This is a genomic window from Alteromonas sp. KUL150 (assembly GCF_009811475.1).
GTDB classification, from domain to species: Bacteria; Pseudomonadota; Gammaproteobacteria; order Enterobacterales; family Alteromonadaceae; genus Alteromonas; species Alteromonas gracilis.
Genome location: NZ_BLIJ01000072.1, coordinates 1 through 57,671, shown reverse-complemented (window position 1 = coordinate 57,671; position 57,671 = coordinate 1). Strand labels below are relative to the sequence as shown.

The 57,671-nt window shown below is 43.8% G+C and carries 41 protein-coding genes and 1 pseudogene (1 of these 42 running past the window's edge); 36 read left to right on the top strand and 6 right to left on the bottom strand.

Features of this window, described 5'->3' with window-relative positions; genetic code table 11:
- From smc to ligA, 3 genes are all read left to right on the top strand, one after another.
- Nucleotides 1–329: the 3' end of a chromosome segregation protein SMC gene (gene smc, locus GVO62_RS17500; RefSeq protein WP_159120345.1), read on the top strand. 3,223 nt of this gene lie to the left of the window's left edge; the window shows 329 of its 3,552 coding nt (coding positions 3,224–3,552); the start codon falls outside the window, past its left edge; the stop codon is at nt 327–329.
- Between the two features lie 20 nt (nt 330–349).
- On the top strand, nt 350–1,909 hold the full coding sequence (gene zipA / locus GVO62_RS17495) for a cell division protein ZipA (RefSeq protein WP_159120344.1): 1,560 nt from the start codon (nt 350–352) through the stop codon (nt 1,907–1,909).
- A 230-nt stretch (nt 1,910–2,139) separates the two neighbouring features.
- Nucleotides 2,140–4,173 (top strand): NAD-dependent DNA ligase LigA, encoded by a 2,034-nt coding sequence (gene ligA / locus GVO62_RS17490; protein ID WP_159120343.1) that lies wholly within the window; start codon nt 2,140–2,142, stop codon nt 4,171–4,173.
- A gap of 225 nt (nt 4,174–4,398) precedes the next feature.
- On the opposite strand, the gene GVO62_RS17485 is transcribed toward ligA, so the two are convergent.
- Nucleotides 4,399–4,926: a DUF2062 domain-containing protein gene (locus tag GVO62_RS17485; RefSeq protein ID WP_159120342.1), complete on the bottom strand. Its 528-nt coding sequence runs from the start codon at nt 4,924–4,926 to the stop codon at nt 4,399–4,401.
- Between the two features lie 107 nt (nt 4,927–5,033).
- On the opposite strand from GVO62_RS17485, the gene GVO62_RS17480 reads away from it, so the two are divergent.
- From GVO62_RS17480 to GVO62_RS17455, 6 genes are all read left to right on the top strand, one after another.
- Complete coding sequence (locus GVO62_RS17480; protein ID WP_236547222.1) at nt 5,034–7,622, top strand: DNA internalization-related competence protein ComEC/Rec2; 2,589 nt, start codon at nt 5,034–5,036, stop codon at nt 7,620–7,622.
- A 196-nt stretch (nt 7,623–7,818) separates the two neighbouring features.
- Nucleotides 7,819–9,567: a lipid A export permease/ATP-binding protein MsbA gene (msbA, locus tag GVO62_RS17475; protein ID WP_159120341.1), complete on the top strand. Its 1,749-nt coding sequence runs from the start codon at nt 7,819–7,821 to the stop codon at nt 9,565–9,567.
- Complete coding sequence (gene lpxK, locus GVO62_RS17470) at nt 9,564–10,595, top strand: tetraacyldisaccharide 4'-kinase (RefSeq protein ID WP_159120340.1); 1,032 nt, start codon at nt 9,564–9,566, stop codon at nt 10,593–10,595. The genes msbA and lpxK overlap by 4 nt, the downstream gene beginning before the upstream one ends.
- Nucleotides 10,596–10,600: 5 nt before the next feature.
- Entirely contained in the window at nt 10,601–10,795 is a 195-nt protein-coding gene (locus tag GVO62_RS17465) for a Trm112 family protein (protein WP_159120339.1), read from the top strand.
- 41 nt (nt 10,796–10,836) lie between these two features.
- On the top strand, nt 10,837–11,586 hold the full coding sequence (kdsB, locus tag GVO62_RS17460) for a 3-deoxy-manno-octulosonate cytidylyltransferase (RefSeq protein ID WP_120959361.1): 750 nt from the start codon (nt 10,837–10,839) through the stop codon (nt 11,584–11,586).
- Nucleotides 11,587–11,711: 125 nt separating this feature from the next.
- Nucleotides 11,712–12,371, top strand: coding sequence for an SDR family oxidoreductase (locus GVO62_RS17455; RefSeq protein ID WP_159120338.1), 660 nt, complete (start codon nt 11,712–11,714; stop codon nt 12,369–12,371).
- A gap of 157 nt (nt 12,372–12,528) precedes the next feature.
- Here GVO62_RS17455 and rimO read toward each other — a convergent pair whose 3' ends face one another.
- The gene (rimO, locus tag GVO62_RS17450) at nt 12,529–13,974 is read right to left on the bottom strand and encodes a 30S ribosomal protein S12 methylthiotransferase RimO (protein WP_159120337.1); all 1,446 of its coding nucleotides are present in this window, start codon (nt 13,972–13,974) and stop codon (nt 12,529–12,531) included.
- A gap of 367 nt (nt 13,975–14,341) precedes the next feature.
- Here rimO and GVO62_RS17445 point away from each other — a divergent pair, with 367 nt between their 5' ends.
- Nucleotides 14,342–14,812 (top strand): DUF2919 family protein, encoded by a 471-nt coding sequence (locus GVO62_RS17445; RefSeq protein WP_159120336.1) that lies wholly within the window; start codon nt 14,342–14,344, stop codon nt 14,810–14,812.
- 31 nt (nt 14,813–14,843) lie between these two features.
- On the opposite strand, the gene GVO62_RS17440 is transcribed toward GVO62_RS17445, so the two are convergent.
- A complete protein-coding gene (locus GVO62_RS17440) occupies nt 14,844–15,257 on the bottom strand; it encodes a hypothetical protein (RefSeq protein ID WP_105931474.1) in 414 nt (137 codons plus the stop codon).
- A 226-nt stretch (nt 15,258–15,483) separates the two neighbouring features.
- Nucleotides 15,484–16,260: a tRNA cyclic N6-threonylcarbamoyladenosine(37) synthase TcdA gene (gene tcdA / locus GVO62_RS17435; protein WP_159120335.1), complete on the bottom strand. Its 777-nt coding sequence runs from the start codon at nt 16,258–16,260 to the stop codon at nt 15,484–15,486.
- 215 nt (nt 16,261–16,475) lie between these two features.
- Between tcdA and GVO62_RS17430 the strand changes: the two genes are divergently transcribed.
- The 4 genes from GVO62_RS17430 to GVO62_RS17420 all read left to right on the top strand — a co-directional run bounded on the left by GVO62_RS17430 (nt 16,476) and on the right by GVO62_RS17420 (nt 20,388).
- Nucleotides 16,476–17,441, top strand: a complete 966-nt coding sequence (locus GVO62_RS17430) for a glutathione S-transferase family protein (protein WP_159120334.1) — start codon at nt 16,476–16,478, stop codon at nt 17,439–17,441.
- Between the two features lie 83 nt (nt 17,442–17,524).
- Nucleotides 17,525–18,388 (top strand): pirin family protein, encoded by an 864-nt coding sequence (locus GVO62_RS17425; RefSeq protein ID WP_159120333.1) that lies wholly within the window; start codon nt 17,525–17,527, stop codon nt 18,386–18,388.
- A gap of 54 nt (nt 18,389–18,442) precedes the next feature.
- On the top strand, nt 18,443–18,733 hold the full coding sequence (locus GVO62_RS19690) for a GNAT family N-acetyltransferase (protein WP_373996029.1): 291 nt from the start codon (nt 18,443–18,445) through the stop codon (nt 18,731–18,733).
- A gap of 194 nt (nt 18,734–18,927) precedes the next feature.
- Nucleotides 18,928–20,388 (top strand): phosphomannomutase CpsG, encoded by a 1,461-nt coding sequence (locus tag GVO62_RS17420; protein WP_159120332.1) that lies wholly within the window; start codon nt 18,928–18,930, stop codon nt 20,386–20,388.
- Nucleotides 20,389–20,660: 272 nt separating this feature from the next.
- On the opposite strand, the gene GVO62_RS17415 is transcribed toward GVO62_RS17420, so the two are convergent.
- Nucleotides 20,661–21,083 (bottom strand): DUF3429 domain-containing protein, encoded by a 423-nt coding sequence (locus GVO62_RS17415; RefSeq protein ID WP_159120331.1) that lies wholly within the window; start codon nt 21,081–21,083, stop codon nt 20,661–20,663.
- Nucleotides 21,084–21,183: 100 nt separating this feature from the next.
- The gene (locus tag GVO62_RS17410) at nt 21,184–22,461 is read right to left on the bottom strand and encodes a citrate synthase (protein ID WP_159120330.1); all 1,278 of its coding nucleotides are present in this window, start codon (nt 22,459–22,461) and stop codon (nt 21,184–21,186) included.
- A 703-nt stretch (nt 22,462–23,164) separates the two neighbouring features.
- On the opposite strand from GVO62_RS17410, the gene sdhC reads away from it, so the two are divergent.
- The 22 genes and pseudogenes from sdhC to GVO62_RS17300 form a co-directional block, all read left to right on the top strand.
- Complete coding sequence (gene sdhC, locus GVO62_RS17405) at nt 23,165–23,539, top strand: succinate dehydrogenase, cytochrome b556 subunit (RefSeq protein WP_105931244.1); 375 nt, start codon at nt 23,165–23,167, stop codon at nt 23,537–23,539.
- Nucleotides 23,533–23,880: a succinate dehydrogenase, hydrophobic membrane anchor protein gene (gene sdhD / locus GVO62_RS17400; protein WP_105931245.1), complete on the top strand. Its 348-nt coding sequence runs from the start codon at nt 23,533–23,535 to the stop codon at nt 23,878–23,880. Before sdhC ends, sdhD begins: the two co-directional genes overlap by 7 nt.
- 1 nt (nt 23,881) lies before the next feature.
- Nucleotides 23,882–25,654: a succinate dehydrogenase flavoprotein subunit gene (sdhA, locus tag GVO62_RS17395; RefSeq protein ID WP_159120329.1), complete on the top strand. Its 1,773-nt coding sequence runs from the start codon at nt 23,882–23,884 to the stop codon at nt 25,652–25,654.
- Nucleotides 25,655–25,668: 14 nt separating this feature from the next.
- A complete protein-coding gene (locus GVO62_RS17390) occupies nt 25,669–26,379 on the top strand; it encodes a succinate dehydrogenase iron-sulfur subunit (protein ID WP_012518362.1) in 711 nt (236 codons plus the stop codon).
- A gap of 174 nt (nt 26,380–26,553) precedes the next feature.
- Nucleotides 26,554–29,373, top strand: coding sequence for a 2-oxoglutarate dehydrogenase E1 component (locus GVO62_RS17385; RefSeq protein WP_159120328.1), 2,820 nt, complete (start codon nt 26,554–26,556; stop codon nt 29,371–29,373).
- Between the two features lie 9 nt (nt 29,374–29,382).
- Complete coding sequence (gene odhB / locus GVO62_RS17380) at nt 29,383–30,885, top strand: 2-oxoglutarate dehydrogenase complex dihydrolipoyllysine-residue succinyltransferase (RefSeq protein ID WP_159120327.1); 1,503 nt, start codon at nt 29,383–29,385, stop codon at nt 30,883–30,885.
- Nucleotides 30,886–31,037: 152 nt separating this feature from the next.
- Entirely contained in the window at nt 31,038–32,204 is a 1,167-nt protein-coding gene (gene sucC / locus GVO62_RS17375; protein ID WP_012518365.1) for an ADP-forming succinate--CoA ligase subunit beta, read from the top strand.
- Entirely contained in the window at nt 32,204–33,076 is an 873-nt protein-coding gene (sucD, locus tag GVO62_RS17370) for a succinate--CoA ligase subunit alpha (protein ID WP_105931248.1), read from the top strand. Before sucC ends, sucD begins: the two co-directional genes overlap by 1 nt.
- Nucleotides 33,077–33,238: 162 nt before the next feature.
- Nucleotides 33,239–33,844 (top strand): sialate O-acetylesterase, encoded by a 606-nt coding sequence (locus GVO62_RS19630; protein ID WP_159120326.1) that lies wholly within the window; start codon nt 33,239–33,241, stop codon nt 33,842–33,844.
- Nucleotides 33,845–33,849: 5 nt separating this feature from the next.
- Complete coding sequence (locus tag GVO62_RS19625; protein WP_173358600.1) at nt 33,850–34,146, top strand: sialate O-acetylesterase; 297 nt, start codon at nt 33,850–33,852, stop codon at nt 34,144–34,146.
- 511 nt (nt 34,147–34,657) lie between these two features.
- Nucleotides 34,658–37,525 (top strand): TonB-dependent receptor, encoded by a 2,868-nt coding sequence (locus tag GVO62_RS17355; RefSeq protein ID WP_159120324.1) that lies wholly within the window; start codon nt 34,658–34,660, stop codon nt 37,523–37,525.
- A 174-nt stretch (nt 37,526–37,699) separates the two neighbouring features.
- Nucleotides 37,700–39,202 (top strand): tryptophan halogenase family protein, encoded by a 1,503-nt coding sequence (locus GVO62_RS17350; protein WP_236547221.1) that lies wholly within the window; start codon nt 37,700–37,702, stop codon nt 39,200–39,202.
- A gap of 9 nt (nt 39,203–39,211) precedes the next feature.
- Nucleotides 39,212–40,708 (top strand): tryptophan halogenase family protein, encoded by a 1,497-nt coding sequence (locus GVO62_RS17345; protein ID WP_159120323.1) that lies wholly within the window; start codon nt 39,212–39,214, stop codon nt 40,706–40,708.
- A gap of 272 nt (nt 40,709–40,980) precedes the next feature.
- Complete coding sequence (locus tag GVO62_RS17340; RefSeq protein ID WP_159120322.1) at nt 40,981–44,031, top strand: TonB-dependent receptor; 3,051 nt, start codon at nt 40,981–40,983, stop codon at nt 44,029–44,031.
- Nucleotides 44,032–44,114: 83 nt separating this feature from the next.
- Entirely contained in the window at nt 44,115–48,446 is a 4,332-nt protein-coding gene (locus GVO62_RS17335) for an alpha-1,6-glucosidase domain-containing protein (RefSeq protein WP_159120321.1), read from the top strand.
- A 178-nt stretch (nt 48,447–48,624) separates the two neighbouring features.
- Nucleotides 48,625–49,485 (top strand): patatin-like phospholipase family protein, encoded by an 861-nt coding sequence (locus tag GVO62_RS17330; protein WP_159120320.1) that lies wholly within the window; start codon nt 48,625–48,627, stop codon nt 49,483–49,485.
- A gap of 681 nt (nt 49,486–50,166) precedes the next feature.
- Complete coding sequence (locus GVO62_RS17325) at nt 50,167–50,676, top strand: RNA methyltransferase (RefSeq protein ID WP_105931255.1); 510 nt, start codon at nt 50,167–50,169, stop codon at nt 50,674–50,676.
- Between the two features lie 78 nt (nt 50,677–50,754).
- Entirely contained in the window at nt 50,755–51,678 is a 924-nt protein-coding gene (locus tag GVO62_RS17320) for a PEP-CTERM/exosortase system-associated acyltransferase (protein WP_236547220.1), read from the top strand.
- Nucleotides 51,679–51,810: 132 nt separating this feature from the next.
- A complete protein-coding gene (locus tag GVO62_RS17315; protein WP_159120319.1) occupies nt 51,811–53,754 on the top strand; it encodes an alpha-amylase family protein in 1,944 nt (647 codons plus the stop codon).
- A gap of 181 nt (nt 53,755–53,935) precedes the next feature.
- Nucleotides 53,936–55,870: a glycoside hydrolase family 13 protein gene (locus GVO62_RS17310; RefSeq protein WP_159120318.1), complete on the top strand. Its 1,935-nt coding sequence runs from the start codon at nt 53,936–53,938 to the stop codon at nt 55,868–55,870.
- Nucleotides 55,871–55,907: 37 nt separating this feature from the next.
- Nucleotides 55,908–57,389 carry an MFS transporter gene (locus GVO62_RS17305; RefSeq protein WP_159120317.1) on the top strand — a complete coding sequence of 494 codons (1,482 nt, stop codon included), beginning with the start codon at nt 55,908–55,910 and terminating at the stop codon, nt 57,387–57,389.
- Between the two features lie 2 nt (nt 57,390–57,391).
- Nucleotides 57,392–57,671, top strand: a pseudogene (locus tag GVO62_RS17300) (alpha-amylase family glycosyl hydrolase); the annotation flags it as partial.

The following is a 57,671-nucleotide window of genomic DNA, read 5'->3' as shown; positions in this document are numbered from 1 at the left end:
CCGGTAAGAAAAATAGTACGATTCACCTTTTAAGCGGTGGAGAAAAAGCGTTAACCGCTTTATCATTGGTGTTTGCTATTTTTAGATTAAATCCAGCACCATTTTGTTTGTTGGATGAAGTAGATGCACCATTGGATGATGCAAATGTAGGGCGCTTTTGTAACCTAGTGTCAGAGATGTCACAAACAGTGCAGTTTATTTATATCACCCATAATAAAATAGCGATGGAAATGGCAAGCCACCTTACCGGTGTAACCATGGCGGAACCTGGTGTTTCTCGCATGGTAGCGGTAGATGTTGACGAAGCTGTCGCCTTCGCAGAAGCATAACAAAGGGCGAAAGAAATTAAATGGAAGATCAATTACGTCTATTTTTACTCCTAGGGGGCACGGTATTCATTATTGCAGTGCTAGCCCACGGTATTTGGAAAATTCGTAAAAACAGTAAGCCAGCTGCAAAAGAGCGGTTAGAGCCAAGACAATGGCAGGATGCTGATGATAACGATGTCGATTCAGAATCACAGGAAGGATTTGACGAGCTAGGAATTGGTGCAGTAAGAGTTGTTGGACAACCAGAAGATGCGAAAAGCGCGTCGTCAAATACTTATAACGACGATGAACGTTTAGTTGAGCATGACGTGGCTGATGCAGACCTTCATACAAAAGCGCCGCAATCTGAATCATCTAGCGCTTATAAAGAGACAATTGCCGGCGAAAGCCGAGAAGACGCTGTAGGCGATGGGGACAAAAACAAGCCCTCAAATCAACCTCACAAAGCGCCGCAACCTGATGAGCCAAAACTTTATGGGTCTGTGGTCACCAATCCAAAGCCACATATGAAGGGGGTGTCCCGTCCTGCAGATACTTTATCGAGTGACGGTAACGGTGGTGGAACTGCATTTCCAGAACCTCCAGGTTTTTTACTTCGCGAAGGTGCGGATGAAGAGGTTTCGACATCGTCTCAAGGTATAACATCAGCTGAACAAAGTTACCGTAACGCAGAATCAAACAATGTATCTGATAATGCAGACAGCGAATTCCATCATTTACAAGGCAATACTGCTTCGACAGGCGAATACGCTGATACTCAAAGTGAAAAGCCCCGTGAAGAGCAACGCAGAGCGGCGCAAAAGTTTTATATTGATCCTACGGTTGAAGAAGAATCGGTAGACACTGCTCCACCTGCAAGAAATGAGAGGGAAGCGGCTGACTTCAGTTTAGATGCGCCTGAAGAGCCTCATAAACTGAGTGATGCGCAACAAGAAAATGAACAACCAAGGCGTTTTGCGCGTAGCAAGCGCAGTAAATCGCCAATAAGAAGACGGGAAGAGCCAAACTTTGGCGACGATCAGATGCGCATAGACTTCGACACCAGCGAAGAAAATATCTCTGAATATGAACAAGATAGCTTCAATGCAAATGGCACTGAAAATACAGCGAATGAAAGTTCAGCGTCTCAGAGCAAGTCGTCTAGTATTGACCCTGAAGTTTTGGTGTTAAACGTTAGAACCCCAGAAGGTGAACCAATTTCTGGCGCTGCACTGTTACCCATGTTGCTTACGCTTGGATTTAAATTTGGCGACCAAGATATATTCCATCGTCACGTTAACTCCAATGGTAAGGGGCCTGTATTATTTAGCTTAGCCAATATGTTTAAACCTGGGGTATTTGATATCGACAACCTTGAAACGTTTGAAACCCAAGGTGTTTCCTTGTTCATGATTCTACCTATCGAAGGCGATCCGCATCAGGTGTTTAATATGATGCATAATGCGGCACGTAAACTAGCCGATGAATTTGGCGCTCAGGTTTTAGATGGAAGACGTAGCGTTTTAACTAAACAGGGTTTGCAGCAATATGTTGAGAAAATTCGTGAGTTTGAACGCAAACGAATGATCTCCCGTAATTAGCTTACCTAAACGCTATTTTTTGCGCTTTCACTACGCTCAAGGACTTGGCTTATACCCAAGTCCTTTTCAATTAGATTGGGCGAAAGAGTGGCCGATTCATTCTCACTTTTAGTGGAATGACGCTAGCGCGTTGTTATTGGTGCCTGAAAAAAATAAATCGTTGTCTCAAGTGATTTTAAAAGACAACACCCTGTAAAACTCTCAATGATTAATACGTGACAACAAATTCCATGTCTGACACTTTAGAACAAGCACAACAAAAAGTTGCCGAGCTTCGCAACACCTTAAATGAATACAACTATCAGTATTATGTACTTGATGAACCGTCTGTTCCTGATGCGGTTTACGACCGAGACATGCAGGCGCTAATTGCGCTAGAAAAGCAATATCCAACACTTTTAAGTCCAAATTCACCGAGTCAAAAAGTGGGGGGAGCGGCTCTCTCATCTTTTGAACAGGTTACGCACGATGTGCCAATGTTGTCGCTAGACAATGCCTTTGATGAAGAATCGTTGCTTGCTTTTGAAAAGCGGCTGAAAGATCGATTGAAAGACTCTGCAACTATGGACTTCAGCTGTGAGCCTAAGTTAGACGGTCTTGCAGTGAGCATCTTGTATGAAAATGGCGAGTTGGTTCGTGCAGCAACGCGCGGTGATGGTCAGGTAGGGGAAAACATTACCGCAAATGTTCGCACTATTTCTAACGTGCCTTTAACGCTTCGCGGCGATCATTATCCCGTTCGTGTTGAAGTGCGCGGTGAAGTATTTATGCCAAGAGAAGGTTTTGCAAAACTAAATGAGCAACAGAAAGAAACCGGAGGAAAGGTTTTTGCTAACCCTCGTAACGCAGCAGCAGGAAGCCTGCGCCAGCTAGATTCAAAAATAACGGCTAAACGCCCGCTGATGTTCTACGCCTATTCATTAGGTGTAGTACAGCCTGAGAGTTTCACTTTACCCTCTACACACAGTGCGCGATTAGCGCAACTTGGTCAATGGGGTTTACCTCTGTGCCCTGATATCGATACTGCAGAAGGCGGTAGGGGTTGCCTCGACTACTACAACCGTATTTTAGAAAAGCGTGACAACCTGCCGTACGATATAGATGGCGTGGTTTTTAAAGTTGACCGCATCGATCTTCAAGCTGCGCTTGGATTTGTGGCTAGGGCGCCACGCTGGGCGATAGCACAAAAATTCCCGGCGCAGGAAGAAGTGACTACCTTACTTGATGTTGAATTCCAAGTTGGACGTACGGGTGCTATAACCCCAGTTGCGCGACTAGAGCCGGTATTTGTTGGTGGCGTAACGGTATCGAATGCAACGCTTCACAATCAAGATGAAATTACGCGCTTGGGCGTTAAGATTGGTGATACGGTTGTTATTCGTCGCGCCGGTGACGTTATTCCTCAAGTGGTATCAGTAGTAGAGGCTAATCGTACAGGTGATGAAACCGACATCACTTTTCCAAGCCAGTGCCCAGTGTGTGACTCTCAGGTTGAAAAGCTTGAAGACGAGGCCGTTGCACGCTGCACAGGTGGTTTAATATGTGCAGCGCAGCGTAAACAAGCACTTAAGCACTTCGCCTCGCGTAAAGCATTTGATATCGACGGTCTGGGTGACAAATTAGTTGACCAGCTTGTAGATGCTGACCTGGTTCATAGCCCCGCAGACTTTTTTACGCTTTCACTGGGTGACGTAGTCGGCCTTGAAAGAATGGCGGAAAAGTCAGCAAGCAAGTTGTTATCTTCGTTGGAAGCATCGAAGAAGACTACCCTTGCGAAGTTTCTTTATGCATTAGGTATACGGGAAGTTGGGGAAGCGACCGCTGCTAATTTAGCCGCGCACTTCGAAACCCTTGAAGCTATTCGAGACGCATCGCTTGAAGCGCTAGTTGAAGTGCAAGATGTGGGTGGTGTGGTAGCTACGCATATTTTCAATTTCTTTAATGAGTCTCATAACACAGATGTTATTGATGCACTTTTAAAAGAAGGCGTGCATTGGCCAGCCATCGAAAAACCTGATGCGGAAAACCTGCCGTTGGAAGGTAAAACTTGTGTAATTACAGGTACACTTAGCGAAATGGGACGCTCAGATGCAAAAGCACGGTTACAGTTATTAGGTGCTAAAGTTGCCGGTTCGGTAAGTAAAAATACTGACTTTTTGGTTGCTGGAGAAAAAGCGGGCTCAAAGCTTACAAAAGCGCAGGAACTTGATGTCGAAGTATGGGACGAAGCTGCCCTGCTAACGTTTTTGTCTGAGCACGAATAATCTAACGTGCCCTTTATAATTTTTTTGTAAAGGGCATGGAGAGTAATTCGAAGGTATCAATTTCGAAAGTGCCCATTTCGAAAGTGCCCATATCGAAAGTGCTTATCAGTGAATCTGATTTCATCATAAAAACCGCCACTTCAATGAAGTGGCGTTCTTATTTATCCAGTGGTGAAAAACACCTTAAAACTTAAGGATCAACAATATTTCAGTAAGGTATTGGTTTTAATTAGCTTGCTGACTGCGCAATTGACGACGTCTTTCCCATGCCTTTTTAACTTGAAAACGCCAAACCCAATTTAACGAAAAATACCCCGCCAAGCCAAACACCACCGAGCAAATACCACAACCCACTAAAAACGCAGGCCCTATGGTATTAATACTTTCCACTACCCAATGCCAGCTGAACTGGAATTCAAAGTGTTCAGGTTTGGTCCCGAGTACAGTAGTTCCAACTTTGTAAGCGCCGTAAAATATAGGAGGAATAGTGAAGGGATTAGTTACCCATACGGTTGCGACTGAAAGCGGTAAATTCACTCGAAAAGGAATGGCTAAACCAGCAGAAAGCCACATCTGAAAAGGCACTGGCCAGAACGCGAAGAATAGGCCGATTCCAAAAGCGCCAGCCGCTGAACGGCGATTTAGGTGCCATAAATTAGGCTCGTGTAGGACGCTTCCGAATATTTTTAAAGCTTTGTTTTGCTTGATGCTTTGATGGCTTGGCAAAAAACGTCGAATAAATTTCTTAGGCATAAATATCAATGCATCTCGAAAAAAAATCAAAAAAGACAGAACATGGACCAATACTGCGTGTTTTTACTTAAACCATATCCGATAACTAGAAATTCCTACGTAAAAACATGGTCAATAGTATCACAATTTGGCTAAGCTGTTTTTGCGCTGGCGCAATAAGTGCAGTTTTCTGGCGAGAACTTCCCTCTACACAAAGCATGGCGGTAATGCTTGCCTTACTCGTAGTAACCAGCTCAATTATACTGTTCTATCAAAACCACGGTAGCATTACTGGGCAAGCAGTGATGGAAGTCCTGCTGTGCTTGGCGATTAATGGTTTGTTTGTAGGTGTTCTATGGGTGGCGAGTTTAGGGCATTTTTACTATGCTTGGCAACTGCCTCAGCACAAAATTCAACAAGATGTCACAATAGTAGGGCACGTTATCTCTGGCGGATGTTTATCAGATGATTTGCTTAACGCGCAAGATTACCATCAATATATTGTAGCTATTCAGTCTGTAGACGGACAAAGCACACGAGAATTTTTTAATCCTCCATTCTTTAAAGCATTGTTGTTCGCCGGCCTTAAATTTAAGGTTAGGCTCAGCCATTCCCAGTATCGCGCTGAAAATCATGGCGTTACCAGCCATTTATTTACTTTTAAGCGTAGCGACGATGAATCTCTACCCAAAAAAGCAAAGGCATCCTGCCTGCACGATGGAGACGTTTTTACTGCTGTAGCTAAACTAAAGCCCGCTTATGGCGTTGCGAACCCCGTTGGTTTTAGTCGACAGCAATATTTAGTGAGTCAGTTTATCTATGCAACTGGTTACATTAAGGCATTACATACAGAAAGGACTCACCACGAGCACAGCCATCGTAACGAGTTAGCCGATTGGTTGTCGAGTTTGAATCTTACACATCACTCATGGTGGAGTGCATTATTACTTGGTAATAAAACGCACTTTACCCAAGACGACTGGATCCTATTGCAGCGCACAGGAACGGGGCATTTGTTTAGTATCTCAGGTATGCATTTGTCGATAGTAGCTGGAGTGTGCTTCTTTGTATTCATTCCCTTTATTTTTATCCTAGTTCAAGTATTTGAGTTATTACGCAGGCTAAGGCGCCTTGCTTTCTTACAGCTAGTGGGGTTTTACGCATATAAAGTACAGCATAAAGGTTGCTTGTTTAGTTTAAAAAATACTGGCCTTAGAGTATGGATTTTAGTTTGTGTAATTGCCGTGTGTTACTTATATGCGTTACTCAGTGGTATGGCTCTGCCAGTAGTACGCGCTTTACTTCTACTTACACTTGGTTGCCTACTCACGATATTCAAAGTGGCGTGGCGGTCGGTTAATATTGGCCTGGCCATGCTAGCCCTATGCTTACTGCTATTTCCTTTTTCTGTACTAAACGCGAGCTTTTACTTGAGTATTGGTGCAGTTATTTGCATCTGGTTTTTTATAAATACGCTTAGCATACAGCGAGAACTCTGGTATTTCGCAATAATAAAACTTCAAATAGCGTTGACGGTTATCATGATGCCGCTGACGACTATTTGGTTTGGCAATGTGAGCGTTGTATCGCTTGTCGCTAATCTATTAGCGCTGCCCGTTATAACGCTTTTATTACCGATTTGCCTGATTTCGCTACTCATTAGTTATTATTTTAGTACATTTTTTGTTGGTAATTTTGCTGTAGAAGTACTGAAATGGAGTGACTACCTATTCGGCTATTTGCTTTCACTCTTGGCTTTTTTGAGTGATCTAGATTTGAGTGCCTTTACGCTATTCATAGACACATCAAGTGCACTTTGTTTTTTAGGCGCTATCATTCTTTTCTGTTTACCCTACTGGCGATTTAAGCGCCTTTGCATAGTGTTACTCTCGCTACCGTTGGGTACCTCCTTAATCCAATGGTTACCACCTAATGATGAGATTTGGGCGCTGCATGTGCTTGATGCAGGGCAGGCCAGTGCCATCACTGTTACCAAAGGTGATAGAGCCATTATCATCGACTCTGGCGCGCAATTTCGTGGTAATGCTATGACAGCTACGCAATATCTTTTTCCACTACTTAAAAATCTTAAAGTGAAGCATGTGGACCATGTTATTCATACCCATAGTGACAATGATCATGCCGGCGGTCTAAGTACAGTGATGGCACACCCCATTGCAGATAATGCCACGTTTTACTCTCCAACCTTTGGCTGCGAGAGAGATACAATGTTTGATTGGCAGGGGCTAACCATCAGTTTTTTGTGGCCACTAAAAGGCAATGATCAAGATAATAACGCGATGTCGTGTGTAGTTAGAATTGCAGCTCAATCTGGCAGTGTGCTTATTCCAGGCGATATCGAAAAAGAAAGTGAGTATGCTCTAATTACCAAGGAGTTAGCGAGAGGAACGTCAGCGCTTAATGCGGATATATTGATTGCACCACACCACGGTAGCAAGACCTCCTCAACGGATATTTTCATTAAGCATGTGGCACCGAAAGCGGTAATTTATACCCAAGGGTACGAAAATCGATGGAGGTTCCCTGCGTTAAATGTTGTAGAGCGCTACAGGCAGCACAACGTACAGCAATATTTTACAAGCTCAGAAGGCTATACCCTCGTAACCTTTAGGAAAGGAAGTTTTGAAGTTAACACGCTACGTAGTGATTTGAAAAAACGATGGTATTTAAAGGGCAAGCCTCCGCGACACCTTTAAGCTGATTTCTATGGAATCCACTGACTGCTGAGCGTAGTTTTCGCAGAACCTTTAAATGAGCAGCAACTGACCACACATTACTCAAGTCGTCGACAGACTAATCAATTTTATCGCTATATTAGTGAATTAAAGCGAGAACGAGTACAATAGAAAAAACGCGTTTTTGCCAACGTTTTAGACAGGTTAAAATAACTACATGCAGAAAGCCGACAACTCGGATTATCAAATTAAACGTTTTTTACAGTATTTAAAGGCGTACAAAGTTCCATTCGTTTTTGCCATTATCGGTATGATTGGCTATTCCGCGGTAGATACGTTTGTATTCTCTCAGCTTCAGCCGATGATTGACGAATCTCTTGGGAAAAACGACCACGACTATCTTCGTTTAGCAGCCTTCGCAATTGTACCGTTGTTTTTATTGCGTGGTGTGTTCAATTTTCTAGGCAGCTATACGCTGAGTTGGATTGGTGCACAAGTTGTGATGCGCATGCGCCAGCAGTTGTTTGAAAAATATATTCATTTACCAGTGTCTTTTCACGATCATCACGCGGTGGGTGGCTTAATAAGCAAGGTTACGTACGATACTGAGCAAGTGGCTAACGCTTCTGGTAAAGCGCTGCTTACTTTAGTGAGAGAGGGAGCGTTAGTAATAGGACTTCTTTGCGTCATGTTTTATTACTCGTGGCAACTATCGCTAATTTTTCTTCTCATTGGCCCGGTGGTTGCGATTATCGTGTCTATTGTTAGTAAACGGTTCCGCGTTGTTAGCAAAAATATTCAGCAATCTATGGGAAACCTTACCTCTTCGGTAGAGCAGGCAGTAAAAGGTCATAAAGTTGTGATCATGTTTGGCGGTCAGGACATAGAGCAAGAGCGCTTTAAACAGAAAAACAACCATAATCGCCAGCAGTCAATGAAGCTCAACGTCACGTCTATTTTAAGTGTGTCATCTATTCAAGTTATCGCATCCATAGCGCTTGCCGTTGTTTTATTCATTGCCAGTACACCTGGCATGCTAGAAAAGCTTACCGCTGGTGTTTTTATTAATGTCGTGTTCTGTATGGTTATGCTGCTTAAGCCTCTTAAACAATTGACCACTATTAATAATCAATTTCAAAAGGGAATGGCTGCGTGCGCAAGTATTTTCGAAATCCTGGATGAAGCGGATGAAGAAGACAAAGGTGAAACCAAAATAAAGCGAGCTACAGGCAAAATAGAGTTTGATGACGTTACCTTTTACTACCCAGGAAAGCAGACGCCAGCATTAACCAATGTAAGCTTTACCGCCAACCCTGGGCAGTCCATTGCACTAGTAGGGCGTTCAGGAAGCGGGAAATCTACCATATCTTCTTTGCTTACTCGTTTTTATGTTCCGCAAAAAGGGCAAATTCGGCTAGATGATGTTGGGCTTAACGACATCGATTTGAAAGATCTGCGCGCTCAGTTTGCAGTGGTATCTCAAAACGTCACGCTGTTTAATGACTCTATCGCCAACAATATAGCTTATGGCGCTCGACAGAATGTTTCGCGGAAAGAGATAGAAAATGCAGCTAAAATTGCGCATGTTGAGGAATTCCTGGCAAACCTTCCTGATGGTTTAGATACTGTTATTGGGGAGAATGGCCTTATGCTCTCTGGTGGTCAACGCCAGCGCATAGCGATTGCTCGCGCCATACTTGCAGACGCACCTATACTTATCTTAGATGAAGCCACATCAGCCCTTGATACAGAGTCGGAACGTTTAATCCAAGACGCATTAGAAACATTGCAAAAACGATGCACCAGCATCGTAGTAGCACACCGTTTGTCTACAATTGAAAATGCAGATTGCATTATGGTGGTGGAACAAGGTGAGATTATTGAAAAGGGTAAACACGACGCGCTGCTTGAAAAAGGGGGCCATTACGCACAACTTCATGCACTGCAGTTTGGTGAGACAAAGTGAGCCAAAGGCAAAACGCGACTCTTCACGATAAGTGGTACTTTGGTCACGGGGTTGTTTGGCTTCTTGCGCCACTCGCTTTGCTTTTTTACTTCGTATCCGCTATTCGACGACTGTTATTTAAAATAGGGATTAAAAAAGCATTTAAAGCTAAGGTACCCGTCATCGTAGTGGGCAATATATCTGTTGGCGGCAATGGCAAAACCCCCGTAGTTTTAGCATTGGCGACTTACTATCAAGCGAGAGGCCTAAAGGTAGGTATTTTAAGTCGCGGCTACGGCGCTAATTCACCCGTATACCCAAGGTTAGTGAAAGGTGACGACGACGCGTCTGAAGTAGGCGATGAACCCAGATTACTGGCAATTCGCAGCCAGAGTGATGTAGTTATTGATCCCGTGCGGGCGAGGGGAGCTGCCTACTTAACGGATGAATTAGAGTGTGAACTGATAATTTGCGATGATGGATTGCAGCATTATGCGCTCCATCGAGATGTTGAAATTGTAGTCATGGATGATAGAAAGGTAGGTAGCGGATATTTGCTCCCAATGGGACCACTTCGAGAAGGCCAATGGAGACTGGGTACCGTAGATGCTCTTGTTCATAACAGCCGTTCTATGCCAACGTTTGACAGTGCAGTATCGCCACAATTTCTTATGACATTGGTTCCTGGAGACTTCACATCAGTTTCTAATAGGATGAAAACCACAACGGTAGAAGAAATTAGAAAGATTCCCTGTAGTGCCATCGCAGGTATCGGTTCTCCTCAGCGCTTTTTCAGTCAGCTTAGGGAAATGGGAATTGACTTATCGGTTACCCATCCCTTAGCCGATCATCACGCTATCTCGTCGTCTGATATTCCAGATGGAAGGGTGCTAATGACAGAAAAGGATGCAGTAAAAGCCGCACCATTTGCACATAATGACTGTTGGTTTTTGCCTGTTAGTGCGCATTTAGCCCCAGATTTTTTTAACTTAATAAACGTGAAACTTGCAAACGCAGGTTTAAATATTCACCAGAACGGACAGGAATAACAACAATGGCGTTCGATAAAAAGCTTTTAGAAGTTTTGGCTTGCCCAGTATGTAAGGGAAAACTCGTATTAAACGAAGATAACACCCAGCTAGTGTGTCGGTTTGATAGGTTAGCCTATGAAATCAAAGACGGTATCCCAGTGTTAATAGAAAGCAAGGCAATATCACTGTCGCTAGACGAAGTAGACGCGACGCGCTGATAACCCGTTTAACTAGTAGACAGTAAGGGCGAAAGAAATATATGTCATTTACAGTTGTGATCCCCGCTCGATACGGTTCAAGTCGTTTTCCTGGCAAGCCATTAGCACTTATCGACGGAAAACCCATGATACAACATGTGGTTGAACGTGCCACAGAAGCGGGTGCTGATAACATCATTGTAGCTACAGATGATGAACGGATTAAAAATGTAGTTCTTGGCTTTGCTCATGTATGCATGACTTCAGTAAACCATCAGTCTGGGACTGAGCGTATCGCAGAGGTCGTAGAAAAAGAGGGAATTTCTTCCGACACAATAGTGGTGAACGTTCAAGGAGATGAACCTTTTATTCCTGCCGAAAATATTAATCAGGTTGCTACTAACTTAGCGAATGCGCCGCAATGTCAAATGGCGACATTGTCGACGCCTATCGCGAGTGTTGAAGATGTATTTAATCCCAATATTGTAAAGGTAGTGGTTAATCAAAAAGGAGAGTCGATTTATTTTTCACGCTCGCCAATACCGTTTGAGCGGGATTATATGATGGCTAACCCTACGTCTGCTAATACCGCACTTTATAATCGTCATATCGGTATTTACGCCTATCGTGCCAATTACATTAAACAGTACGTTTCATATGCGCCAAGCGCTCTTGAACAAATTGAGTCACTAGAGCAGCTTCGCGCAATATGGTACGGCGATAAAATCCACTGTGAAGTAGCGTCGGCGCCACCGCCTGTTGGAATTGATACGCCTGAAGATCTAGAACGTCTTTTAAAGACTATAAAATAGCGAAGTAAACGTGATGAGTCGTTTTATCTGGTCTTCGCCAATTAGGTGTAATTGGCTTACTCACACGTTCATTTTTAAAATTATAAGACTGATTTAAGCACATAAAAAGTAACAAGGGATTCGTTATGAATGTAGTTATTACAGGTGGTAACCGAGGCATTGGCCTTGCGCTTACCAAGCAATATAAAGCAAGAGGCGCGAAAGTTTATGCGACGTGCCGTAATAGTTGCGACGAGTTAAACAGTGCCGGCGTTAACATTGTCAGTGGTGTCGATGTAGCACGTCCGGAGACGTTGGCTGAAAAACTGGCGCCCTTGATGGACATAAAAATTGATTTGCTTATCAATAATGCAGGAGTGCTTGGCCGAGAGAGTATTGATGACTGGGATCCCAATACGATTGATTATCAGTTTCGCGTTAACGCGATGGGACCGTTATTAGTATCTCAATCGCTATTACCAGCACTAGCAGAGGATGCAAAAATAGCGTTGATAACAAGTCGAATGGGCTCTATGTCTGATAACGGCTCGGGTGGGTATTATGGCTATCGCATGTCAAAGGCCGCGTTAAATGCCGCTGGTGTATCGATGGCAAACGATCTTAGGGCGAAGGGAATTGCAGTTGGCATTTTCCACCCAGGATTTGTGCAAACCGAAATGGTTAACGGAGCAGGCGACATCGACGCTGATACGTGCGCAGAGCGTTTGGCTAGTCGTATTGATGAGCTTACTGTAGACAACTCTGGCCGCTTTATTCACTCAAACGGTGAAGAATTACCTTGGTAGCGTGGCTCAAAATCACCGTTGACTACGAGTTTACTAAGCCTTAAATGCGAAAAACCCTATCGAAAAATAGTAATCGATAGGGTTTTTTATTGCCAAGTAACGCAGCAAAAGCCCAGGTAGCGCATTGATGTAATATGCGTAACTCTGGCTTGATTATTTATTCTGCGGTATCGCCGTCTTCGTCTTGGTCTTCAGAAAGTACGGCCCACACATCGTGTTCGTTAGCGTGGATGACTTCAGCCCACACTCGGTCGCCAGGCTTTACATCGTAAACGCCGTTGAGATGAACTAAACCATCCACTTCAGGTGCATCAGCGTAGGTTCGACCAACGGCGCCTTCCGCATCAACGTTGTCGATGACGACTTGATACTCATTTCCAATTCTCGCTTGTAACCTAGCAGCGCTTATTTCGCCTTGTACTTCCATAAAGCGAGCAAGACGAGCTTGTTTCACCTCTTCTGGTACAGGATCAGGTAAATCATTTGCGCGAGCGCCTTCCACAGGTGAGTAAGCAAAGGCACCAACGCGATCAAGTTGAGCTTCACGTAAGAAGTCTAGCAACTCTTCAAATTCTTCCTCAGTTTCTCCTGGAAAACCCACTATAAATGTTGAACGAATTACGAGAGAAGGGCACTGTTCACGCCACTTCTTGACACGCTCAAGCACGCGTTCAGCACTACCAGGGCGTTTCATCAGCCTCAGGATGCGCTTGTTTGCGTGCTGGAATGGAATGTCTAAATAAGGAAGGATTTTACCTTCATTCATCAGTGGGATCAGGTCGTCGACATGAGGGTAAGGGTAAACGTAGTGAAGGCGAACCCAAATACCCATTTCACCTAACTTTTCGCATAGCTGCTGCATATGAGTTTTAACAGGCATGCCATTCCAAAAACCTGTTCTGTGTTTTACATCCACGCCATAAGCACTGGTGTCTTGAGATATAACCAGAAGCTCTTTAACCCCAGCATCTTTTAAGCGCTTCGCTTCATCTAGCACGTTGCCGACAGGGCGGCTAACAAGGTCGCCCCGCATTGAAGGAATAATGCAGAACGTACAGCGGTGATTGCAGCCCTCTGATATTTTTAAGTAAGCGTAATGACGAGGGGTTAATTTTACCCCGTGGTCAGGGATGAGGTCTGCGAAAGGATCATGTTGGGGCTTTGGCAAGTGTTCATGCACTTGCTCAACAACAGTTTCATAAGCATGGGGGCCAGTAATGGCAAGCACGTTTGGATGAAGCTCTCGGATTTCATCCTCTTTTACACCGAGACAACCAGTTACAATAACTTTGCCATTTTCTTTTAGCGCTTCTCCGATGGTGTCTAACGACTCTTCAACAGCTGCGTCTATAAATCCGCAGGTGTTAACGATAACTAAATCGGCGTCGTTATAGGTAGGAACAACATCATACCCTTCGGTTCGAAGTTGAGTAAGAATACGCTCAGAATCAACCAAGTTCTTAGGACAACCTAAGCTAACAAAACCAATTCTGCTGCCAATGCGTTGGTCTGAAGGCTTGTTTTCACTAAGCACTTTCACGGGCGTCTCAAGCGTTGTGGTTTTGTTTACTACTTTGTTCGGATCAAACGTTTCTACTGTCATCTAAAATATCACCTGGCAAATGACTGTGTCTAAAATGGCCGCGGATTATACAGTAACTCGCATTAATACGCAGTAGTTTTAAGCGATAAATCGTTGCTAGTTTAATGTAGAGGATAAAGCATAAAAACACGAACAGCAGGTTACAAGCGTTGTACAGTGTTGTGACACGGTACGAACTTGGAACGGTATGAAATTTAATAAAAAAGGCGAGATGAAGACAAGCGTTTAGGTTACAGAGCGTATTTGAAAATTAATGTGTTTAAAAAAATGAAGTCACCCCCACCTTGAACTCTTCAGAAGAAAAAATTCCCATTAGTTAGAACGCTTACGTTCTATGATGAATAGTAGAGATGACAAAAGTGAACGCATGCTAAAACTTCCACTCTCATGTTACGACGAGTCAGGGCGAATACTGCCACCTCGATGGTTATACGCTGTGTCTATTCTGTTATGCATCGATTGGCTAGCGTTTATTTTTTCACTGGCGTCTCGAACCCAAACCAGTGATTTACTCGCCTTTTTCTATCCACAAAAAGAAAGTTTAGGCATTGGATTAGTCGCTAGCTTACCGGTTCTTTTAGCGCTTGTGTTGGTTAGCCAAAGAGATAGGCTGTGGAAAAAAGGGTATACAAAATGGCGCCGCCTAGTCATTCCACTTGCACAGTTTGGCGTACTGCTTCTATTTAACACACAACTTTATTATGCCATGCACCACCACTGGGGATTTGAGGCCATTACTGGCGTAAAAATTGTTTTTTATGGCGTCGCGCTTTACGCTATTTCGAAAAGTCGCCATTTAAGATGGATGATAGAAGATTGGGAAGCGCCTAACCCATGAAGGCGCTATTTTTGGTTTAAGGTTTTAGCCACTAGTGAGTGAATTTGTGATTGGCCAATGCCTTTTCGTAGTAAGCGAAAACGCTTACCTGACTGTCGTTAACCAAACGTTCATAGCAAATTCCCGCAAATGCATAGGTATTATCACCGACTTTTAAAAATACGGTTGGCGCTTGAGGATTTGACTGGTCATATATCCATTCGCCGTCTAATTGCGCTTTTAGGATTTCACCAATATACGCACCAAAGATATTACAAATAGTAAATACTGCTTCATCTTCCAACGCTAAATCGTGATACTTATCTACAAAGCTAAGTAAAACGTCGTCAACTAGCGCAATACTCTCGGGAGTCTTATCCAGTACAATATTGAACTCATCGGATGCGGTTACTATCGCGTCTTTTGCGCAATCTGACATTAATTTATTGAGTTCATCAGGTGACATCTTATTCTCCTTCTCACCGAGAATGGCATTGGCATACATACCAATATTTTAATTTTTAAAACCCGTGACGGTTGCTTTGTTAAAGCGTTTTCTGCCAGATTGTTTTGCTTAGCGCTAAGTTAAAATTCATTTTCTGGGTCTAACGAATAAAACACTTTAATTAAAACTATCTGCCGTCAGCACGTTACTGTTATTTTGCTATTGTGCGTAACTTATCGGCCAAAGTCTATTTTTGTCCAGTTAATCTATTGATTACGCTAGCAGCAGCGAACATACCGAAGGTGGCTGTTACTGTGACTACCGCACCAAATCCACCCGCACAGTCGAGACGCGTGCCGCCTTCCATTGCTGATTTATTGTAGCAAACAGAGCCATCAGGCTGTGGGTAGCGCAGCTGTTCTGTTGAATAAATACATTCAACGCCGAATCGGCGCTTGGGGTTTTTACTGAAATTATAGTTTCGACGCAGTTCACTGCGTAGCTTTGCAGCAAGCGGATCTTGCGTTGTTTTAGCTAAATCGCCTTTAGTAACTTGTGTTGGGTCTATCTGACCCCCAGCGCCGCCTACTGTAACAATAGGAATTTTATTGCGCTTGCAGTGCGCTATCATTGCGGCTTTAGCACGTATGCTGTCAGTAGCATCAACCACAGCGTGCATTTCTTTGGTTAAGAGCGAGGCGGTATTTTCAGGTGTGACAAAATCTTCAACGCAGTTTACTTTGCAATTAGGATTTATTAGCGCGATACGCGACGCAATGGCCTCGACCTTTGGTTCGCCTATCGTATTTGAAAGTGCGTGAATCTGACGATTTGTGTTCGTTACACAGACATCATCGAGGTCAATAAGCGTGATAGTACCAACACCCGAACGGGCCAATGCTTCGGCAGTCCAACTTCCTACACCACCTATGCCGACAACGGCCACATGACTATTGGCTAAATTGTTAGTTTGTTGTGCACCGTACAAACGCACAATGCCGCCTAAACGAGGATCATCAGACATGCTTTAATTCACTAAATAAAAAATAACAAGGGTATGGATATGCGCTAATGATCGTAGTCACTGCTGCAGGGCGCGCATCATCTCAAAAGTGATGACCAAAAATCAATACACTCCAGTTTTTTCGAATAATAAATCCGATTTAACGCAACATACGTTCTACACAATACATGGTTTAATAATAAAATAGTTTAATAAACGTTGAAAGGATTGGGAATATGGGCTTACTCGTTGATGGGCAATGGCAAGACAAATGGTACGACACGAGCAAAAGCGGCGGTAAGTTTGAGCGACAAGCGTCTAAATTTCGCGACAAAATCAGCGATAATGAGGAGGCGCCGTTCCCTGTTGAACCAGGTCGTTACCATCTTTATGTATCGTTAGCTTGTCCATGGGCACACAGAGCGCTCATATTTAGAAAACTTAAGGGCTTAGAGAAGCATATTGATGTTTCCGTAGTTCATCCTGAAATGCTCGACAATGGATGGGAGTTTAAAGACTACCCAGGCTCAACGGGCGATAAGCTTTACGGATTTGATTACGCACATCAAATCTATACTAAAGCGGAAGCTGAGATAACAACGCGTGTTACGGTGCCTATCCTTTGGGATAAAAAAACTGAAACTATCGTTAATAATGAGTCAGCAGAGATTATACGTATTTTTAACAGTGGATTTAATTCTCTTACCAGCAATGAAGTTGATTATTACCCCGAGGCTCTTCGCGAAGAAATAGATACCATTAATAACATGGTGTATCACGATATTAATAATGGCGTGTACAAGGCCGGGTTCGCAACTACGCAAGAAGCGTATGAAGAAGCTGTTAATGCAGTGTTTAACGCGTTGGATTTAGTTGAAGAAAGACTAAGTAAACAGCGTTACTTAGTGGGTAGTGAAATAACAGAAGCTGACTGGCGGTTATTCACTACCTTGATTCGTTTTGATGCGGTGTATCACGGACACTTTAAGTGCAACAAAAAGCAAATTGCAGACTACCCCAATATTTACGGCTATATGAAAGAGCTTTATCAAGTGCCGGGTATCGCTGAAACGGTGAATTTTGAGCATATTAAAAGGCACTACTACTATAGTCACACAATGATAAACCCGACACAGGTCATTCCCGTGGGGCCAGAGCAAGATCTCATGTCATCCCACGGCCGTGAAAAAATGGGAAGCTAGGGCGTCAATGTAGACAAATGCCAATATTAAAAATTAAACATAAAATGCTGTTTGTTATAGCGAATTGTAGGTGAGTACAAGATATGTCTGTTGAATTAAATGGACCAAAAACGATAGAAAAGATCGTCTCGGGTATAGCTACCAGTGACGGTGCGGGCGTGTCACTAACGCGTATTATCGGTCAGCCTGACCTTCCTCGTTTAGATCCGTTTCTTATGTTAGATTTTTTTGGCTCAGATAATCCTGGTGAGTACATTGCCGGTTTTCCACCTCATCCTCACCGCGGTTTTCAGACTGTTACTTACATGTTGGCAGGTAAAATGCGCCATAAGGATTCTGTAGGTAACGAGGGAGTGATTGATGCGGGCGGCATTCAATGGATGAACGCTGGGCGAGGTATTATTCACGAAGAAATGCCGGAGCAGGAAGAAGGGCTATTAAAGGGCTTTCAGTTGTGGGTAAACCTTCCTGCAGTAGAGAAAATGTCAGCGCCAAACTATCAAGACATACAGCCAGATTGCGTGCCTACGGTACACAGTCAAGGTGCTGTCATAAAAGTGTTAGCAGGTGAAATTGATGGTGTGAAAGGCCCAGTTAAGACAACGGCGGTTTCTCCCACCTTTTTAGACATCGCGCTAAGAAGTGGGAGTTCTGAAATTGACGTAAATTCAGATGAAGCAACGTTTATCTATGTTTATGATGGCAGCTTAACTATTAATAGAGATAACGCGAGTAAAGAATCTGTACTGCGTGATGGAGAACTTGGCGTGCTGTCGAAAACGGGCACGACGCTCTCTGTTTTTACTAATACAGAGTCCAAGTTTATTATGGTGTCAGGCAAACCTATCAATGAGCCTGTAGTGCAATATGGACCTTTTGTGATGAACACTCAGCAGGAAATTGTTCAGGCATTTAACGATTATCAAAGCGGCTCATTAGCGAAGTAGGGACAAGGATTGTCTGTCTTGATTAGACTTTGTGTAGTTAAACGGGGCTTTTGAATAATACCTTTTTATTGGGTTCAGCAAGGAGCAACCAACGAGGCTGAAATAGGCTATCGAGTTGTAAAGAAGGAAAGTGGAAAAAGGATTGTCTCTCACTGCGTCTCATTTTTAATTGATGAGGCCAAAAGAATGGGCATAACTTTGCTTAACACTGAAGTTATGAACAACAACCCCGCTTCTGAAAAAGTACTTATCAAGAGTGGTTTTAGTCCTACTCAGTGCTTTCGCCGAAAGTATCAACATCAAGGCGTTTTCCATAACAGTATCTACTTTGAACTCGTACTTTAAATTCATGAATTTAAAGTGCGACCGCAAAACGTTCCGCTACTCAAATTGAATTAGTAATTCACTTCCTCTAATGATTTAATATCAATATGTCTAATCTCTTTTACGACAATAACAAAAGAGCGGTATGCGCTTTTTAGTCGTAAAAGGCGATAATGTAATCACAAATAGTTAAAACACAGGGAATTTCGATTTAAATGGCAACCCCAATTACCTGCTTTAAAGCGTACGATATTCGTGGCGAACTAAACGCTCAACTAACCGAAGAAGTAGCCTATCGAATTGGCTATGCTTTTGCGCAAGAATTAAATGCAAAGACTGTTGTTGTTGGTAGTGACGTGCGTCTTACATCAACACCATTAAAATTAGCCTTAAGCGCAGGTCTTATTGATGCTGGTGCAACGGTGACTGATATTGGTATGGCAGGAACCGAAGAAATCTATTTTGCTACAAAGCATCTTGGTGTTGATGGTGGTATTGAAGTGACCGCTAGCCACAATCCTATTAACTACAACGGCATGAAACTGGTAAAAGCGGGTTCTGTGCCCATCAGCGGTGATACAGGCCTGAGCGCTATTAAAGAAAAAGCAGAAGCTTTAGAAGATAGCTATGTGTCAGAAAGGTTAGCGCATTATACAAACGGTGCGGCGATAAACGCGGACGCATTCTTTAACGGTACTGCCCATGTGGTAGAAGAGATGCTTTCTCAGACTGACAAATATGCTGTTAAATCGTGTATGTCTGATTATGTTTCTCACATGCTTTCTTATGTGAATTTAAGTAATTTTACGCCGCTAAAAGTAGTGGTGAATGCAGGAAATGGTGCGGCGGGACCAGCGCTAGACGCTATCGAAAAAGAAATGAAAGCGCAGGGTGTGCCAATTGAATTTATAAAAGTACACCACAACGCAGATGGCACATTTCCAAACGGTATACCTAACCCGCTATTACCTGAGAATCGTGCTGACACGGCTGATGCTGTTAAAGGGTCAGGTGCTGATTTCGGTATCGCTTGGGACGGCGACTTCGATCGCTGCTTCTTGTTCGACGCAGACGGTGAATTTATTGAAGGATATTACATCGTAGGCTTGCTTGCTGAAGCATTCATCGAGAAGAACACAGACAGCAAAATTATTTACGACCCACGCGTGTATTGGAATACAGAAGACATTGTAGCCAATGCAGGCGGTACACCCATTAAGTCGAAAACAGGCCATGCTTTTATTAAAGAGCGTATGCGCAAAGAAGATGCTGTATACGGCGGTGAAATGAGTGCTCATCACTATTTCAGAGATTTCGCATATTGTGACTCGGGTATGATCCCTTGGTTGCTGATTGCTGAATTGGTGTGTGTGAAAAAGCAAACCCTGGCTAGCATGGTTAAAGCGCGTATCGAAGCATTCCCATCTTCTGGTGAGATTAATAGCAAGTTAAAGGATGCTGATGCAGCACTTGAGCGTGTTACAAACAAGTATAAGCCACTAGCTAGCGTAGTCGATACTACCGATGGTTTAGGTCTCGAGTTTGGTACATGGCGCTTTAATTTACGTAAATCGAATACAGAACCAGTAATTCGTTTAAACGTTGAGAGTAAGGGTGACATTGCGCTAATGGAACAGAAAACAGAAGAGTTACTATCGATTATTCGCGATGAATAAACGCTGCATTATATAATTTAAATAACAAAGCGTTAGATAAAAAGCAAAGGCGATAGTATTGAAATATTATCGCCTTTTTTGTTATGTCATTTCATAAAAAATATACTATTCAAAAGCTTAAGATAGTTATGCGTAACGTTTCATTAGCTATTTTTTAGCGTCACCCCATGTTAATGGCAAGTATTGAAGTTATTTTTTCACCACTACCACGCATGACTTCAGCACTGTGCTACTAGTTTGAAATAAACAAGGACCACAAACATTTTTCTGTTCTATACAAGCAAATAAATCATCCATGCGTGGCAGACAACGACTACGCTCGTTAATCCCATTCTCAAACTAATATAACTAACGACCTGTTCTTTAGGCAGGCTAAGAGTGAACTTGTCATAGATTAATACCGCTACGTAGCTAAGCGACAATACGCCAAAAACTTTCACATCATGTGAGAACACCAAACACAGCCAACCAATAATAGTCGGTAACATAGCGATCAACATTTGTTTATCGTAACGTTGGTTGCTTATTGCGTCCCACCAGTGGATGCCGCCAAAAAATGAAAGCAGCACAGCAGAATATTGCACAAAGTAAACCGCACTTTGTGTTATCGATAACAGGTTAAGTTGATATGCCAGAGGCATCGCTACAAAAGGAATAAGGCCTGCAATACCTAGAAAAACTGCAGAGTAGGGCATTGATGTTCCTTGAAAATAAAATGGTTAAAACAAAAATAGCGCCGTGAAGGCGCTATTTCTACTGATACATGTAGCTCTTAGTTCAGTATTTTCTGACTAACTACTTAATTGGCGTGTATTTACGCTGGTTGTGACCAGTATAAAGCTGACGAGGACGACCAATTTTTTGTTTAGGGTCGCTCATCATTTCGTGCCAGTGTGAAATCCAGCCTACTGTGCGAGACAGGGCGAAGATACACGTGAACATATTGGTAGGAATACCAATCGCTTTAAGTACGATACCTGAATAGAAGTCAACGTTCGGGAACAGTTTCTTCTCTGCAAAGTACGGGTCACTCAACGCAATCTTTTCTAGTTCCATCGCTACTTCTAGTAGTGGATCTTTTACGTTAAGCTCGCTTAATACTTCGTGACAGCTTTCACGCATTACTGTTGCACGTGGATCGTGGTTCTTATAAACACGGTGACCGAAGCCCATAAGACGGAATGGGTCATTCTTGTCTTTAGCGCGTGCAATAAACTCAGGAATACGATCAACTGTGCCAATTTCTTCTAGCATGTTCAGACATGCTTCGTTTGCACCACCATGAGCAGGACCCCAAAGTGAAGCAACACCAGCAGAAATACATGCATATGGGTTCGCACCAGAAGAACCGGCAAGACGAACGGTAGACGTTGAAGCATTCTGTTCGTGGTCTGCGTGTAGCGTAAAGATACGGTCCATCGCGCGCTCAACAGCTGGGCTGATTTGATATTCTTCTGCTGGTACAGAGAACATCATGTTCAGGAAGTTAGCTGCATAGCTTAAGTCGTTGCGCGGATACACGAATGGCTGACCTACGTTGTACTTATAGCACATTGCAACCAAAGTTGGCATCTTAGCGATTAAACGATGGGCACTGCGAACACGCTGCTCTTCATTTGATACGTCCAAGTCGCTGTGATAGAAAGAAGACATTGCACCAACTGTACCGCATAGCATAGCCATAGGGTGTGCGTCGTTACGGAAACCGTGGAAGAACATGTTTATTTGTTCGTGAACCATGGTGTGACGTGTGATTGTCTCTTTGAACTCTTCGTACTGTTCTTTAGTCGGTGCGTCACCGTGAAGTAGCATGTGACAAACTTCTAGGTAGTCTGCGTCACGCGCTAGTTCTTCGATTGGGAAACCGCGGTGTAATAACACACCTTGAGCGCCGTCAATATACGTAATTGAAGACTCGCAAGATCCTGTCGCCATAAAACCAGGGTCGTACGTGAAATAACCGTGTTGGCCTAACGTACGGACATCGATTACATCTTGTCCTTCGGTGCCAGACAAGATAGGAAGTTCGATTTCCTTACCGCCGGCTTTAAGAATGGCTTTCTGATCTGCCATAAAATGCTCTCCTCAGAATGGTTCTGTTTGCAGCGAAAACGGACGAAAATATCCGCTTCGTTGGGAAAAGTGGGCGTATTTGTACTTTATTATGTACCAACAAGTCAATTTAATTGCATATTTGCACAATAAATATTCCAAATTGCTTAAAAGAATACTAGCAATCAGATAACGATTAATTAACTTTATGGATTGTCACTTTGCCCGATACATCGCAATTATCAATGGCTTTTCACAAAAGGTAAACCACCGATCGATAATTATATTAACAGCTTAGATTAAAAAGTAACCTTCCAACGTTGAATAAATACGCATTCAGATTAAAAGTGCTTAATTTGCCATTGATATACATAGTTATTCCGAAAGGCTACTGATAAACTTATGACACTGTAATTGCGCTCGTTTAAACGTGTTGCATCCAATTTTGATCTCTTTTAATACTAAATAATTATCAAAAATGTGTGTATAGCGACTAAAGTCTTACTACGGCACAAAAAATTGTAATTATATACTACGCTGGATATACTCAGCGGTGCTTGAACGTCAGAATATTTATTCTGTTACAAGCATTAAAGAATAATTCACAAATTGTTAACAACTCAGTGGATGAGGCAATTAACAGGTTAAAAATCGAATTTACTTACTCAGGACATAAAAAAGGTAAGAAATTCATTATCCCCTACGGATTAAACAGGCATACATTGTGAAAAAGCAAAGACCAGTAAATTTAGAACTCAATACTATTAAATTTCCGCCCTCTGCTATTTCGTCAATTCTCCATCGTGTTACCGGTGTTGCAATGTTTTTCGCGCTACTATTTGTCATTTGGGCATGGGCAGTTTCTGTTCATTCGTCTGAAGGTTTTGCGAACGTACAAGCAATCATGGACGGTTTCCTTGGAAAATTTGTCGCGATTGGCACAGCCTCAGCGCTGACGTATCACATTCTAGGCGGCCTAAGACACGTTGTTATGGATTTAGGTCACTGGGAAGAATTAGAGTCGGGCAACACGAGTGCGAAAGCAGTAATCGCGCTTTGGGTTGTATTGACCGTAGTATTGGGAGTTGCATTATGGTAACCAACCAAGCAAGCATTAAGCGTGACGGCGTACAAGACTACGTCTCTCTTCGCGCAACAGCAGCAATAATTTTCGCGTACTCGGTTTTCATGGCGTGGTTTTTTATCACCACAGACAATTTGACGTTTGTTGAATGGCGAGGGTTATTCTCTGGCCTAGCTATGAAAGTTTTCACATTGGCAGCACTAGTAGCAGTGATGATCCACGTGCGCATCGGCCTATGGCAGGTGCTTACAGACTATGTTAAATCAGCAGGTCTGCGCGCTGGACTACAATATATACTAAATATCATCGCATTCGGCTATGTAGCTGTTGGCCTATTCGTACTGTGGGGAGTGTAAAATGAGTTTACCCGTTCACGAGTTTGATGCAGTAGTAATTGGTGCTGGCGGAGCAGGTATGCGCGCGGCACTGCAGATTTCACAATCTGGTAAATCATGCGCACTGTTATCTAAAGTATTTCCAACCCGTTCTCACACTGTGTCAGCACAGGGTGGTATTACCGTAGCACTTGGTAATTCACACGAGGATAACTGGGAATGGCACATGTATGACACCGTTAAAGGTTCTGATTATATCGGCGACCAAGACGCGATTGAATATATGTGTAAGACTGGTCCAGAAGCTATTATCGAAATGGAGAACATGGGTCTACCATTCTCTCGTTTTGAAAATGGCAAAATTTACCAACGTCCTTTTGGCGGCCAGTCAAAGAACTTTGGTGGTGAGCAGGGCGCTCGTACAGCAGCTGCGGCTGACCGTACTGGCCACGCGCTCCTACACCTTCTTTACCAGCAAAACGTAAAGAACAAAACAAAAGTATTCTCAGAGTGGTATGCACTTGACCTAGTAAAAAACCAAGACGGTGACGTGGTTGGTTGTACCGCAATCGATATCGAGTCTGGTGAAGTTGTTTACTTTAAGTCTCGCGCAGTTGTTCTTGCTACAGGCGGTGCGGGTCGTATTTACGCTTCAACGACAAACGCACACATTAATACCGGTGACGGTGTTGGTATGGCTCTTCGTGCTGGTGTTGCGGTTCAGGATATGGAAATGTGGCAGTTTCACCCAACGGGTATAGCTGGCGCGGGTACATTGGTTACTGAGGGCTGTCGTGGTGAGGGTGGTTACCTTCTTAACAAAGACGGCGAACGCTTCATGGAACGTTATGCACCTAACGCAAAAGACCTTGCTGGTCGTGACGTTGTTGCTCGCTCAATGATGACTGAAATCCGTGAAGGTCGTGGTTGTGAAGGTCCATGGGGCACTCACATTAAACTTAAGCTTGACCACCTAGGCAAAGACGTTCTTGAATCTCGTCTACCTGGTATCCTTGAGCTGTCACGTACGTTCGCGCACGTCGACCCAGTGAAAGAGCCTATTCCTGTAATTCCAACCTGTCACTACATGATGGGTGGTATTCCAACAAACGTTGATGGCCAATGTCTAACAGTTGACGAAAACGGTAACGATAAAGTCGTTAATGGTTTGTTTGCTTGTGGTGAAATTGCTTGTGTATCTGTACACGGTGCTAACCGTCTTGGCGGTAATTCACTACTTGACCTTGTTGTATTCGGTCGTGCGACTGGTTTACACCTTGGCAAAACACTATCTGAAATGGCACCAACACGTGACGCATCTGAGTCTGATCTTGAAGCTTCGATGACGCGTTTCAATCGTTGGGAAAATTCAGAGAAAGGTAAGGGCGAAGACCCAGTACAAATTAAGAAAGACTTGCAGAAATGCATGCAGCTTAACTTCTCAGTATTCCGTGAAGGTGAAGCAATGGCTGATGGTCTTAAAGAGCTTGGCGAGATCCGCGAGCGTCTTAACCATGCACGCCTAGACGACAAGAGCGCAGACTTCAATACACAGCGTATTGAATGTTTAGAGCTTGATAACCTAATGGAAACCGCGTACAGCACAGCAGTAGCAGCGAACTTCAGAACGGAAAGCCGTGGTGCACACAGCCGCTTCGACTTCCCGGACCGTGACGATGACAACTGGTTATGCCACAGCATCTACGATCCGAACACTGATAAAATGCTTAAACGTGAAGTGAATATGGCGCCTAAGCTTAGGGAAGCATTCCCGCCTAAAGTGCGTTCATATTAAGAGAGGCAACGATCATGCAATTAACTTTTTCGATTTATCGTTACAACCCAGAAGTAGATGCGAAGCCTCGCATGCAAGACTACACTCTAGAAGTAGAGGAAGGTCAAGACATGATGGTGCTAGACGCGCTACTTGCACTTAAAGAGCAAGATCCGACGCTTTCTTTCCGTCGCTCGTGCCGTGAAGGTGTATGTGGTTCAGACGGTGTGAACATGAACGGCAAAAACGGCCTGGCGTGTATCACTCCGCTTTCTGCACTGGGCAAAGGCAAAATAGTAGTTCGTCCACTTCCAGGTCTGCCAGTAGTGCGCGACCTTGTTGTTGACATGACGCAGTTCTATACACAGTACGAAAAAATCAAGCCGTTCTTGATTAACGACAGCAAGCAGCCGCCAGCGCGTGAGCATTTGCAGTCGCCAGAAGAGCGTGCAAAGCTTGATGGTCTTTACGAGTGTATTTTATGTGCCTGTTGTTCAACGTCATGCCCATCATTCTGGTGGAACCCTGACAAGTTCATCGGTCCAGCCGGTCTACTACATGCTTACCGTTTCCTAATCGATAGCCGTGACACTGCAACTGAAGAGCGTCTTAACGACCTTGATGATGCATTCAGCGTATTCCGCTGCCACGGTATCATGAACTGTGTAAGTGTATGTCCTAAGGGCTTGAACCCGACGAAAGCGATAGGCCAAATTAAGTCTATGCTTTTACAACGGGCTGTTTAGTACTATAGTCTGATAACTTTTTAAGTTATAGATGCGATAAGCTAAATAGCCATCCACTTAGGATGGCTATTTTTTTATATATTCTCCGTTATAACACTTGGTTATGCTGAGAATAACCTTATAATACATCTTGATTGTTAACTAGATTTTATAAAACGTAGCAAGGCAAATTAAATGCAAGAAAGCGTGATGAAAGCGTGGTGGGATTCCTCGCACATGGCAGGTGCCAACGCTGCCTATGTTGAAGAGTTGTATGAAACCTATTTAGAAGACCCGCAAAGTGTCTCTGAAAATTGGCGACAAATCTTCGATAACCTCCCCAAAGTCGATGGCGTAGAGTTAGAAACTAATCATACAACTATTAAGAATCAATTTAGGCAACTTGCTGCGTTAGGGCCAACAGCCCGTATGTCTAGTCCTTCAGTGCCTTCTGCGAATGTGTCAGACGACAGGCAAGTTAAAGTTCTCCAGTTAATCAATGCATTTCGCTTCCGCGGTCATCAACACGCAAACTTAGATCCACTTGGTCTTTGGCAACAAGAGCGTGTTCGCGATTTAGAACTTTCTCATCATAGTCTTTCTGAAAACGATTTTGATACCGTTTTCAACGTAGGTTCATATGCTATAGGCAAGGAATCTATGCCGTTAGGTGAATTGTTCAAATCACTTAACCGTACATACTGTGGTTCTATCGGTGCTGAATATATGCACATCACCGATACAGAACAAAAACGCTGGTTACAGCAAAAGATTGAGTCTGTTCAGGCAAAACCCGAAATTTCTCGCGATGAAAAATTAGCGATTCTTAAAGGGTTGACTGCTGCTGACGGCATGGAAAAATATTTGGGTTCTAAATTCCCAGGTGCTAAGCGTTTCTCGTTAGAAGGTGGCGATGCACTAATTCCAATGCTTAAAGGGCTTATCACCAAAGCGGGCACAGCAGGTACCAAAGAAGTAGTTGTCGGTATGGCTCACCGTGGCCGTCTTAATGTGCTAGTAAACGTATTGGGTAAAAATCCATCAGTGCTGTTTGACGAGTTCTCTGGTAAACACGACGACTCGCTAGGCGCGGGTGACGTAAAATACCACGCAGGTTTCTCTTCAGATTTCGCTACGCCAGGCGGCAATGTTCACCTAGCACTAGCGTTTAATCCGTCTCACCTTGAAATTGTTAACCCTGTAGTTATGGGCTCTGTGCGTGCACGATTGGCTCGTCGCAATAACGACACTAACACCGTACTGCCTATTACAATACACGGTGACTCTGCTATCGCAGGTCAGGGCGTGGTTCAAGAAACCTTTAACATGTCACAAACTCGCGGTTTTGCTGTGGGTGGTACAGTTCGTATTGTGGTAAACAACCAAGTTGGTTTCACTACGTCGAAAACGGAAGATACTCGTTCGACCCAATACTGTACTGACATTGCAAAAATGGTTCAGGCACCTATTTTTCATGTGAATTCAGACGACCCAGAAGCCGTTGCGTTTGTTACACAGCTAGCCCTTGAATACCGTAATAAGTTTAAGAAAGACGTAGTAATTGACCTAGTTTGTTACCGTCGTCATGGTCACAACGAAGCGGATGAGCCAAATGCTACGCAGCCGTTGATGTACCAAAAAATTAAAAAGCACCCTGTGCCACGTGCAATTTATGCCGACCAGCTAATAGCCGAAGGCGTAATTGAGCAACGTGACGCGGACCGCTATCTTGAAGAATACCGTGAAGCACTCGACCATGGCGCATGCGTGGTAGAAGAGTGGCGCCCAATGACTGAGCATAGTGTAGACTGGTCTCCTTACCTTGGTCATGACTGGGATACGCCATACGACGGTGCGCTTTCAGTTGAAAAGCTTAAAGAGCTAGGTGAATCAATCACCACCATTCCGGAAGAGCACAAACTACAGTCACGTGTTAATAAGCTCTATCAAGACCGTAAAGCAATGGTTGCCGGCGAGAAGAAACTTGATTGGGGTATGGCTGAAAACTTAGCCTATGCAACAATCGTTGATGCAGGTGAAGATATTCGTATTACAGGTCAGGATTCTGGACGTGGCACGTTCTTCCATCGCCACGCTGTACTGCACAACCAAAAAGATGCTTCTACTTATATGCCTTTACAGCATATTCGCGAGGGGCAGGGTGAAATTGAAATCTACGACTCTGTGCTTTCAGAAGAAGCCGTAATGGCCTTCGAATATGGTTACGCAACGGCTGAGCCTACGTGTTTGACCATTTGGGAAGCTCAGTTTGGTGACTTCGCTAACGGTGCGCAGGTAGTATTCGACCAATTCCTAAGTTCAGGTGAAGCGAAATGGGGTCGTCTGTGTGGTCTAACAGTATTGCTTCCTCATGGCTACGAAGGTCAAGGCCCAGAACATAGCTCTGCACGTCTTGAACGTTTCCTTCAAATGTGTGCTGACCACAACTGGCAAGTGTGTGTACCGTCTACACCTGCACAGGTTTACAACATGCTTCGTCGCCAAGTGGTACGCCCGATGCGTAAGCCACTCATCGTAATGTCGCCTAAGTCACTATTACGTCATCCTTTAGCGGTATCTTCACTTGAAGAACTAGCAGAGGGTAAATTCCACAACGTAATTGATGAAATTGATGATATCGATCCGAAAGGCGTTAAGCGCGTTGTAATGTGTTCGGGCAAGGTTTATTACGATTTACTAGACCAGCGCCGTAAAAATGAGCAAACAGACGTCGCAATCGTCCGTTTGGAGCAACTTTACCCATTCCCACAAGAAGAATGCGCTAAAGTTGTGGCACAATACAGCCACGTAAAAGATTGGGTTTGGTGTCAAGAAGAGCCTCAAAACCAAGGCGCTTGGTACTGTAGCCAACACCACTTCTGGCAAGCAATTCCAGATGGTGCAAAATTAACATATGCAGGCCGTGATGCATCCTCGTCACCTGCAGTAGGTTATGTATCCGTTCACAACCAGCAACAAAAAGCCCTGGTTGAAAACGCACTCACAATTAAATAAGGAACAGTAATGACAATTGAGATAAAAGTTCCGGTTCTACCTGAGTCAGTTGCCGATGCCACCATTGCAACCTGGCACGTAAAGGCCGGTGACGCAGTTAAACGAGACCAGAACCTGGTTGATATTGAAACTGATAAAGTAGTTTTAGAAGTTGTGGCGCCAGCGGACGGTACAATTGGTGAGATCCTAAACGAAGAGGGTGCAACTGTTTTAGGTGAGCAAGTTATTGCTAAACTAGAAAAGGGTGGTGCAGCTGCATCGTCTGAAGCTAAAACAGAAAGCAAAAAAGACGAAGATTCTAAATCAGATGCAGCGCCTGCGGCTTCTGGCAAAACCTCTGACGTAAAAGTTCCAGTACTTCCAGAATCAGTGGCTGACGCGACAATTGCAACGTGGCATGTAGCGGTAGGTGAAGCCGTTTCTCGCGACCAAAACTTGGTTGATATTGAAACTGACAAAGTCGTACTTGAAGTTGTTGCTCCAGCTGACGGTTCTCTTGCTGAAATCATTGCCGAAGAAGGTGCAACGGTTACTGCTGAAGAAGTTATTGCAAAATTTGTAGAAGGTGCTGCAAGCGGCGCTTCTGCTCCAGCGGCTTCAGAAGAGAGCGATGACAGCAGCGATGCGCTTAGCCCATCTGTACGTCGTCTACTAGCTGAGAAAGGCGTAGATGCGTCTAAAGTTAAGGGTACGGGCAAAAACGGACGTATCACTAAAGAAGATGTAGAAAAGTACCTTAAAGGTGGTGATAGTTCAGCGAAGGCAGCGCCTGCGGCTTCTGAATCTGTACCTGCAGAGTTGCCAACCGGCAACCGCACAGAGAAGCGCGTTCCTATGACCCGTCTTCGTAAGACGATTGCTAATCGTCTTCTTGAGGCGAAAAACTCTACAGCAATGCTTACTACGTTTAACGAAGTGAACATGAAGCCAATCATGGATCTTCGTAAGCAGTATCAAGACAGCTTCGAAAAGCGTCACGGTATTCGTCTTGGTTTCATGTCTTTCTACGTGAAAGCGGTAACTGAAGCGCTTAAGCGTTTCCCTGAAGTTAATGCGTCTATCGACGGTGATGACATCGTTTATCACAACTACTTTGACGTATCGATTGCTGTTTCTACACCACGCGGTCTAGTGACTCCAGTACTTAAAGATACTGATACACTGGGAATGGCGGGTGTTGAAAAAGGAATTAAAGAACTAGCACTTAAAGGTCGTGACGGTAAGTTGTCACTGGCTGAACTACAAGGTGGTAACTTCACTATTACCAACGGTGGTGTGTTTGGTTCACTAATGTCTACACCAATCATTAACCCGCCACAGAGCGCAATTCTTGGTATGCACAAGATCCAAGATCGTCCAATGGCTGTTAATGGTAAAGTAGAAATTCTACCAATGATGTACCTAGCACTTTCTTATGACCACCGTATTATCGATGGTAAAGAATCAGTAGGGTTCTTGGTAACCGTTAAAGAGATGCTTGAAGATCCAACACGTCTACTTCTAGACGTGTAAGACTTTCGTCTCACGGAATTGTGGTTAGGTGCTTAGCTTGTGTATGCTAGCTTGGCGCCTAACGCAACGCTGATATTTTCCCTATAATATCAGTCAAACTAATCAAGTCGCACTTGCGGCTTTTGTCTTACTAAAAATCGGATAGAAACACCATGAATTTGCATGAATACCAAGGTAAGCAGCTATTCAAAGAATACGGCTTGCCTGTTTCTGAAGGATACGCAGCAGACACTGCTCAAGGTGCTGTAGAAGCGGCTGACCGCATCGGCGGTGAAGAGTGGGTAGTTAAGTGTCAGGTACACGCGGGCGGTCGCGGTAAAGCTGGCGGTGTAAAGCTAGTTAAAAACAAAGACGACATTCGCGCTTTCGCTGAAAACTGGCTAGGCAAAAATTTGGTGACTTTCCAGACTGACGAAAACGGTCAGCCTGTGAGCAAAATCCTAGTTGAATCTTGCACAGATATCGCAAACGAGCTTTACCTTGGTGCAGTAGTTGACCGTACAACCCGTCGCGTTGTATTTATGGCTTCTACTGAAGGTGGCGTTGAGATTGAAACTGTTGCAGAAGAAACACCAGAGAAAATTCTTAAAGCTGAAATCGACCCAATCGTAGGTCCTCAGCCTTATCAAGCACGCGAAATGGCGTTTGCTCTAGGTCTTTCTGGCGTTCAAATTAAGCAATTCACTCAAATCTTCCTTGGCCTAGCTAAGATGTTTGAAGAGCTTGACGTTGCGCTTATCGAAATTAATCCGCTAGTTATCAAAACTGACGGTAACCTACACTGCTTAGATGCAAAAGTAGGTATCGATGGTAACGCACTATATCGTCAGCCTAAGCTGAAAGATATGCAGGATCCTTCACAAGAAGATGCGCGTGAAGCTCACGCAGCTCAGTGGGAACTAAACTACGTAGCGCTAGACGGTAACGTAGGTTGTATGGTTAACGGTGCAGGCCTAGCAATGGGTACCATGGACATCGTAAACCTACACGGCGGTAAGCCAGCTAACTTCCTAGATGTTGGTGGCGGCGCGACCAAAGAACGTGTAGCTGAAGCATTCAAAATCATTCTTTCTGATGACAATGTTAAAGCCGTATTGGTTAACATTTTCGGCGGTATTGTACGCTGTGACATGATTGCAGAAGGTATTATCGGTGCGGTTAAAGAAGTTGGCGTAGAAGTACCTGTTGTTGTACGTCTTGAAGGTACCAATGCAGAGCTTGGCCGTGAAGTTCTAGCGAACTCTGGTCTAGATATCATTGCTGCTGAATCGCTAACTGATGCAGCGCAGAAAGTTGTTGCTGCAGCGGAGGGCAAATAATGTCTGTATTAATTAATAAAGATACTAAAGTAATTTGTCAGGGTTTCACTGGCGGTCAGGGTACATTCCACTCTGAGCAAGCAATTGCTTACGGTACGCAAATGGTTGGTGGTGTAACACCAGGTAAAGGCGGTACTGAGCACCTAGGTCTTCCAGTATTCAATACTGTACGTGAAGCGGTAGAAGCAACTGGCGCAACTGCAACGGTTATCTACGTACCAGCACCTTTCTGTAAAGATTCAATCGTTGAAGCTGCAGACGCGGGTATCGAGCTTATCGTATGTATCACTGAAGGTATCCCAACGCTAGATATGCTTTACGTTAAAGAATACGTAAACGCTAAAGGCGTTCGCATGATTGGTCCAAACTGCCCAGGTGTTATCACTCCTGGAGAGTGTAAAATTGGTATCATGCCTGGTCACATCCACAAGCCTGGTAAAGTTGGTATTGTTTCTCGCTCTGGTACACTTACGTACGAAGCGGTTAAGCAAACCACTGACGAAGGTTTTGGCCAGTCTACCTGTGTTGGTATCGGTGGCGACCCTATTCCTGGTTCAAACTTCATCGACATCCTTCAGATGTTCCAAGATGACCCACAAACTGAAGCTATCGTAATGATCGGTGAGATCGGCGGTACTGCAGAAGAAGAAGCGGCTGCGTTTATCAAAGAGAACGTAACTAAGCCAGTTGTTTCTTACATCGCTGGTGTTACTGCTCCTCCGGGCAAGCGTATGGGTCACGCTGGTGCAATCATCGCAGGCGGTAAAGGTACTGCTGACGAGAAATTCAAAGCACTAGAAGACGCAGGCGTTAAGACTGTACGTTCACTTGCTGAAATCGGCAAGGCGCTTCGCGAAACTACAGGTTGGTAAGCTAACGCTTATTAATACGTTTAAAAGCCCGCTTTAAGCGGGCTTTTTTATACCTGTATGAAACACGCATTGCTTTAAATTGCTTGCAAACGTATTCACCTTGTTAAGGTGACGTTTATAAGTACTCTATTTTTATCAACCAAATAAATGAAGATAATTCTAATGAAAAAAACTGCGTTAGCTTGTTTCGCTTCCCTGCTGTCATGCTCAACGATAGCTGATGAATACCTGACTTTTTTTATGGCGGGGCAATCCAATATGGATGGCTATGGGTACGTTTCTGAACTTCCAAGCGACTTAGTAAAAGAACAAGACGTAATGATTTTTCATGGTAATGGGGTTTTCGACAATCAAGACAACGGCGGCGTAGGGAAGTGGGACAAACTTAAACCTGGCCACGGTACAGGTTTTAAATCGGATGGCAAAAGCAATACGCTTTCAGAGCGATTCGGAGCAGAGTTAACCTTTGCCAAAGCAATACAGCAGCAATATCCAAATAAAAAAATAGCCATTATAAAATATGCGGTTGGTGGAACTGGCCTTGCACTTAATACAGGTTACAGTAACTGGTACCCGAATTTTACTAAGGGTAACGGCTTCAATCAGTACGATTTTGCACTAGAGACAATTAACAACGCCTATGCGGTTAGTGATATCAATGGCGATGGCAAGTCAGACACGTTAAAACCTATGGGTATTATTTGGATGCAAGGTGAAGCCGATGCACACGCAAGTGAAGCGTCAGCCAATGCATACCTTACCAATTAACAACTATGATGAACTTGTTCCGTGCTGCACTTAGGGAAGATGATTTGCCTGTGGTTATCGGTAAAATCACCGATTCCGAAATGAGCGAAGAAGATATTATGCCTTACATCCATCGGGTGCACTTAGCACAGCAACTTTTTGTTGAATCAGATAACTGCGCTACTTATATGTCTAATTCTGATACCTATACCTACGGTGATGATCCTTGGCACTATACGAGTAAGAGTTTTATACAAATGGGGAAGGACTTTGCTTTATCGTATAAACAGAATGCTCAGACCTGCAGGACTTTTAAACGTTAGTAATTATTAGACAACCAAATTTCGCTAATAATATGGGGCTTTGCACTTCACGACGTTTAGTTTTTCGAAAATTTATTCCTCTTATGAATATTTCTCTTATAGTTTATTGTATTTCATTAGCTATCTGGAAATAGCCCCTGACCCTGCCACCACAATTTCTCTATTTTGCCCCTCAACGTAATGATCTCGTATTCGCGCAAGCGTTACAATGCTGTCATGTCCGAACGAACGTTATTTGGCAAAAAAACATCTCAGTCAAAGCCTGATGTGAAATTATATTTCATAAATATTTTACAATTTCACGGTTTTATTGGCTATATGTCGTAATGTTACGTTACTTTTCATCCTGCACTTGTTAATACTGTGTTGCATAAATTTTATTGAATACGTATGCAGGCAATTGTGCAAGACGTGTGTCCTCTATAGGATTAGCCCACATGATGTATTGTCATTTTCTTGTCATAAGAATAACAAAAAGACAACAACTATAACCGTATGGGACACCCGTTTTATGAAACAATTTAAACCCAACCTAATTAAAGCTGCACTTATTTCTGGCGGAATGGCGTTTGGTAGTGCACCTGCACTAGCTCAAGAAGCAAACACTGATTCTGTTGATGAAGCCAGTCTTGAAGTTATTCAAGTAAGCGGTATTCGCGGCAGTCTGCAGCGTGCTCAGGCAATTAAAATGGATAACACGTCAATTGTAGAAGCGTTATCTGCTGAAGACATTGGTAAGCTTCCAGACACAAGTATTGCTGAGTCAATCGCTCGTCTTCCAGGTTTAGCTGGTGAACGCCGTAACGGTCGTACTAGCGGTATCTCTGTTCGTGGTTTCAACGAAAACTATGTGGGTACTACGCTAAACGGTCGCGAGCTATTAGGTATGGGCGATAACCGTGGTGTCGAGTTTGACCTTTACCCTACGGAAATTGTTTCAAATATCTTAGTTTATAAAACACCTGAAGCTGGCCTAATGACTCAGGGTATTGGTGGTACTGTTGATATTCAAACTGTTAGCCCACTCAGTGCGCAAAAAACGGTAACAATCAACGGTACGTATGAAGCAAACCAAGAAGAAGCCGGTAACCCTGATTTTGATAATAAAGGTCATCGCTTATCTTTTAACTACGTAGATCAATTCGCTGACGACAAACTTGGTGTAGCGTTAGTCATCGCAGATATGGAATCACCACGTCAAGAACAGTATTTCCGTGGATGGGGATATGCAAATGCTAACCCAGCGAACGCTGCTGAAGGGGTTGAAGTTCCTGAAGGAACAGTGATTCTTGGTGGTCATGATTCATTTACGCGTTCAGCTATGTTAGAACGCACATCTGTTGCCGGTGTAATTGAATATGCACCTACAGATAATTTAAAGATTCAGTTCGATGCCCTTTACATTGATTTTGAAGAAAATGATGCACGCCGTGGCGTTGAAGAAGGTGGCGCAGAGTGGGGAACCGGTGCTTACACAATCACTGGTGTTGAAGACGGTCTAGTAACGTCAGGTTACTACGATGGTTTTCTATCTGTAATTCGAAACGATGCTCGTCAACAAGAAGCTGAACTTACTACCTTTGGTCTAAATGTTGAGTACGTTATCAATGATAACTGGACAGCAACGTTAGACATATCTATGGGTGAAGTGGACAAAACTATCACTGATATCGAAAGTTACTCAGGTGTAGGTCGTGCAGGAATTGACGGTCGCCCGCTTACTCCACGCGCATGGACAATGACATCTACTGGTGCAGTATACAGCGACCATCCTACTTTGGACGGTGTCGATTTAACAGATCCTAACTCAATCTATCTAGCTGGACCGCAAGCTTGGGGTGGTTCACTAACTCCAGTAGAGCGCTTCAGAAACGTAGAAGGTTTTGGGCCTAATACAGCACAGGACGGTTTCGTTAATGAGCCGATTTTTGAAGAGACACTAGATGCTGTTCGTCTTGACCTTGAGGGTTTTGTTGAATGGGGTGTATTCACTAAGTTGACTGCCGGTGTTAACTATCAAGAGCGCGAAAAGTCTAAAGACAATAACGGTGCTTATTTAACGTCGCCACAATGGCCAAACCAAGAACTGGTTCCAAACCCTATTGGTACAGCGGATTTAAGCCACATTGGTATCGATGGCGTAATTGCATACGATGGCCTTGGTTTGTACAGAAGCGGCTACTACATCGAGACAGAAGCGGAACTATTTGAAAATGGTCGCTTTGGTGACTCTTACACTATCTCAGAAGATATTCTAACTGCATATGCAAAATTAGACATTGAAACTGAAATTGGCGACGTACTGGTATTCGGTAATCTTGGGCTACAGGTTGTTAATGTTGACCAAGCAGGTACTGGTTTTAACACCACTACTGGACCAACAGGATTTACTGCGGTTACTCCAGTATCGGATGGCGACTCTTACACTGACGTATTGCCAACATTGAACCTGAGCTTCGAAATTGCTGAGAACCAGTTTATTCGTACTGCTTTAGGGAAAGTGATTAGCCGTCCTCGTATGGATGACATGCGCCCGAATAACACAGTAAGCTTTACCTTTAACGACCAGCAGATTACTTCAACAAATGTTGCTAATGGCCCATGGTCTGCAAGCGCGGGTAATGCACGTCTTAGACCGCTCGAAGCGAACCAGTTTGATATTGCTTACGAAAATTACTTCGCAGACTCAGGTTACTTTGCTGCTAGTTTCTTCTATAAAGACCTGACTAACTGGCACGTAGCAGGCCAGACTGTTGGCGACTTTAGTGAGTCTTACATTGAAGGTTTCCACCAAACGTCTGGTGAAACTGACATCAATGGTGATGAGGTACTTGATGAAAACGATATCGTACCACCAGGTACATTTAACGGAATTGTGAGCTTCCGTGAAGATGGACTTGAAGGGTTTGTACGTGGCTGGGAGCTTCAAGGTAGTCTACCGTTTGACATGATCCACGATTCACTAGAAGGGTTTGGCGTGTTTGCAAGTGCAACGTTCCTTGATGGTGAGTTAGAAAATGGTGAAGCGGTACCAGGTTTATCTGAAGAGACTTACTCACTAACCGCTTTCTATGAAAGCAATGGTTTTGAAATTCGTGTGTCTGGAACTAAGCGTGATGCGTTTGCTACAGAAACTCGTGCCATCAGCCTTTCTCTAGCACCTATCGAAGATAACGGTGTTAAACAGATAGATGCGCAGATTGGCTATGATTTCAGTGAGTCTGGAATTGAGTATCTTGAAGGGCTTCGTGTTACGCTTCAAGGTCAAAACCTGACTGACGAGCCTACTGTTCGTGTTAACCCAGGTGACAGTCGTCAAATTACTGAGTACCAAAGCTACGGACGTAACTTCCTACTTGGTTTCAACTACACGTTCTAAATAGCTATCTGCCGCTTGTTGTTAACAAGCGGCAGATAAAGAATGTTGTAAATGAGACGCTAGTCAATATTATGAAATTTCAAAGCCCCAAAACTGTAATATGTGTTGGGGCTTTTTGTTGTATAGCAATACAGGTCGTGTTATCAAAGTGTGGTAGGTCAGCGGTGTAGAGTGATGGCAGAAAATATGTACGATAAAGCTGTAAAAAAGGTAGTAGTGGTTGGCGGTGGAACTGCAGGGTGGATCTCTGCAGCAGTCATCAAGCGCTTAATTGGTACAGACTTAACAGTTACTTTGGTTGAATCTGAAGACATTGGAACAGTCGGAGTAGGCGAGGCGACAATACCTCCTATTATTACGTTAAATAATGTTCTCGGTATAGATGAAAAGGAATTCTTACGAGAAACCAATGCCACGATGAAGCTTGCCATCAAGTTCGAAAATTGGCGGGTAAAAGGCGAGGATTATTTTCATACCTTCGGCGCAGCTGGAAAAAGTTACGCTTTCTGTCATTTTCATCACTATTTTAAACGTGCACAAAAACTAGGGCTTACCGACTCAATCTGGGAATACGATTTGAACTACCTTGCCTGCAAAGCGGGTAAATTTGCTCATATAAAATCTCCAGATCCAATTATAGAAATGCCTTATGCTTACCATTTCGATGCGTCGCTTTATGCGCGCTTCTTACGCAAAAAGTGTGAAGCAATGGGAGTAACTCGTAAAGAGGGCATTATTCATGATGTCACGCAAGATAGTGAGAGCGACTTCATCACAGGGGTAACGTTGAAAGACGGTGAACATATTGAAGGCGATTTATTTATTGACTGTTCAGGCTTTAAAGGCCTTCTTACCCAGCAAACGTTGAACACAGGCTATGAGGATTGGTCTCACTGGCTACCTTGCGATCGCGCTGTTGCTATTCCTTCAGAGCGACTAGAAAAAACCTTACTTTACACTCGCTCCATAGCACACTCTGCCGGCTGGCAATGGCGTATTCCACTTCAACACCGTAACGGTAATGGCCTTGTGTATAGCAGTAACTATTATACTGACGAGCAAGCACTTGATATATTGTCGAATAACCTAGACACCAAACCACTGGCCGATCCTAATTTTATTCGTTTTAAGACTGGAAGAAGACGCAAGCAGTGGAATAAGAACGTGATCGCCGTTGGGCTCTCAAGCGGTTTTCTTGAACCTCTTGAGTCAACCAGTATTCACCTTATTCAATCTGCCGTGGTTAGGCTTATCCATTTATTCCCACACGAAGGTTTCAAGCAACGTCAAATTGATGAGTATAATAAGCAATCAAAGACCGAGTACGAACAAATACGTGACTTCATTATTTTGCATTATCACGTGAATGAAAGAACTGACTCGCACTTCTGGAAAGACTTACGAGAAATGGATGTACCTGATAGCTTAACGCATAAAATCGAGCTATTCAGAGAGTCTGGTAATTTATTCAGAGAACAAAATGACTTGTTCCTTGAAAGTTCTTGGCTACAAGTACTGATGGGGCAAGGTATAGCACAAGGTGATTACCATCCTCTGGCAAACGCATTGTCTGAGCAAAAACTGCAAGAGTTGATGCAAAATATTAAACGTATTAAGAATGAACCCATCGGAAAAATTGCTACTCATGATGACTTCTTGAAGCAGTTTTGTGGTTAGCCGTTTAGCATGAATGAACCAATGAACATTGTTATTGCCGGGGGCGGAACTGCCGGCTGGATGGCGGCTAATTATTTTGCACATAAATGGCCCTCGGACAAGGTTAAAGTAACCCTTGTTGAGTCTCCCGATATAGGCATTATTGGTGTAGGCGAGGGTTCTACACCGACATTAAAACGCTTCTTTGAAGAGCTAAAAATTAAAGAAAGTGATTGGATGCCTAAGTGTAATGCAACCTACAAAGTAAGCATTCAGTTTAATGACTGGAGCCCTAGTTCCGGTGTTAAACAGTATCGCCATCCCTTCATATCTCAAACAGATACGTTTACTCAGCGTGCTTTTGAAGTGAACTGCCGTACCCGAAGGTTGGGTCTAGATACTCACGTTAAACCTGAAGACTTTTTATTAAATGGTGTGTTGGCAAAGCAGAACAAGGCGCCGATTACTCCTGATAACTTTCCATTCAGGATGGAATACGGTTACCATTTTGATAGCGCATTGCTAGGCAACTATCTGCGTGATGTTGCGGTTGAAAAAGGCGTTACTCATGTTAGTGCGGTAATTAGTGACGTAGTACTTCATCCTAGCGGAGACATAAGTCACCTTGTAACAGAAAAGGGTAACATTGAGGGAGATTTCTTCGTCGATTGCACCGGGTTTTCTTCCCATCTATTGCAGCAAACCCTAGGTGTTAAGTTCAATTCTTACTCCGATAACTTGTTTAATGACTCTGCGGTAGTATTACCTACACACGCTTACGAAACCATTCCGGTAGAGACACAATCCACAGCACTCTCCAATGGTTGGTGTTGGTCAATACCACTTCAAAACCGCACGGGAAATGGTTATGTCTATAGTGCTTCACATTTATCGAAAGACAAGGCAGAAGAGGAGTTGCGTCGGCATCTTGGACTTGAAAACAACGATGTGGAAGCTAGACATCTTAAAATGAAAGTTGGGCAAGTAGCGCAGCATTGGCAGAAAAACTGTTTAGCATTAGGCCTATCCCAAGGGTTTATAGAACCGCTTGAGGCAACCGCACTTCACCTGGTACAGATTTGTATTGAGTATTTCTCCGATACATTTGAAAAGAGTGGCTTTTCTAGTAAAGGGAGCGCAGCTTACAATGCCTTTGCCAAAGAGCGTTTTGATCGAGTACGAGACTATATCGTCGCGCATTATAAGCTTAATACCCGTGATGACAATGATTATTGGCGAGCGAACAGAAATAACATGGTGCTGTCAGATTCACTCAAGTCATTAATCTCTACATGGTTCCAACGTGAAGATCTCACCAGTGAGATTAATCGTCAGAATATAGGAATGCACTGGGACTCTGTATCATGGCACTGTTTATTTGCTGGATATGGCGCGTTTCCGCCTCTAGAGCAAAATCAACCAGGCCGTGGCGATTTGTACAATGAGCAAAAAATTGAACATTTTATTAAAGGCTGCGCGTTAAATTTTAAACATCATAATAATGTGCTTCAGACACAACAAAGCTAATAATTGCAATCTTGAAAGCCAAGGACGGTTAGCAAGATTGTTATATTTATCTATAAGTAAAAGCGCTGACCTCCTTAACCCCTGCATATAAATAGTATAAAAAACAATAAGTTCTGCACAATGTTTCATTTATGTTTAACAATTGTAAATGAATACGTATGCATAGCATTGCTCCCTTTTTATACAAAGCAGTAGTATTTGGTATTCCATAAGAGGCATTTTTGGGTGTGGTAGTCCTAAAAATGTCGATAATAAACAAGGATGGGACACCAATGAAAAGATTCAAACCCAGCACCATAATGGCGGCGCTTATAAGCAGTGGAGTTGCCTTTAGCGCTTTTCCTCTTTATGCACAAGAGTCACCTGACACCCAAACAGACGAAGTTGAACGACCACAGGAAGATACCTTAGAGCGTATCGAAGTGCGTGGTTTCAGCACTAGCTTGATTCAATCACTTAATCAAAAACGATTCTCCGACACAGTCTCTGAACAGATATCTGCGGACGACCTTGGCGGGCTTCCTGATGTATCTATGGCAGATGCACTCACTCGTTTGCCGGGTATCTCTGCTGTAAGAACTGGAGGACAAGCTGCCCAGATTAACATTCGTGGTTTATCAGGTGACTTCGTGTTTTCTACACTAAACGGAAGAGAACAAGTATCCACCAGCGGAAGTCGCGCCATTGAGTTTGACCAATATCCGTCTGAACTAATTAGTGAGGCAGCGGTTTATAAATCACCCAAGGCGTCGCTTATTGAAGGCGGTATTGCGGGTACGGTAGAACTGAAAACAGCATCACCACTGGCTATTGAAGAGCAGCATAAGTTTAGCGCCAACATGCGCGGTATGTACAACGATAGAGCATCAGAGATAAGCGATGCTACTGAATATGGTCACAGACTGAGCTTTTCCTATCAAGGTAAGTTTTTAGACGATACGTTAGGTGTGTCTTTGGGGTATGCCCGTCTATTCCAACCAAGCGTTTCTACGCAATTTATTGGTTTGGCGTATAACGGTCAGGCAGATGTTGATGGTCTAGAAGGGGATACGGATGGGCCAGCAGATTGCCCAAATTGTGAGCTTATCTCTGAAGGCTTTGAAATGCAGCACAAAGGCGGGGAAGAAACCCGCGACGGTTACGTGGCTGCGTTCGAGTGGGCGCCCATCGATACCTTTACATTAAAAGCTGATGCCTTTATTTCTAAATTTGATTCTGAAGCATTTGCCCGTGGTTTTCGCGTAAAGTTAGGCGGCATTAACGCTGGCATCACCAATCCCGTAGTGGTGAATAATAATGTCATCGGCGGTACTTTTTCACGCACAGACAATAGCTTTACCCGTGTTGAACTCGTTAACGACGACAATCAAGATTTCGACAGTGTAACCAACTTAGGTATTAATGCCAGTTGGGAAATATCACCCGATTTAGCGGTTCAGTTTGATGTATCCCGTTCAAGTGCCGAAAGTGACTTTAGAAACGGTTTGTTATGGTCGCTTGTAGGCGAAGACGCGACAGTAACCAACCCAGTTTTTGATGAAAACGTTCAAATATCGTATTTGCTGAACGGGTTAAATCTGCCTGATATCGGTTTTAATCAAACAGATGCCTTTACTGACTTAGACCGGGTCATGGTGAGTAAGTACGGTATTTATCCGTTTGAAAATAAAGATGAGCTAGATGCATATCGTGTCGACTTCCAGTATTACGTAGACGTACCCATCATTTCTGGTTTCGAATTTGGCTATCGTTATTCAGACCGGGAGTACAACAACGATCGCTCAGTCTTTGAGTACGGAAACGACAGTGCATTTTCAGTGAGCGAGCCGCCGCTTCGGCTAACGTCTGACATGGTCGAGCAAGTTGACTGGAGTGGTGACTTTAGCTACTTCCCAAGTTATCTTTCTGTTGATCTAGACAGTGCACTTAATGCATGGTTTCCAAGCGGTAGGCCTCAGCCTGTTCAAACATGGGGTCCGGGCGCAGCTGGCGTTATTAACGGGCCTGGTACAGGGCCCGCTACAGCATGGACACTGCAAGAAAGCGGAGATGTATTTGAAACGGTAAACTCGGCCTACTTAATGGCTAAGATAAATACCGAAATAGGCAATGTTCCTGTTACGGGAAATGTGGGTGTTCGTTACGTTAAAAGTAAACAGAGCTCAACAACGCTGCAGCGTGCTACCCAGCTAATTCAAGATCTAGAAACAGGCACATCAGTTGAAGTTAGCGACCCTAACGCAGGTGCGCAAAACATTACAGACGATGTTGGGCTTATCAACAATTTTTATCGACCAGCCTTGATAAGCCATGAGTATTCAGACGTACTTCCTTCTATCAATCTAAACTTTAAGCTGACTGATGACACACAGCTTCGCGTTGCAGCAGCAAAAGTAATGGGTAGAGCGCCAATTAACCGTTTTGCGGCAAATGCATCTACTACCATTGAAACGGTTACTGCTTTCCAAGACAGAGATTCAGGTGAAATTACTTTATCGAACCCTACCGCAAGAGTTAGTGGTAATGCCCGTAATAGTCCGTACTTAGAACCGTTTTACGCCACGCAATACGACGTGTCTTGGGAATATTACTTTTCAGATACAGAAGGTGCTTTGGTTATCGCTGGTTTCTACAAAGACATTGAGTCGTTTGTAGAAGACATTGAAATAGAGCCTTATGATTTTGAGGCAAACGGCATTGTTATTCCTGACAACGTTAGCGTTCCGGTATACCTAACCCCTGAGTTTAACGGCCAAGAGGCTGAGCTTGCTCGCGATGAGAACGGCGATCCTATTTTCGTAACCGTTCCTACGGAAAATGGTAGCTACAGTACGGCAGTAAACAACGCTGAGGGCGGTTACATCAGAGGCCTTGAAGTTGCTTATACCCAAATATACAGCATGCTGCCTGGTTTGTGGTCAGGGTTAGGGGTTAGCGCTAGCTATTCTTACACCGAAAGCGAAATTCAGCGCACTCTGGGCGACGGCGTTTACGCAGCAAATTTACCTGGCCTTTCTGAGAACGTAGCGACGCTAACAGTTTTCTGGGAATACGAAGGTTTTGAAACCCGCTTGTCTAGTCGATATCGCGATGCGTTTGTTTCGCAACAGGTAGCAGTAAACGACCAAGTAGTTAACTTTGATGAAGAGTTGGTAATAGATTACCAAGCGTCTTATGAAATTAACGACAATTGGAGTGTACTGTTTCAGGTTAATAATCTAACCGACGAGCCAACTAAGAGCTATTTCGCCTCAGAAGAACAAACCGGCACCATTCAGTACTTTGGCACCCAATATTACCTTGGGATGACATACCAACTATGAAAAACAACATCCTAGGCAATTTATTTAGCGACTCGAAGGAACATTCGGTTGCCAACAATAGCGAAAATATTCAGGAGAATTCTATGTTTACTAAAAAGAGAGTAGTGCGCGCAGCGTTACTTTTAGTAGGCGCTTATACACTTGCAGGATGCGGAGGTTCGGGCGTAGAGTCTGGAACAAACGATTTACTTACCTGTGATGTGCCAAATGTTCCAAACGCAGCAGGAACGGCCTGCGAGCCACCACCGCCTATTCAATGTGACGCGCCATTAGTACCTAACGAAGCAAACGACGCATGTGAAGCTGGCGCCGATCCGAGTCTCCCTGCGCCTGTATTTACCCCGTCATCTAATCAAGCGGTGTTATATTACAATCGCGCTGCGGTAGACGCGGATAATTCTAGTAACGACGCTGCCTACGAAGGTTGGAGGTTACATACTTGGAACAACGACGAGTGCGACGCTTATGCCGACGCCGATACGGATTGGGCAAACGGTCGTATTCATAGCGGCATCGATCCAAATTATGGTGCGTACTGGATCTTAGACCTTAAAGACGATTACGGAAGCTGTCATAACTTCATCATACACAAAGGTACTGATGATGCTGGAAAAGAAATGGGAGGTGGTGACTTCCAAGCCTCGCTTTTACAGGATGATGAAACCTTTGTGCGTATGAACTTTACGCTTTCTGGTGAACCAACGATCTTTGAATTTCCAATTATGTCTCTAGGCCCACAGCCGGTTGATATAGAGGGCTTTGGTGCTCATTGGTTAGATGCGAATACGATTTTATGGGACGTTCCAGAAACCGTTTCGCAAGTGAAACTTCACTACTCAGCACAGGCTGATTTAGAGAGCACGCTAGAAGAGGGTATCAACGGTACTGAATTACCTCTAATGAGTACAACGCTTACCGAAGATCAATCTGCGCGCGCCCCTCACTTGTCTGCCATGCAGGCATGGGAAGGCGAATGGTCAGTTGAAGACGCAAAAACCGTACTCACAACCCAGGCCGTTGTTGGTGGATATGATGCTGATGGCACACTTGTCGCCGCAACAGGTATCCAATTAGCTAATGCTATTGATGCCCTGTACACCTTAGGGGAAGACGATGCTGATGAAGCTCAACTTGGCGGAATCTACACTGACGCAGGTATAATTGCTGCACTGTGGGCACCTACTGCTTCAAATGTTGACCTTTTACTTTATAACGATAACAAGACATTAAACCAACGTATTGAAATGGTTCGTGACGATACCTCAGGTGTTTGGCGCCATGAAGGTGATATGTCGCTTGACCGTCAGCTTTACCGTTATGAAGTTACTGTTTATCACCCGATTACGGGCAAAGTAGAGACACTGCTTGTAACAGACCCATATTCTGTATCACTAAGCACAAACGGCCGTTTCTCGCGCTTTGTAAATCTAGCGGATGATGATTTAAAACCTGAAGGGTGGGATTCTCACACCATCCCTACGGTTGAAAATTACGAAGACGCAGTTATTTACGAAGGCCACATTCGTGATTTTAGTGTACGTGATATGTCGACTTCTGAAGAAAATCGAGGTAAATACCTTGCCTTCACGGAAGAAGGTACAGCGCCGGTCGAACACCTTAAAAAGCTAGTTGAGGCAGGGCTTACCTACTTCCATATCCTTCCAGCGAATGACATCGCAACCATTGACGAAGATTCTACTAAGACCGTTGATTTGTACGATACGGTAGGCAAATTGTGTCGCTTAAACAGCGGTGCGGCAGTGTGTGAAGAAGAAAGCGCAAACGCATTGCTAATCGATGTTTACAATTCTTATGATCCACTATCTGAAGCGGGCAAGGCACAACAGCTTACTAATGATTTGCGGAATCTGGATACGTTCAACTGGGGCTATGACCCTCATCACTTCAACGCGCCGGAAGGAAGTTATGCGTCTAGTGCAGAAGGTGTTGAACGCATAGTAGAAATGCGCGCAATGATTCAGGCTCTTCATGAGATGGGACTTCGTGTTGCACTTGATGTGGTTTACAACCACACCAATGCATCGGGTGTCTTCAGCAAGTCTGTTTTGGACAAAGCAGTTCCGGGTTATTACCACCGTTACGAAGTGGACACTGGCGCGATAGTGCGTGAAACGTGCTGTGATGACACCGAGCCACGCAATGTCATGATGGAAAAATTCATGGAAGATTCACTGCTTATGTGGACTGAACACTATAAGTATGACTCTTTCCGTTTCGATATTATGAGCCAAGCCACAAAAGACACCATGGTGCGCTTGCGTGATGCTGTTCATTCTATTGACGAAGACAATTACTTTTATGGTGAAGGCTGGACCAAAATAGACCGCGGTTATGAGCAGGCGAGTCAGTTGAATATGGCCGGTACTGAGATTGGAACCTACAACGATCGCATTCGTGAAGCAATTCGCCAGGGCGCCATTTTCAGACCAGAAGATGACGGGCTGTTAAGTGCACAAGACCGTGTGAAAATGGGCATGATTGGCACGTTGAAAGACTATGTTTTAGAAACGTCTTCAGGCAGTGCTGGTGCAACAAGTAACTTGGGTGGCTATGCTGAAGACCCAGCAGATATCATTAACTACGTGTCAAAGCATGATAATGAAACCTTGTGGGACCAATTAAACTATACGCTTCCGCAAGATATCACCCTAGAGCAGCGGGTTCGTGCACAAAACGTAGCTATGGGTATCAACCTTGTATCTCAAGGCATTCCATTTTTACAAATGGGCGGCGACATGCTTCGTTCTAAATCAATGGACAGAAATACCTACGACTCTGGTGACTGGTTTAACTATGTAGACTTCACATACGAGACCAACAACTGGAATGTAGGATTACCGCTAGAACAGGACAATGAAGCTCGTTGGGAAGAAATGGGTGAGTTTATTTATAGTCCGAACCGCGCTGCGTCGATGGCAGATATCATGTTCGCCTCAGACGTGTTTGCAGAGTTGCTAAACATTCGTATGACAAGTCCATTGTTTAGATTGACCACCGCTGAAGACATTGTCGATCGTATTGGTTTCCACAATATCGGTGAGCGCCAGCAGCGAGGCCTCATTGCGATGAGCATTGATGACGGCATTTCTGACAACAGCGAAGAGCCGCGTCAAGACTTAGACACGATGAATGATGCGGTAATGGTACTGGTAAACTCGGGTTACGAAGAGAAATCTATCACGGTTAACACAGCAACTGGCTTTTCCCTTCACGCTACCCAAATGAACTCAGTTGATGCTGCGGTACGCGGAGCAAGCTTTGTTGAGGGCGAAGAGGGTAACGGTACCTTTACCGTTCCTGCGCTTACCATTGCCGTGTTTGTTAAACCACAATCTGGCGCCCAAGGTTATGGTCTTTCAGCGTTTGCTACGTCCGGGGCACCTGACGTTGTCCCTTACGGTGACACCATTGCTTACCTTCGTGGAGACATGAATGGTTGGTCTACTAATGACGCGTTTACGTATCAGGGTGATGGTAAATACACGGTTACTGCTGTGCTAGAAGGCGGTGTAACTTATGGGTTCAAGTTCGCGTCTGAAGATTGGAGTACCGTTAACTTTGGCGCTGCAGATGGCGAAGGAGGTGCGGTAATTGCGGGTGAAGAAAAGGTTCTTGCGCGCACTAATACCAATCTTTCATTTACGCCAGCAACGAGCGCAACATATTTGTTCACTGTTGATGCGTCTGACAGTGAAGCGCCGATCTTAATGATTGAGAACGAGGAGCCCTTCGTTGGTACACCTGTGTATCTTCGTGGTGCAATGAACGGTTGGGGGACAGACGAGGAGTTCACTTATCAAGGTGGTCGTATCTATACCTTTGCTCGAGATATTGAGCCTGGTACGTATGAGTTCAAAGTTGCATCTGAAGAATGGAGTACAGTAAATTTTGGTGCTATGTCTGCCGATGATGCCGATCGTAATTTAGCGCCAGGTCAAACTCTTGGGTTGGCTGCGACTAACGATAACCTTGTTCTAAACATTGAAACTGCTGATCGCTATGTGTTTGTGTTCAATGTGACTGACTTGGACGCCCCTACCATTGGTGTATTTAAAGAAGCGTTTTGGGGAGACACCCAAGTTTATATCCGCGGTGGTATGAACGGTTGGAGCGCAGTAGATATGTTTGAATACCAAGGAGAAGGTGTTTACACAGCTAACATTGAGTTGAGCGCAGGTAGCATCGAGTTCAAAGTTGCCTCTGAAGATTGGTCGACGGTAAACCTGGGTAATCCTAATGATGCCGCGAGTAACATTGTAACGCCTGGAGAACCTAAAATACTTGGAGCAAGCAATAACAATCTTATGATTGAAATTCCAGAATCAGGCCTTTATGAGTTCATGGTCTCAGGGCCTGATGGTAATGCTCCCACGTTAACGGTTACCAGAAAATAATCGTCTAAAGTAACACAACGTCGGTTTCTACTAACCGATTTAATAAAAACCGCGACCTGGTTCGCGGTTTTTTTTACAGCGCCTAATTTTTTGGCATATCTCTTGATTCTTTGAAAGTGTATGGCGTATAAATGTGGTCGTACCAGATGGTTGGCGTATTTCGTAAGGAGATGAAAACATGAAAAAGGCATTAGTAGTAGAAGGTGGTGCGATGCGGGGAATTTTTGCTGCTGGGGTGCTCGATAAGCTCATGGAACATGATTATCACCCTTTCGATTTTACACTCGGGGTCTCAGCAGGAGCGACTAATCTTTCTACCTATGTGTCGAAAATGCATGGGCTAAGTAAGACAATCATTACTCAATACGCAACAAAACGTGAATTCTTTAGTCCGCTTCGTTTCATCAAAGGCGGCCATATGACAGATGTCCATTGGTTGTGGCACCATTCAAAGCAATCGATGAATATTCCCGCTCCCGGTGAAAAGAGCAGTATGCCGCTTTATGTGGGAATAACAAATGCTGAGACAGGTGAGTGCGAATATATTCAAGCTACCAAAGATAACGTAGATGATCTTATGGTGGCCTCGTGTGCACTACCTACTGCATACAGAGACGAAATTTCAATAAATGGCGTTCGCTATTTAGATGGTGGTGTGGCTGATGCGATCCCCGCAATTCAAGCATATAAGATGGGGGCGAGGGATATTACTGTGATCCTTTCTCAGCCTCTAGGCTTCACCAAACCCGAAGTAAAGTCCGTTTGGTTAATGCAGAAAATGTATGGAAACCAGCCTGCCATACTAGACAAGATGCTTCAGCGAGCCACCATCTACAACGAAACCCTCGATTTTCTGAATAATCCACCTGAAGATTGTAAGGTTCGCGTGATTGCACCCGATGAAGCGTTCTGTGTAAAGCGCTTAACAATGGATAAGAAAAAGCTACTAAGAGGTTATGGTCAAGGAAGGCGAATGGCTAGACGCTATCTTAAAGCCGTTAAAAATACAATTGACGCCAACACCCGTAAATCTGCATAACGATAATTCAATAGAAGCATATGCGTGTGTGTATGCTTTTCGCAACATCTGCGCCTATAGTTAGAAATAAAAGAGACAGCTCTGACTGTGGTCTAGAAAATATAACGATTACAGCAGTTTACTGTGTTACAAATAGGCAACACTTTAATGGCTTGGGCCTTATCACTTTCTCCTTCTTTTTAAAAAATACTAACTGTAAAAAAGTTAATAAACGTTAAGTGTATTGATAATTTTCAATCTCTGAGAAGTATCATTGTTATTCTCCGTTCTTAACTAGCTGAAATATCATAACTTTCACTTTTTTCTATGATGTATCTGTAAACTTTGCAGGTAATGTGCAATATTTTCACGGTTATGGTGCACAAATTGCTACCATTTATTTGTCGATAGTTATACAACATAATACGCAAAAAGCTAAAGCGCATATCAGAAACGGTAAATAAGAGTTCACATATACTAAAAAAAGATAAAAGTAAAATCGGCGCTATTTGTCTAAAACTTGCGGCTTTTTGAATGCAAAACAAGATGTTTTGATTGAATAAAAAATAGTCGGCAACGAAAAATCTTACATTGAAATGTATATTAATTAATACTTAAGGCTATTTTTTGGTTTCGCATATAGCAGCTACTTGTCGTTCGTGTCAGTATCCGAAAATAGAAAAAAACAAATAAAAATAAAACGTGAATATAGCAAAACAAAAAATTTCAATCGGGCTTGTAAACCCAAAAAATCCGGTAAATGTCGCTTCGATATTGCGCGCGGCGGGCTGCTATGGTGTCGCCAGTGTTTTTTACACTGGTGAGCGTTATCGTTTTGCGAAAGACTTCAATGCGGACACAAAAGCGTTCCACAAGGTTATTCCTACTGTGGGCGTAGATTGCCTGCGTGATGTTGTACCTGAAGGTGCGTCAGTAGTAGCGGTTGAATTAGTCGAAGGCGCAACACCTTTACCTTCGTTTAATCACCCAGAAAATGCATTTTACTTGCTCGGTCCAGAAGACGGAAGTATTGGCGAAGACGTGCTGTCATGGTGCGACCATGTTGTATATGTGCCAACTTATTCCTGTATGAACTTGGCGGCAACAGCCAATGTCTTGCTTTATGACCGACTAGCAAAGTCTGAATATATAAGCGGGGATGCGCTTATCAGACAGAGTAGAGATACCAATAATAAAACAAAAATTAGATAGACGTTAACCAAAGGCTGTCGTTGCGACCAGGAAGTTACCCACAGGCCTAATAATAATATCCAATATCAGGGGAGCTTTGTGTTGAAAACAAGAGCAATGAACACGGTTCGTGCTTTAAATAGCACCGTGTCAGATAAACTGAGACAACTGCCACGTCAGTTTACACGATTATTAACTCGTCCACTTTCACTTGAAGAAAGCATTTCCAATTTCTTCTTTAGCCGTTATGAACTCGTGATTGCTAACGAAGAGAATGAGAAGCAGGTAAGTTATAAAACCCGTCATAAAGTGTATTGTGAAGAAATGAAGTTTGAGAAACAAAATGCGACGGCGCTAGAAAAAGATAAGTACGATGATCGTGCCATTAATTGTTATATAAAGCACAGGCCTACAGGAGAGTGTGCTGGCACGATTAGATTAGTTTTACCTACGGAGGCTGGGCTTTCACTTCCTCTTGAAGAGAAATGTGCTGAAGCGTTTGAAAACGGAGCGTTGTTACCCTCTAATCTCGACCCTCAGACGGTATGTGAGATATCAAGGCTAGCTATCCCACGAGAGTTCAGAGTGCGTCAAATGCGTACAAAAATTTTGCCTGCTGAAAAGCTAGAAAAAATTAAACAGAAAAAAAGCACGCCCTTTAACGTAGAGCATTTTCCTTACCTTTCCATCGCACTTTACTTAATGGCAACGAGTGTTTGCCAACACCTTGATGTTAAGCATGCTTACGTACTTATGGAGCCGAAACTTGCCAGAAGGATGAAAGCTTTCGGGATTAACTTTAATCCAGTAGGGGATGCCGTAGATTTCAAGGGCAAACGTGTTCCATACAGAGTGGCACCTTCTGTCCTGATAACTGAATTAGCCAAACCACTGCAAGGTTTTTACGAAGCCATACACAAAGGGCTTCATGCTAAGCTCCAGGCTATTAGTGAGGTATCAACGCCAACTGTTCACACAGTACAACATACGCAAAAACCTCTGCGTATAGCGCAAGCTGCCTAGTGCGCTGTTGACGTTAGTTCAAACGGGCCGCCCTTACAGGCGGCTTTTTTATGTTTGAATACGTATGCATGTTTTTTAACATACATTTAACGCGTATCCTGTTGGCATTGCTTATTTTTTACAGTGAATACTATGCCAAATACAAAGTTGGGTTTTTGTCTTAAGCCTTTGTCCGTTGCTATACTTTCATTAGGTTTAGTTGCGTGTTCTGGGCCGTCATCTTCTGTAGGTAGTCAGAAGGTTGAGGGCAAACAGAATCAGTCTTTAACATCAAGTCAAAGTCGTGATATGTCACCGGTTACAGATAACATTGACAGGCAAGGTAAGCCCGTTGTTTACCAAGTTTTTACTCGATTATTTGGAAATACAAATTCAAATAACGAACCTTGGGGCACGATTGAAAAAAATGGCGTAGGCAAATTTAGTGATTTCACGCCACAAGCACTCAGCGCCATAAAGTCCTTGGGCACAAGCCATATTTGGTATACCGGTGTGCCACACCATGCAGTTATTAATGACTACACAAACTACGGCATATCAAACGATGACCCTGATGTTGTAAAAGGCCGCGCGGGTTCTCCCTATGCAGTTAAAGATTATTACAACGTAAATCCAGATCTTGCCGATAACCCTAAAAAACGATTAGAAGAGTTCGAAGCGTTAATTGAAAGGACGCATGCTGCGGGAATGAAAGTAATCATAGACATTGTGCCTAACCATGTTGCCCGTGATTACCACTCGCTCTCAGCGCCAGAAGGTGTGAGCGATTTTGGCGCTAACGATGACACTAATGTGGAATATGCCCGAGACAACAACTTCTACTATGTAGTGGGCGAGGCTTTTCAGGTGCCCAAAGCTGAAGGTTACCAACCCTTGGGCGGTGAAATTCATCCATTATCTGATGGTAAGTTCGATGAGTATCCAGCTAAGTGGACGGGCAATGGCGCTCGTGCGGCCCAGCCAGATATAAATGACTGGTATGAAACAGTTAAGGTAAATTATGGTGTTAAGCCAGACGGCACTTATGATTTCCCGGTTTTGCCTGATGAATACAGCAAAAAAACGTACGAAGAGCACGCAGCGTTTTGGGACGGTAAAGATCTCCCTGACTCGTGGTACAAATTCAGAGATATCGCTCACTATTGGATTGATAAGGGCGTTGACGGCTTCCGTTACGATATGGCGGAAATGGTTCCAGTAGAGTTTTGGTCTTTTTTAAATAGCAGCATTAAGCAGAGGACGCCTGATGCGTTTTTGCTGGCAGAAGTTTACCAGCCAGATAAATATCGCGCTTATATCCAAAAAGGAAAAATGGATTACCTTTACGATAAAGTAGGCTTCTACGATACATTGAAAGCTATCATGCAGGGCAAGGGCGAAGTCAGCGACCTGGTTGCTGTTCATAAGGAAATCAGTGATATTGCGCCACATATGCTGCACTTTTTGGAAAACCACGACGAACAACGTATTGCTAGCCCTGACTTTACTGGAAGTGCTGAAAAAGGTAAGCCAGCGCTTGCGGTGAGTGCGCTAATCAGTAGTTCACCTACACTTCTTTATTTTGGTCAGGACGTGGGCGAAGACGGTAGCGAAGAAACAGGGTTTGGCGACCCAACACGCACATCAATTTTTGATTACGTGGGTGTTCCTGCCCATCAGCGTTTTATGAACGGTGGCAAATTTGATGGCGGGAAGTCGACCGAAAGTGAAAAAGAGTTGCATAACTTCTACAAAGACGTGATGACTATTGCTGCCACTCATCCGGCAATTACAGGTAAATATCAGAGCCTTCATGCGCTGAATTTAGACGTAAGCAACTCAACCTATTCTGAAAAGCAGTTTGCGTTCGCACGAGTTAAAGATGAGCATGGGTTATTGGTAATTTCTAATTTCGATGAAAATCCTACCGGTTTAATTAACCTCATTGTTCCCTCAGATTTTGTTGGTGGTAGAGATGAAAGTAGTGAGGTTAAAGCCTTACTTTCCCATGACGCTCTAAACTTAGAAAAAGATGGCGTTAACTATCAAACAACATTGTCATTAGATGGATTAGAAACCAAGGTTTTTGCCTTCTAAATTTTCCCTTATTTACTGACACAGTAATTAAGGACTTGCTTAAACTTTGTATACGCGTGGCACCATATATTTTTCTATGGAGTCTCGTGAATACGTATGCAGACCATTGGTCAGTCAGCGCTAGCAAGGTAGTATCTCCCCATTACTTTATCTTTAACGTATTTTTAACATCGGTGTTAATGTGTTCAAAACTAACCGCCTAAGCAATGCTATCCACCTAAAGCGTAAGAACCCACTTTTACTGTTTGTAGGCTGTGCCTTGTCACTTCACACAGTCTCTGTTTTTGCATCACAGCAGGAACATATTAACGTCTATCCGCCTAACTGGTGGGTAGGTATGCAGCATCCTGAAGTAGAGCTGATGATTGCAGGAGAGGATGTAGCCGACGACAAGGTTTCTGTTGCCAAAGGTAGTGTGAGAATAACAAAGTCAACGGCACTTGATAGCGATAATTACCTGTTCGTTACATTAGATACTTCAGCTGCAAAAGCGCAAGAGCTTGTAATGACGTTAACCGATGATGACGGTAGCAAACGAGATATTCGTTACACATTGAAAATGCGTAAAGATGCGTCCGCGGAAAGAAAAGGATTTGGCCCAGAAGACGCCATTTACTTAATTACGCCAGACCGCTTTGCCAATGGTAACCTAAACAATGACAACGTAGATGGTTATAAAGACAAGGCTGACAGGTCATTCAAAGGAGGCCGTCATGGTGGCGATATTAAAGGAATCGCAGAAAATATCGACTATATAAAAGAGATGGGTTTTACCCAGATATGGACGATGCCAATGCTTGAAAATGCCATGGAGAAATACAGTTATCATGGCTATTCGACAACAGATTACTACAACATCGATCCACGCTTCGGCTCTAATCAAGAATTTATCGCGCTTAGTCAGAAAGCCAACGAGCATGGGATTGGGGTGATCATGGACATGGTGCTCAATCACATAGGAAGCAATCACGCTTGGATGGAAGATATGCCCTCATCTGATTGGATAAACAACAACGGCAAGTTCGTAGGCACTACACACAAAAGGGAGTCTCTTCACGACCCGCATGCTATAGAAAGCGATATAAAGGGCTTTAGTGACGGTTGGTTTGTGCCCACCATGCCCGATTTGAACCAGCGCAATCCGCACCTGGCTAACTACCTTATTCAAAATGCCATTTGGTGGGTGGAAACAGCAAATCTAAGCGGTATTCGCGTAGATACTTATTCGTACCCTGATAAAGCGTTTTTAAGTCAGTGGACTAATCGAATCATGGACGAGTATCCGAAATTCAATATTGTGGGAGAAGAGTGGTCAGTAAACACTGCCATTACAGCCTATTGGCAAGCGGGAAGTCAGCGCCACGACAACTATGACAGTGCGCTGCCGTCTGTTATGGATTTCCCTTTGCAGGCCGCAGTGGTTGAGGCACTGAATAACGATGAAAGCTGGAACTCTGGCTTTATAAGCGTGTACGAAACGTTAGCGAGCGATTTCTTATACGGCGACCCAAATAATCTTGTTATTTTTCCAGACAACCATGACATGAGCAGGATCTATACTCAGCTTGGGCATGATAAAGAAAAATGGAATATGGCAATGACGCTGTTGCTCACCACCCGTGGTATTCCGCAGGTATTCTATGGAACCGAAATTTTAATGGGCAACGAGGGAAGCGACGATCACGGCATCATTCGTTCTGATTTCCCGGGCGGGTGGCCATCAGACAGTGAAAAGAATGCCTTTACTGGTAAAGGGCTTTCGGATGACGAACGTTGGGCACAAGAGCGTATTAAAGCCCTATTAGGACTTCGTCAATCTCATCCTGAATTATTTAAAGGCGAGTTGAAACACTATGCGCCTGTTGACGGTGTTTACACTTATTTTCGCGTAGCGAGTGAATCAACTGATTCTCTAGCCGGATTTCCAGCCAACTCATCAGCCAAAAAGCTTATGGTTGTGCTTAATAAGCAGCCTGTAAATTTGAAATTAACAAAGTACGCAAAGATGTTCGGTGCCAATGCTTCATTAAGACGTGTAAGTGACGGTGTAATCTTCAAAGCGTCTGATACCATAAGCCTTTCGGCAATGTCGGCAAATGTTTTCATTGTGCAATAGCCGTATTAATCAAATAAAACTATAAAAAGAGCAACATATGCAAACAACTCAACCACGCCTTTCTTTTTGGCAAATATGGAACGTCAGCTTTGGCTTTCTGGGTGTTCAATTTGGGTTTGCACTGCAAAATGCAAACGTCAGTCGTATCCTGTCCGACTTGGGAGCAGACCTTCATTCTCTATCTTTATTTTGGCTTGTAGCGCCAATCATGGGGTTGATAGTACAACCTATCGTAGGGTCGGCATCCGATAGAACATGGAATCGGCTTGGTCGACGCCGACCGTTTATCTTAGCCGGCGCTATTGCAGCCGTGCTCGGCATGATCTTGTTGCCAAACGCCCCCATTTTTGTTGCATTTTTAGCGCCTATGCTGATGGGCGCATTGATGGTTGCACTTATGGATGCGTCGTTTAACGTTTGCTTTCAACCGTTTCGTTCGCTGGTATCGGACATGGTTCCGCCTTCACAACGCAACGTTGGCTATTCAATTCAGTCGCTACTCATCAACATTGGTGCGGTGATAGGCTCTATACTGCCATTTGTGCTAACCAATGTAGTTGGTTTAGAAAATACTGCGCAAATGGGCGAAGTTGCGCCTTCTGTAGTGTGGGCTTTTTATATCGGTGCCACTGTGCTGCTTGGTACGGTAATTTGGACGGTAGTTCGTACAAAAGAGTACGCACCAGAGGAATACAATCGTTACAAAGGGCTCACTGATGAGGAGCCAGTGCACGAAAAAACGTCCAAAGCGCCGCTAGGTCAGCGTTTAAGCGAATTTTTCCGTCTGGTGAGGGATATGCCAAAAACCATGAAGCAGCTTGCAGTTGTGCAGTTTTTCTCTTGGTTTGCACTTTTTATTATGTGGGTTTATACCACGCCTGCCATTACACAGCACATTTGGAATGTAGATAAGCAGTGGTTTGATCCAGCTTATATTGCTGCTGCCCCTATGGTTCCTGAAACCATTATCATGGCCAAAGGTGCTGCTGGCGACTGGGTTGGGATCTTGTTCGCCGCATATTCGGTGTTTGCGGCTATCTTTTCTATATTTCTTGCCAAATTGGCTGATAAGTTCGGTCGAAAAACGGTGTATGCCAGTTCATTAGCCCTAGGCGGCCTTAGCTATGTAAGCTTCTTACTATTCCAAGACCTGACAATGGTGAACGTAAACTTATTAATCACTGAAGTTACAGTGCCTTTAGGCGCGGTAAAATTACTTATTCCTATGATAGGTGTGGGTATTGCGTGGGCAGCGATCCTCGCTATGCCTTACGCCATGTTAGCGGGTGCATTGCCTGCTAATAAAACCGGTGTGTATATGGGAATTTTTAATTTTACCGTTGCTGCGCCACAAATTGTGTCGGGTTTGACAGCGGGCTGGATTCTAAGCAGCGTATTTGATAACGATGCTAAATACATCATCGTTGTAGCGGGCGTTTCCATGTTGATTGGCGCTGCGTCAGTATTCTTTGTAAAGGAAGCTGACAAACAAGAACTTGAAGCCGCACAAGGAGCTTAATTATGTCTTTTAATCGCACTGCAGTTGCTTTAACTGTTGCCGGAATATTTTGTACGGCGTGCACGAGCACATCGGCCCCCAAGATTGGCAGTACTGAAAATACCGACAATTTCGACGTTGTGGGTACGAGTAACCCGTTCGCGAGTGAAGCGGTTTATTTTGTAGTTACCGATAGATTTGTTGACGGTGACCCTAACAATAACCATGAAAGTCAGGGGGGGGAACACCCTACGTGGCAACTGCCGCTTGAGGGCCCTGATGACAAAAAAGCCTATGTAGGCT

Bases quoted from the DNA above. Each gene is read 5' to 3' on its own strand.
- GVO62_RS17330 (WP_159120320.1), top strand. From the start codon at position 48,625: ATGAAAAAGGCATTAGTAGTAGAAGGTGGTGCGATGCGGGGAATTTTT.
- GVO62_RS17340 (WP_159120322.1), top strand. From the start codon at position 40,981: ATGAAAAGATTCAAACCCAGCACCATAATGGCGGCGCTTATAAGCAGT.
- GVO62_RS17315 (WP_159120319.1), top strand. From the start codon at position 51,811: ATGCCAAATACAAAGTTGGGTTTTTGTCTTAAGCCTTTGTCCGTTGCT.
- sdhD (WP_105931245.1), top strand. From the start codon at position 23,533: ATGGTAACCAACCAAGCAAGCATTAAGCGTGACGGCGTACAAGACTAC.
- GVO62_RS17415 (WP_159120331.1), bottom strand. From the start codon at position 21,083: ATGCCCTACTCTGCAGTTTTTCTAGGTATTGCAGGCCTTATTCCTTTT.
- GVO62_RS19625 (WP_173358600.1), top strand. From the start codon at position 33,850: ATGATGAACTTGTTCCGTGCTGCACTTAGGGAAGATGATTTGCCTGTG.
- GVO62_RS17335 (WP_159120321.1), top strand. From the start codon at position 44,115: ATGTTTACTAAAAAGAGAGTAGTGCGCGCAGCGTTACTTTTAGTAGGC.
- GVO62_RS17480 (WP_236547222.1), top strand. From the start codon at position 5,034: ATGGTCAATAGTATCACAATTTGGCTAAGCTGTTTTTGCGCTGGCGCA.
- GVO62_RS17420 (WP_159120332.1), top strand. From the start codon at position 18,928: ATGGCAACCCCAATTACCTGCTTTAAAGCGTACGATATTCGTGGCGAA.
- GVO62_RS17385 (WP_159120328.1), top strand. From the start codon at position 26,554: ATGCAAGAAAGCGTGATGAAAGCGTGGTGGGATTCCTCGCACATGGCA.
- kdsB (WP_120959361.1), top strand. From the start codon at position 10,837: ATGTCATTTACAGTTGTGATCCCCGCTCGATACGGTTCAAGTCGTTTT.
- GVO62_RS17445 (WP_159120336.1), top strand. From the start codon at position 14,342: ATGCTAAAACTTCCACTCTCATGTTACGACGAGTCAGGGCGAATACTG.
- GVO62_RS17410 (WP_159120330.1), bottom strand. From the start codon at position 22,461: ATGGCAGATCAGAAAGCCATTCTTAAAGCCGGCGGTAAGGAAATCGAA.
- ligA (WP_159120343.1), top strand. From the start codon at position 2,140: ATGTCTGACACTTTAGAACAAGCACAACAAAAAGTTGCCGAGCTTCGC.
- GVO62_RS17440 (WP_105931474.1), bottom strand. From the start codon at position 15,257: ATGTCACCTGATGAACTCAATAAATTAATGTCAGATTGCGCAAAAGAC.
- GVO62_RS17425 (WP_159120333.1), top strand. From the start codon at position 17,525: ATGTCTGTTGAATTAAATGGACCAAAAACGATAGAAAAGATCGTCTCG.
- GVO62_RS17355 (WP_159120324.1), top strand. From the start codon at position 34,658: ATGAAACAATTTAAACCCAACCTAATTAAAGCTGCACTTATTTCTGGC.
- sucC (WP_012518365.1), top strand. From the start codon at position 31,038: ATGAATTTGCATGAATACCAAGGTAAGCAGCTATTCAAAGAATACGGC.
- GVO62_RS17305 (WP_159120317.1), top strand. From the start codon at position 55,908: ATGCAAACAACTCAACCACGCCTTTCTTTTTGGCAAATATGGAACGTC.
- GVO62_RS19630 (WP_159120326.1), top strand. From the start codon at position 33,239: ATGAAAAAAACTGCGTTAGCTTGTTTCGCTTCCCTGCTGTCATGCTCA.
- tcdA (WP_159120335.1), bottom strand. From the start codon at position 16,260: ATGTCTGATGATCCTCGTTTAGGCGGCATTGTGCGTTTGTACGGTGCA.
- GVO62_RS17350 (WP_236547221.1), top strand. From the start codon at position 37,700: ATGGCAGAAAATATGTACGATAAAGCTGTAAAAAAGGTAGTAGTGGTT.
- sucD (WP_105931248.1), top strand. From the start codon at position 32,204: ATGTCTGTATTAATTAATAAAGATACTAAAGTAATTTGTCAGGGTTTC.
- GVO62_RS17390 (WP_012518362.1), top strand. From the start codon at position 25,669: ATGCAATTAACTTTTTCGATTTATCGTTACAACCCAGAAGTAGATGCG.
- sdhA (WP_159120329.1), top strand. From the start codon at position 23,882: ATGAGTTTACCCGTTCACGAGTTTGATGCAGTAGTAATTGGTGCTGGC.
- msbA (WP_159120341.1), top strand. From the start codon at position 7,819: ATGCAGAAAGCCGACAACTCGGATTATCAAATTAAACGTTTTTTACAG.
- GVO62_RS17430 (WP_159120334.1), top strand. From the start codon at position 16,476: ATGGGCTTACTCGTTGATGGGCAATGGCAAGACAAATGGTACGACACG.
- GVO62_RS17465 (WP_159120339.1), top strand. From the start codon at position 10,601: ATGGCGTTCGATAAAAAGCTTTTAGAAGTTTTGGCTTGCCCAGTATGT.
- GVO62_RS17455 (WP_159120338.1), top strand. From the start codon at position 11,712: ATGAATGTAGTTATTACAGGTGGTAACCGAGGCATTGGCCTTGCGCTT.
- GVO62_RS17345 (WP_159120323.1), top strand. From the start codon at position 39,212: ATGAATGAACCAATGAACATTGTTATTGCCGGGGGCGGAACTGCCGGC.
- zipA (WP_159120344.1), top strand. From the start codon at position 350: ATGGAAGATCAATTACGTCTATTTTTACTCCTAGGGGGCACGGTATTC.
- odhB (WP_159120327.1), top strand. From the start codon at position 29,383: ATGACAATTGAGATAAAAGTTCCGGTTCTACCTGAGTCAGTTGCCGAT.
- rimO (WP_159120337.1), bottom strand. From the start codon at position 13,974: ATGACAGTAGAAACGTTTGATCCGAACAAAGTAGTAAACAAAACCACA.
- GVO62_RS17485 (WP_159120342.1), bottom strand. From the start codon at position 4,926: ATGCCTAAGAAATTTATTCGACGTTTTTTGCCAAGCCATCAAAGCATC.